We start from the raw sequence: 51,574 nt of genomic DNA on the forward strand, positions 1-51,574 counted from the left end.
TAGGCCCCAGAACGGTAGCCGGAAGCGTGGTCGAGGTCAGCCAGCTGTATTGGTCGCTCAGCAGGTTGGAGCCTGATCCGCCGATGTTGCCGACAGTCGATTGCAACTGCGTCAGCGCCTCCCCCTGGCTGGTAAGCTGGCCCCCTTGGTTCGTGACCTTGGTATCCAGCGCCTGAAGAGCGGAGGCATCCGCCTTGGTCGCAACCTGGGCCAGCGCCTGCGCAGCTGCAGTCGCCGCGTCGGTCGCCGCTTTGTCCGTAACAGCCACCCAGGCCGAGCCGCTCCATCGCTTCGGCGTGTTGGCATTGCTGGTGGTGTCGATCCACAGATTCTGCGCCAGGCGCTTGTCTGTGGCCGGCTCCGCGCTGCCGTAAATGACCTCACCCTTAGCGCCAGCTTTATCGGAAGCCGCCTGTGCCGCCTGCTGGGCCAGAGTGACATTGCCATTGGTGGTTTGTAGACTGCTGGACAGGCCAGTGATGGCCTGAGCGTTCGCCTGGTCGCCGCTGATCCGCGCTGCCTGCTCCTCGACCACAGATGCAACAGAGGCCGAAGGCGCGATGTGCCCGATGGATATCCAGTCGATCTCAAACACGTCACCCGCAGCAGCGCTCAGGTAAATCACGATTCGGGTGATGGTGCTGCTGGTCCAGTCGTTGCCACCCGCTGTCAGCTGGGACATGTCCCATTCGACCACCACCGACTGTCCCGTCGGTATGCCCGGGTCGGCAATGACCTTGCTGTACGACGGCGAGGAGGAATGCCCCGGCGTGAAGTACAGGACCTGCCCCAGCCATCCCGAACCCGAGCGTCGCGTGATGCGGCACCGGATCCGGTCGTTGTCTCGGCCACTGAACGACACCGTAGGCGATGCGATGTAGGCGTCTGCAGCGGTGTTCGAGACGATCAGTCGGCCATTCTCAACGGCCAATGTGCTGCGCACGCCGCTCCAGCCCTCAACCGTCGAGGCAAACCCATAGTTGAGAGCAGTGTCGAAGCCCCCCGATTCGGCGCGAATGGTCGCGATTTGTGAGGCCAGGGCCGCGTCCGCATTGGTTCGCGCCGTGACTTCGTTGCCAATCGCTGCCGAGTTCGATGCGCTACTGGCCGCCACGGTGTCAATCCGCTGGCCCAGCGCCGTGTCGCCAGTAGTGCGAGCGGTGATCTCCGCCTGGATCGCCGCGGCGTTGTTCCCGGTTGAAGCGGTGACGGTATCGATTCGCTGCCCCAGCGCAGTGTCGGCCGACTGCCGCGTCTGAGCCTCACTGGTGATTGCAGCACCACGCGCCTGAGCCTCGCTCAACAAGCCTTGAGCGCGGGCTGCGGCTTCCGCATCGATCGCCTGAATGCGCGCCGAAGCTTCAGCAGCAACCCGCTGCGCAACCGATCCGTCCAGCGTCGGCGGCCCCGAAATAAGCTCGATTTCCTTGCGCAACTCTTGGGCCAGGATGCCGCTATCGATCTTGTCCTTGAGCGCGCCAAGCATGTTGGTGACATCGTTAGACGTGGACGCCACCACCTTCAGGAAAGCACTCACCCCGTAGGCGTTCTTCGATCGCACGAAGTAAGCGTAGTTGGTGGCGAATGCCAGCCCGGTGTGGGTCAAGGTCAGGCCCTGGCCCAGGTAATCGCCCTGCGTGGCCTGCGGGTTGGTCGAGAAAAAATACTCGTAAGTGCCGCCGTTCAGCCCATGCAGCGTGTTGCCTGGGATCAGCGTGATAGCGTCGATGGTCGACTGCACCACGCACGATTCAGGGATGGGCGGACCATCGATGCTCACGGTGATGCTGGCTTCGCCGGAGCGGGTCAGCGGGCCGAGGGCAGCCACGCTCAAGGTGTAGCTGCCAGAGGGCAGACCGGACAGCGGCAGCTGCAGGGTGGTTGCCGGCACCTGCTGGGCCTGCACCGCGTTGGAGCCTTGGCGTACGGTGACAGCGTATGCGGTCACAATACCGGCCGGCTGCACCCAGCTCAGAACGCCCTGCGTGACCTCTGCCGACTCTTCAACCGTCCAGGCAAGCCCGGTTGGACTGCCCAGGCCGCCTGCTGGGAGGCTGATGAAGCCGATCGGGTTGTACGGCTGGCCCACGGCGTCGTCGAACTGCGCTGCATCGTACTGCTGCAGTTGGGCGGTGCACCCCTGGTCCGCACCCATGCTCCAGTTGGTGACGATGAATTCGCCCAAGATGTTCAGCGATGGCAGGTTCACGCGCACTGCGCGACCCGGCCGGCAGTTGTAGCCCAGAAAGTTCATGGGAATGCTGATGGTGCCACCCGCGCGCCGGCGGCGAAGCTCGATGTTCGCCAGGCGCTGGGCCTGGTAGGCGTCAGTTACATAGGAAAATGACAGCGTTTCCGCAGCCTCCCCGCCGTCCTCGACCACCCATTCGGCAACGCTGACCTCGGGGTAATCGGTCTCTGTCCAAGACTGCGAGGTATCGATGAAGGTGCCGCGCACCGTGTTGATCGCCGCGTCATTGGTCGGCTCGGTGCTGCCGGTGATGGTACCGATCACCATGTCCTCGGTGATTTCGAAGTCGTACGGGCCGTAGTAGGCCCCGGCCTGGAACATCCAGCGCCCGCCGACGCGGATAGTCCGACCACCGCAGGCAGCCTCGAGCTTCTGCAGCACGTTGGTGCGCTGCTCGTCGGCGCCGATCACGCAGCTGCTGCGATAGCGCGGGCTGGTGGTGCTGTCAGGGTTGGCGACCGATTCGTCGCAGACGTTGGCGCCGCTGGCAAAGGTCTCAAACACGATCTCATCGTCCGGCACGCCGCAGCGGTTGCGCAGGAACCAGAGGATGTGGAGCGCGGTGTTCTCAGTGTACACGGCCATGCCGCTGCGCGGATCGTAGATATCGTTACGGCCACGGACGATGAAGCGTGCGTCGGGGATGCCGGAGGGGAACTTCTCGGCGTTGTATTTCAGCGACAGGCGCACGAACGACAGGCCGCGACCGATCTGCTCGTCCTTCCAGTCCGGACAGTTGGCCTTCAGGAAGGCGTTCACCGCCGCAGGGTTGACCACGAGCTCGTAGGAGGCGTACTCGCCGTAGGTGGAGATCTCCTCCTCGCCCAGGTAGATGTTCTCCAGGGCATCGATCGGTCCTTCACAGAGGACGTACACCAGGTGCAGCCACTCGCCATCGGTTTGGTCGCCGACCTGCTCCTGCGCCCAGACCAGCACGCCACCGGTGCTGACCCGACCAAGGATGAAGCGCGCGGGCGCCTTGGAGGAGCGGACGGTCTGGGCCGACGGCTCGTTGTCGCGCATCGGCGACTTGGTGTTCAGCTTCTCCTGCTGCTCGGCCATGTAGAACGCCAGGCCGGCGCCAATGGCCGCGCCCACCGGGCCGCCTTGCACGAAGCCAATGACCGCGCCGACGGCGACTTGAGCAATCTTCCTGACGCCATTGGACATTATTCAACTCTCCAGACCGCAAGCGGGTCGCACACCACGCGGGCCACGCCGTCGTCAGTGGTCGCCCAGAATTCGTTTGCCCAGTACACGGCCATGGACCTGCCGCCGGGCGCTTCGTACATGGCAATGTCGCCGCGCTGGATGAATGCCGGCGCAACCCGGGCGAAGCAGGCATCCCATGCTGCCTCAAGGCTTCCGTGCTGCTTCTTCAGCGCCCGCTTCGCCCCCGCCTCGGTCTCGTAGGTGCCGCGGTACGCCTCGGCCGGGTCGGTACCGCACACCGCTACCGCGCAGTCCGCCGCAAACAGGCAGCAGTCAAATTCGCCCCATGAAAAAGGCCGCTCTAAGGCGGCCTTGATCACTTCGCTGAGGCGTGTGGTCCAGTCTCGGTAGCGCATGGCTATTTCTCGTAGGCGAACGTCGGGGCGTCCTTCTTGGAGCCCCAGTAGATGGGCCATTCGGACATCTGGGCGATGGCGTAGAAGAACCGGTCGCCCTGGTGGCGGGCCCGGTGGTTCTCGTCGGTGAACCGCTCGGTGCCCGTGCGGCTCCACTCGGCCATCCGGTCAACGATCGGGACGGTGATCTTGTTGCCGTCCTCACCGTTGCCGGCGTAGGAAAAAGTGGCGGCGTCCATGCGGCCGGAGAACAGGATGTCGGCGGCGTAATTACCCTGCTCGTCGAACACGACAAACATCAGCTTGCCCGAGCGCCCGCGACATCCCCGGATGTTGGTCTCGGTGATGATGTAGCTGTCCAGGCCGGTAAGGGCCAAGTCGATCGACATGGGCGAGTTCGAGTTGTCGCTCTCCTGCGACTGCCCGACCTCGCCGAACTGCCCTACCCCCAGATACGTTATGCCGCCAATCACAAGGTCACCAGTACCTGTGTGTGCGTACACCGGGCCATCCTCGAAGTCGAGCTGGCAGGCGTACACGCTGAGGAATTTGCCGGTGGCGATGATATCGACCACGCTCTGGCTGAATGGGAACGTCGAGGGCATCAGAAGGCCTCCCTGAACTGGTAGCTGCCGTTCGACACGGCCTGGCGCACGGTCATGCTCCAGGTGTCCTGGGTCATGCGCATTTCTGAGTACGGGTTGAGGTACTCAATTGCCGTTCCGGCCGTAATTGAGCGCCGAATGCGCTTATTGATCTGCACCACTGCCACGCCCTGGGCGTTCGCCGTCGCCGGCTGAACCACCTCGAACATCTCGCCGGCGATCGTCAGGTAGTCCCCCATAGAGAACACCTGTGCGTTCGCAGTGGCTCCGTTGATCTGAATGGCCCGGGCCTGCGCCGGCCCGCTCACCACCTTCAGTGCGCCGACGTTGTTCGCCCGTCGCCTGGTGAACGCCGGCAGGTTTACCGTGCCGAACATCCCATCCAGGCGCCCGAGGAAGGCGGAAAGCTCGCGCTCTTGCCGCCTAGTCAGAAGCCCGAAGGTGATCGTGCACTGCCAGTACGCGCCCGGCTGCCCGACAATCTGCTGGGCATTGGAGAGCGTCGAGGTGAAGGCGCGGCTGTTGTTGACTATGCCCCACGTCATTTCCGACGGGCGCAGCGATGCCGGCCATTGGATAGCCATGCAGTACTCCTTCTTGCTATCGGTTGCGGGCGATCAGCTGCCGCGCCGGCCCGTTCATCTTGAAGTCGCGCAGCACCAGGTTGTAGCCGTCCTGTGCACCCTTTTGAGCAGCCTGCTGGATGCGGGCCAGGGTGGCGTCGTCGGCAGTGCCCTGAACGGTGATTTCTTGCTTGATCGCAGGCATGGAGCCGATCGAGGTATCCGACTGGCCGCCAGCATAGGACGCTGCGTTTGAGGCGACACGCGGCGCCACAAAGCCTCCGGAGGCATAACCCCTCACGTTGAGACCCTCCAGGTAATTGCGCATGCCCGGCTGGGCCACCACTTCCTTGCGAAGGACGAACTCGCCGCCGTGCACAACGCCTTTCGGCTCGAACTTGCCACCGTCGCCGGTGTAGCCGCCGCCAGAGAACCCGGACGACGCGATCGTTTCGCTGAATCCAGTCATGGTGCCCTGCCCCAGCGCTTGGCTGCCGCCGGTGAGGAAACCGAATGCCGAACCCAAGAAGCCCGCTGCAGCCTGGCGCACCTGGATGCGGATCAGGTCCTCGATTACGCCGTCAGCAAAGTCCTTGAACGATAACTTGCCGGTCTTCACGAAGGAGACCACAGCGTCTTCCATGTTGCTGAAGGCGTTGGTGAACAAGGTTCGTGTCTGGCCTGCTACGTTCTGGGCCTGCTCGAGGTAGGTGTTGAAGGCAGCCTTCGCGCCGAGCGACCAGCTGGACTGCTGCTCATCTACCCGAAGGTAGTACTGCTCCTGCATGGCAAGGCGCTGGTCTAGCGCGTTCTGCAGCGCAGAGTTCTCCTTTTGGTAAAGCTCTTCGCTGATCCTGCCCTCGTTGCGCTGCTGCAACAGGTTGTCCATCTGCTGCTGATACTGCTGTTCGATGCTGAAGCGCTCTTGGAGACGCTGCTGCGCCTGGTCACCGAGGCCTGCGCCGGCCAGGTTGCTGTTCAGACCTATCGCGGACCTCTGCAATTGGCTGTTCAGGTTAGCTTCGAAGGCAGCAAGCTTCTGCGCCTCCTCAGTGGCCACCTTGCGCAGCTGCATTTCCTTCTCCAGCTCGGCGTTTTTCTTGAGCTGGGCGGTGATCTGCTGCTGGTTGGCGAGCAAGGATTTCTGGTCGGCGGTCAAGACCTTCTTGTCCTTGATGTCCGCCAGTTGCTGCTCCCACTTCACCAATGCCTGTCCGGCCTCGCCGAGCTTCTGCTGCTGGCCGATCTGAGCGCCGATCAGGCCGTTCTGCTGCTGAAGCACCGAATACTGCTGCCGGGCCTGGTCCAGCGCCTTGGTTCCCGCATCTTCGCGGTAGACCGGCCCCTTCGGCTCTGGCTTGTCCTTGAACTGCTCTCGGGCGGCATCGCGAAGTTGGTTCAGCTCTGCCTCGCTGTACACGCGACCACCGTCGCCGGCGGCAGACTTCTTGGCGAGTTCGTTAATTTCCTTCAGGCGTGCTGCCAGCTTGTCCTGGTTGCTTGCTGTCGTCCGCAGCTGGCCGTTCAGCATTTCTTGAGAAAGGATCGAGTCACGCTGCCGTTGGCGGTAGTTTTCCTGAGCCTGGTCAGCGGACTTTTGGAGGCGTATCTGATCCTGAAGGGCCTGGATAGTGCTAACCAGTATCTCTCGACGCTCCTGGTTCTCCTTGCCAGCGGCGGCAATGGGGTTGCCGGCGAGTATCTTATCGATATCCGCCAGATCCTTTTGCGCCTTGGCCAGTTGCTCCGAGAATCCTTCGGATCTGCCAAAGCTTAATGCAGCATCACCTGCACCTTTTGCTGCCCCCCAAACGCCGCGCCATGCTTTCTCTATCCAGCCGAGGTTCTCGACGATTTCCTTGGACCTGGCATCGATAGTCTGGGCGTATGTATCAGTGAGAAGCTTGGCCGCCCCTACAGTATCGCCCTGCTCCTTGAGGGCTACGATTTGGGCATAGGTGCTCGCGGTGAGGAAGTTGTATTGCTCGTTCAACTCTTTGGCTGCCGCAACCGGGTCCTTGCCGATCTTCACGAACTCGGCGACGGTCTCGTCTACGGCCCGGTCTGTCGCGTCTTTCATCTGCAGGGCAGCAGTCGCAACGGTGCCAATACTGTCCCCAGCGACTTTTCCATGACTTGCGAGCTGGGCAAGCACCTCAGCAGCCGCCCCGGTTGTGCCCACCGTAGTGCTAATCTGCCGAGCCAGATCGGACATGGCGCCAGCGTTGGTTCCAGCTGCGTTTCCGGTGAGGATGAGCGCTTTTCGAAATTCTTGGGCCTCCTCGCTCCCCTTGTAATACGCAACGCCCAGCCCAGCAACAGCCGCACCGGCAACAGTAAATGGATTGATTAACCCTGCGACATATCCGCCAAGCGCACGCGTCGCAGGACCGATCCCATTGAACTGATCTTTCAACTGACCGCCTTGCTGAAGAAGGACGGTGAAAGGGTTCATGCCGCCCTGCAAAGACACGACGATGTCTGTGAATTGAGCAGGCACGCCTCGGAGCGCTGCCGTATAAGCCTTAGTCGACATCCCGGCAGCCTGGGCCTGTCGGGTATACCTGTCCATGGCCTGCTCAGCAGAAGTCGAGCCGGCAGCAAGATCTCTGATTGACACTCCGGATGCCTTGGCCTGGGCGCCTACAGAGCCAGCCGCGGTCTCGGCACGCTTTCCGGCCTTAGCAAGCTTGTCAAGATCGTCTGCGGCAGCAGCAGCTTCGCCAGATTCAACCCGTATCCCAAGTACTGCAATATCACCCTGGCTCATACTTTCTCCGGACAATAAAAAACCCGCCGGAGCGGGTTTGGCCATGGTCATCATCTATCTGCAGGATGACTCTTTAAATGTAGTCTGTCCTTCACTTTCGAGAAAGGCTTGGTAGCTTCCGTCGTCCAGTCGGAATGCAGCATAGCTGCTGAACCCAACGTAACCGCCGGCTGAATTCTTGGCGTTAACCTCTCCGCACACAAATCCATCTTTCCCTACAACTCTTTCGTTACGGAATTGCGCAGATTCAGGGTCCTTAAGACGATTCACAACCGCCTCACGCGCCCGGTCGATATCGCTCTTCCCGCAGCCTGCCAGGACCAGCCCGGCCAGCGCCACCAATGCCAAACGCTTCATGCGCGCCCTCCTTGTTGATGGGGGCAATCTATCACCATCGGCAGAAAGCGCCAAAAACCGCGCATGGACAGGCTGGAAATTCCGTGGCGATCGGGCGCTTGGGCTGGCGAGTCAACCTTAAAGCTTTGCAGCGCACACCTTCAAAGGATGACGGGAGAGGAGTAATATCGCTCCCGCGAAAGCGTGTCATGGAATAGCTCTTAAGGATTGTACTTATGCGCATCAGCATGCAACACCAGATGACCCTGGTTAATTACATTAAGAATCACGCGGGTTTCCAGACTGAGCGCCAAATTCAGGATGGCGTGCAGTTTACGGTGAGCGGCGTAGTTATTGATTTCCACTACTCAGCAAAAAAACCAGAGACGTTTAGTTTGCTGGTCAAAAACCCGATGGCCAACCCCGAGTTCGCGGCTGTGTTCTCGACGTTTGCAGGCGGGGTGGCGGAGCCGGCTTGATCTTTCGCAATTGCAGAAAAGCCCCCTTCGGGGCTTTTTTGTGGACGCCTTCAAGCTTTAAGAAGCTCCCGGAAGCGCTCCACAGCCGCAGCGTTATAGACGAAGCTCTCCACCTGCTTGTCGCTGCGGCGGGACTTATCCAAGCGGAATTCGCCGTATTCGTCAGTCATCATGCCGTGCAGGTTGGCCAGCCGGCCGATTTTATTGCCTATCACGCCCAGTAGCTCGCCAACCTCCCCTCACGATTGGCTATGCCAGCCAAGCCACAAAATCCTGCCACCAGGTGGTAGTTATCTTGTGAGACTCGAGGCCACGCTCAGCGAGTGACTGGTTGTAGGCAGGAATGCGTAGCGCCTCTATGGCGGGAGCCTCGGTTTCTCGTAACTTCCAGATTTCGTCGTCTAGGTCTTCTAGCACAAGCTTCCTGCCTCGTCGCTCAAGCTCCGTGTACCGCTTCGATAAGTCTGAGCAGATGAGGCATTTACTTCCTGGCCCCCAAACCACATCCAGAGCCGTTATCACCGCAGTGATGAGGGCAGCAATCCCTGCAAGAGCTGGGCTGCCAGACAGAAATCCAGCGAACGCTGAACTACCCGCTACCACCGAAGTTAGCTTGAATAGGCCATCGATCTTGCCAAAGAGACGAGACTGAAGCTGGAAATATCTTGAGGCGTAGCGGATATCACCAATCGCCTCAAAATGGCTTCGCTCATCAACCCGATCCACTCCTCAGCTCTTTTGCTGAGAAGGTGAGGCAGGTGGATTTGATGGGGCCTGAGGGGCGGCAGGGGTTCTGGCTGGTGGAACGTGGTTTTGTTGGTAGTCATCTCTAGACATTTATGCCCCCTAGAACTGTTGGTGGATTCGCACTCTATCACAGCCGAATGGGAACTTTGCACCCGACGCAAAAAGCCCAGCGCGGGGCTGGGCTCGCCTGCCTTTCACTGCGGACCCGAGTGCGCGCTGAGGGTATCACCCGACTGGAAGAGATTGAGAAGGCTCGGCTCATGCAAGCCTTCCTCAATACTGCGTTAGGAAAGCACCACAGCATGAAATCCGAAAAGTCATAGTAAATGGAGGTACGTCCCCTCAAGCTAGCAAATCTGCAGTCTGTCCGAACGCGTATCTATAGCCTCTACAGAATGCTTCCCATTCCTCCGCCGACCATCCTGACCTTCGTTTGACTTGTCTCAAGTCATGACGCCCGGCCTGCTTCGCGGTAAGACGCTTCCTGGCCTTCTCTAGGTCAAGCAGAGCGACCTTCACGCACGCTTCGCTGAAGTCAACAAAGACATGTTTCAGATACAAGCAACCGTGCTGCCAGCGGCCAACGTTCAATCGGGCAAGTTCTCGGCCATACGCTTCTAAAATCTCGTGGTGGCGCCTAGATCCAAGTGATTTGTCGAAATTGTGAGCGTAATAGTCTTCCAACGACAAAAAGCCGTCTAAAGCTGCTGTCACCATCACCGCATGCCACTCTCCGCCTTGCTTACGAATTTCGGCGTGAAGAAGCGATGGCGTAGCCACGCCCAATGACGCTGCTGCACGAAGAGCCTTCGCTTCGCGGGCAACAGTCGGATACCCAAACGGGTGTAAGAGGCTGCGATAGACATGCCCGACTTGCTGCTTCTTGTAGAAGGTCTGACCCTCTAGCTCAACCCGAAGTACTCCGCTCTCCCCGCCCCTGCGGATATTGGGGGGCTCCACCCAGCTCCCGGGGGCATTCAGTATTTCCACCACGGGTGGGTGGGAGGACCCCAGGCTTGTAAAATTATTATTAGTCATTGAGCACTCACTCATTTGCCTGCCTTGGCGCGGCGAGATGCCAAATATAACAGTCATCTCGCAGAAAAAAAGACGACTTGACCGGTCACCTCCTCTCGATGCCTGGGCGTTGATGCTCAAAGTTGAATGGCTGGCCAAGCATCCAGCCTGGACGGAAAGCCAGTACCGCGCCAGCATTTCGCCATAGTAGCGTTGCACTTCCAATGAACCGCCCCGGTCCGTTGCCGGAAAGCCCATGGACTGGGGCCTGATTGTCTAAGGAGAGAAAGGTGACATCCGCAAGCGAGATCAATCTAAGCACGCCCCACCTGGCAGGCACCCCCATACTCTTCCTTCGGCCAGACGGCTCTTTGGTATCAGGACCAATGGACGAAGGGTTGGTGCCTGTGCTGCGTGTTTCAATCCGCCCGGCTTTTTTGCATGACACAATGAACGCAGATCCCACGCTTGATGCCATAACTGCGCTGGCTTTGGTCGATACAGGCGCGGATTACCAATACATAGACGAAGACTTTGCTGAACGCCACGGTTTCTCATCCAATCAAACGACCGTCGTTCAGGGTGCAACACACACATCAGAACAGAAAGTACATCCAGCTTTGTTTGCGCTTGCAGACTACCTCGGGCACCCAACGCACGCAGCTGACTTCACCTCATCTCCTCTGCGAAGAAATGGCCGGCGATACGACTTGATCCTTGGCATGCGCTTCCTGAGTCACGGAACGCTTACGATGGACTTCAGCTCAATGCACTTCCACTTTGTCCTGACTGGTCAGCCCAACAAATAACAGCTCTCGTGGATCCCACGGCCCATCTTGTCGCAACGGGACGACCTCTCTGTCGTCCCAATCGCGTGGAACCAGCGACTTCGAAGGAACGACCCTAGCTCTAGGGTCGATCCTAGTTTCGAGTCGGCTCACCGCCACTGCATCAGCCTTCTGGTTGTTCATGCCCGCCTCCATGCGCCGAAGCCGCTTCATTGCTCGTCCCTATGACGCAACAAAAGGCGCGTCCGGTCGAGCCATGGCCCGCCGAACACGACGATTTCTGATGGCTGCCCTACTCCGCCGACTCGGCCATCACGGCCAGCGCTTCGTTCTCCATGACACGCAGGTCATTGAAGGCCTCAGGGAGCTCGCGGCGCTTCAAGCTAATCATCTTTGCCGTGCTGGGGATGGCAGCGTAGTCGAGGCCCGACGGCCCTCCAGGCCCCAGTCGCCATTGAGTGCCCAAGGCTTCGAACAGGCAGAAAGCCGGCCACGCATCTGGCCAAACTTCCACGTCCTCGGTTTCCATGTCGTCCAAGGTCAGCCCCAGAAACGCCAGTTGCTCGGCGGAGGGGCCTTGCTCATACAGCGCCCGCGCCGCCGCCTTCAGTTTCCCAGGCGGGCCGGGCTGTACGCTTCCTGGTAGGCATCCAGCACAGCCTTGGGGGTGCCGACGCAGGTGGTCACCAGATCAAGGATTGCCGCATCGGTGAACTTGTCGTCAAAGCCCCAGCCGGCGGTGACGGCCTTGACCTGTTCGGCCTGCAGTTGGACCTGGCCGGCGGTGAACTGCTCGAGGCTTGCGCCTTCAGCCTTGCATTTCTCGGCGTGCGCGTCGAAGGCCTGATTCCAGCCGTCGTACAGCTTGGCCAGGGCGGCACGATCCATGTAGCGGAAGGTGAACTCTACCGGTACCGGCTCGCCACCAACGCGCGGGATCTTCACCTCGGCGGTGAACGTTGGGTTCTGCGCGATCTTGATCTTCGCCATGAGGGCTCCTTACGCGCCGGCCAGGTAACGAAGCGAACGAGCCGAGAGACCGACGCTGATGGTGCGGGTCATCACGTTGTTTCGCTCCATGGTCGGGTCGGGGGTGATGCTGACGTAGCCCGGGTACAGGATCTGGTCGCCATTGCGGAGCTTCATGCGGATCACGGCCAACTCCTTCGAAGCGTCATAGCCTTCCACGGCCTCAACGTAGGCGGCGGTCGGTTGATCCTCCACCACGATCGACAGGCTGGTGGGGTTCCGGTTGGTAGGGAACTGCTTGTCATCGTCGTCTTCCAAGTATCCGACGGTCGCATACTGCTGCTCGCCGCCGGACGAGTTGAACGACGTGACCTTGGAAATCTGCACCCAGTCGGACACAGGGAGAACGGAGCCTACGCCGGCGCCAGGGGTGAAGCGCTCCGCATCGCTGGTGTCCAGACCGGCCAGGGAGAAGGCGCTGGCTGCCACGTTGGCCGCCTTCACGGCACGGTCGTTGATCAAGGCCCAGCCGGAGTTGACCAGGAGAACATCGCCGTTCTGGATGGTGTGATCGGCTGAAGTCCCAACGGGCGGTTTCGCATTGGTCAGCGCGGTGATTGGGACGGCGGCGCCGATGACGCGTGCGATTTCCAGCACGGCGCCGTTTGGCAGCGGGAAGCGTGCGGCCATGGTGTGTTTCCTCTTGATAGCCCGCCGGGCGGCGGTTGGTTATGCCCCAGCGGGCGATTGGTCCGCGACACCGCGGTAGGTGAAGCTGGCCGGGACCGTGTAGGTCGCCGACTCGGTGATGGTTGGGCCCTGGTCAACTGGTTCGGTCACCAGGCCCTCGAAGCCGTCGCGGCTGAGTTCCGAGTCAACCCGGAAGAGGCTCGAAAGCTCGCCGACCAGGGCCTCGGCAGTAGCTAGTGGCTGGCCAGCCGGGCAAACGATGCTCACCTGGTAGACGCCGGTGTACTCGTAGGCATCGCTGCCCAGGTAGCGGCAGGTGGTGCCCGCCGGTAGTTGAAAGGCCTGCAGGTAGGTTTCGTCGGGCCCTGCCTCGAAACCCTGCTCGAAGTTTGCGACCCGGATCGGGCGCGCCGCGGCCCAGGCCATCAGCTTGATCTCGATGGCCTGTCGTGCTCTTGCGTGGCTCATGCTCGGTGGATCCTGATGGCTTCTTCGACGATGCGCTGGAAGTCGGCAACGGTGACTCGCACCATGCCGCCAGGCGCCTGTGAGCTGTGGCCGTACTCCAAGGGGATGGCATACGGCAGGTTGTTGACGATAAAGGCGACCTCGCCGGCGGAGAGATCACCGGCAGCCAGAAGAAGCCTGTCCAGCGTCTCTCCGGCGCTCTCGATGTCTTCGATTTCGCCTGCGGCGGGGGAACCTGTGGTGAGCTGCCAGTTGCTGCGGAAGCGGCCGCCCACGTAGCCCTGGCCAACCCTACGAACGCCAAGCCCGAAGTTTTCACGCTGCTCGCGCTTGGTCAGTGGCTTGCGAAGTCGCAGGCCTCCCTTCAGGTTGCCGCTCTTGGTGTAGTTGGCCGGGTCGGAGGTGATGCCGGCATTTATGGCCGCCGCCTTCGCGTTGTAGGCCGAGATCTGCTCCGCTGCGCTGCCCTGAGCCTCGACGTTCACCTTCCAGAGGTCAGGGTTGCCAACCGGCGACATGGTCACTAGCCTCCGGCCAACCATGATCACGACCTCGCGAAAGGTCAGGTCCATCGCCTCCTTGGCCGCCTCTGCAAACTGCTCCAACTGGGCGGTGAATCCACCGTCCAGGCCGCCGTAGCGGGTGGTCATGTTCGAGCCACGGGGCATGGTCACTTCCTCAGCTGAATGGTCCAGGTGGCCTTGGCCGCGTCCTGCCCGACATCCATCACCCGGTAGCCGCTGATGCGGTCACCGATAGCGGGCGTGGCAGGCTCTTCCGTGACCGTGTCGCCATCCTTCATGAGCAGCTCGTTCTGCAGCGCCTTGAGGCGCACGTCTGACGACAGGATGCGCGTACCGTCGATCTCCCGGGCCTTGTACTGGCCGAAGACACCGCGGCCGGCATAGTGCAGGGTCGTCGCCGGCGTACTACCGCCCTTATCGGGGTCATACACCCCAGGCACCGACCTGCTGCCATCCACCACCGAAACCGCGTCGGACAGGTCCGTATCGAAGGCTCGCCCCAGATCAGCCTGCAACTCGCTTCGAAGCCCCATGTCACCCCCTGACGATCTTGACCTGGCCGGTGCCCAGATACCGCGACAACAAGGCCAGAGCGAAGGATTCGCCCGCACTAATGGCCTTGGACGTGCTCGAGTAGGTCTTGCTGCTCGACACACCGTCAGCGTCCACGGACTTGCTCAGCACTCCAGTTTCCTTCGCCTGGTACAGGTTCCCTGCTGCCGCCTCCACCGCCACCTCCGCGCCTGCCCGCACGACGTCGGCGGGAACCGTGTCGAACTCGGGCAGCCCCTGGTTGGTGAGCCAGGTGTTGGCCATCAGCACCGCGCGCGCCTTCTTTTCATCCGGCGCCCAGGTCTGGCCCAGTAGTGCGTCGACCTGCTCGATGCTGATGTAGGTCGTCATTACGCGGCCCCGCCCAGCAGCTTCTGAAGGTCTTCCAGGCTGGCTTCAGGCCCGAACTGGACGCCCTTTTCGGTCAGCGCGGCCTGCAGCTTTGCCTTCAGCTCGGCTTCTTCAGCAGCTTTTTTTTCTGCAGCGGACTTGCTGGCCTTGGAGGCTTTGCCCTCCTTGATCGGCTCGGGATGCTCATAGCCCTCTGGCGCGAACTTGGCGTCGATGATCTTGTAGCCCTTGCGACGCAGGTAAGACTTGCGCTCTGCCGAGACCGGGTGCTGCTCGTAAATGATGCTCTCGCTCATGGCGATCTCCTGAGGAAAGCGCCCCGAAGGGCGCGGTACCGGTTACTTGGTGGCGTCACCGATGGTCATGACGCCGGCCGAGCCCTTGATGCTGTTCGCCACCAGATCCCAGTTGGTGCCGGTGGACAGCTCAGAGTTGGTCGGCGACTTGCCACCGTTGGCGGTGTCCCAGGTGTAGCCCTTGAGGCCCAGGCCGAAGGTGTAGTCGGCCTGCATGGTGGTCTCGATGCGCTCCTTGCCGTTGGAGGTCTCGATGTTGGTGATCAGGTCGGAACCGTCCATCACCATGGCAGCACCGTCGGCCAGGCTGAGCACCTTCTGTTTGTTCGGGGTGCCGGCCTCGTACAGCGCCGGGGCGTCGGTAACGATGACCGCCTTGCCCAGAACGTCGACGACCAGAACGCCACCGGCTTGGAACAGCTGCTCGTTGTTGGTCAGGTTCTTGCCGATCAGGGCGTGGTACTGGGCGCCGGTCATGACCTGGGCGATCAGTCGTGCCGAAGCGTCGCCGAACAACGCGTGAGCACCGTTGATGGCGATGTAGTCGACGCCAGCGGTTGCCGACACGTCGTTGAGTGCGCCCGGCTGGTTGCCGATGGCCGCAACCAATGCAGCGATGGCAGTGTTCAGCTGGTCCGAGACGATGGCTTCGGACAGGTTGCGGCTGATGACCTCCAGCGCTTCCTCGGGGTTTTTCTGCACCCAGGACAGCTGTGCAGGCTCCCACAGGATCGGGCCGAAGCCGCCGGCGATCTTCACCGAGTCGTACTGTTTCTGCGACAGCGGGGTCGCCGCCTGGTTGCCGTTCGCGGCGTAACGGTCAACGCGACGCTGAGCGCCGTGCAGGCCCGCCCAGAAGGATTCCTGCAGGAAGTCACCGTCGATACCCTGAGTGGTCAGGCGAATCGATCCAGCCGAGGCGGCGTTGAACTTGTCGACATCCTGGGTCAGGGTTTCGATGGTGGCGTGGCGAAGGTATTCGTTGAACACCTTCATGTTCGAAAGGGCCATTGGGCCTCCTTATTCGCTTGCGATCAGGCCCTTCATGGCTTCCAGGCGTTCTGCCTTGGTGCCACCGAAGTTGCCCTGGGTGGTTTTGTTGCCACCACCGCCGTTCGGAGCGCCGCCGCCATTGGCACCGGAGCTCTTCAGGATGTGGTCGCGATGGGGGTACTGCGAGACGAGGGTTTCCAGCGCTTCGTTGAAGTCGGCCAGCTCACCTGGGCGGCTGCGGCTGAAGATCTTCTGGCCCTGAGCGTCGTAGGCGACGACCTTGCCTTCTTCGATCTTGAAGCTGTTGCCGAAGGTGGCCTGAACCATGTCAGCCGGCACCGCCATCTTCTCGGCGATGAACTGCGAGCGGGCGAAGCTGCCGCCGATCTTCTCGGCATACAGCTGCTGCTCGAAGCCCTGTGCCTTGGTGTTGGCTTCGTCGAGTTGAGTCTGGAAGGCCTTGCTGATCTCGCCCTTCACCTTCTCGATCTCGCCGGCATCCACCAGCTTCTTGGCGTCGAGGTTGGCGACGATCTCCAAGGCTTTCTTGGCGGCCGTGGCATCGTCGATGCCTTCGAACGCCTTGGCGGTCTTCTCGAAGCCGTCGGCGCGCTCGCGGTGCGACTTGGCTTCGGCATTCAACCTGGTGATGGTGTTGCGGGTGCCCACGGCATCGAAGGCCACCTCTTTGCCATCTTCCTCGACGTAGACCGGCTTGCCATCCTCGATCACGGCGTACTGCTTGCCATCCACTTCAACGGTCTTGAGTTTCATGTCGTCTCTCTGGGCCATCCGGCCAGTTGATGAGCCATCCGGCCCCAGTTGCGCCCCGTCCATCCGAACCGTAGGCAAAAAAAAGCCCCAGCTGAGGCCGGGGCAGGTTGGTTGAGGTAAATCAAAAAGGTGGAGCGCCATCGTCGAGGAGAGTTATACCGAATGCGTCCGCCCCCTCTTTGAGCACATCAATAGTCGATTCGTCGAGCGCATACCTGTGCACAGATATTCCCGTTACAACCTCGAAATACAGACCCTCTAAGCTCTTGAGCCCGAGGCTGCGCACAAGGCTGACAATCGGCTTAAGCTCTGCATTGCTCCAATGGAACTCAATCGATTCGCCCGGATCCAGCTTGCAAGGAAGCGCGTCTTTATACTTGGGGGTGAAGTCGTGCTTCAGCGACCTATGGTTTTTCCCATGACTCACTCGAATGTCTTTTACTGCGCATGCTCGCAACCCGCTACATCCGATCCTTAGCGTCAACCAAGCCAAATCAGGCTCCTGAACGAGCATGAGCTGCTCTCTGTCACGCTCCAGTTGGAAGCGCTCACTGCGTTGCACCATATACAGGCTAGCAATTACAGCGAGCAGGGCACCGATGCCAGACACCCAATCGCCGACGCTCCCCCAGTCAGGCACAAACTTAACCGTTGACTGGGGGTTCAGGTTGATACCAGCTGTCAAACCTGCAAGCGCAGACAAGACAGCAACAACCAAAACTGCAACCACTACAGCGACACCCTTCATTGAGACATACCTGCACTGGGAAAAGCCGCGGATTATATGGCACCGGATAAGCGGCTGCGCAGCTCATCCAGGGTGAGCAACTTCCCCTTGTCGTTGTAGAACGTGCTGAGCTTAAGCCCGCCCTCACGCATCAGTCGGCCGCGCTCCGGTCCAAGGATCTCGTCTTGGCGCGCCGCTGACTGCTTGCTGAGCCATTCGGCGTAGGTGGTCGACTCGGGCACCTGGCCATCCATGCTCGCCCGCGTTGCGCCGTCGCTGAACCCCAGGGCCTTGGCGCTCTTGAGTACCGGAACCTTGGAGGATCGGCAGCAGAAGTGGATGCGGCCAGGCCCGGCCAGCCATGGGATGGTGTGGCCGATGGGCTTGTAGGTTCCCAGCGTGTACGGCAGGCGGTCGCGGATCCGGCAGTCGCTCGATGTGTGGTTGTCCAGCGTACTGAGCCACTCGACATGACTGATGATGTCGCTGTTAGCCTCATGCGCTGCGTCGCTGGCCGTTTCAGCGGTATGGGATACCGCAGACCGCACTACCGCCTCAACGTCGCGCCTGGCCTTCTGGAGGGCTCCGTCGGCGTATTGCTGAACCCGGCTGCCCATGACCGTGCGAACGATCTCGGCAGTGGTGCGCCCGTCGACCACGCCCGAGCGCACAGCGTCGCGAACTACGGCAGCTCGACTGGACTCGATACCGGCAATCCACTCCCTCAGCAAGCGCCCCTGAAACGGTCGGGCCTGGACGATTGCCTTCACCGCGCTGAACGCAGGGGATGCGATCGGGTATGCCTCCTGCACCAGGGCCGGGAGAACGACCCGCAACGCGCTCTGCTGAAACGCCAGCTCGTAGCTGATCAGTCCGTCGGTCACCTGGTCCATGGCCAGGCGGATTTCAATGAAGGTCTGCTGGTTGATCCGCAGCACCGCCGACAGGGCGATATCGACAGCTGCGGCCGACAGGTCGGTGCCCAGGTTGTCGATAGCCTCGATCAGTGCGGCGCGCAGGTCGGCGTCCTTGCTGTTGAGGATCTTGATGATCGTCACAACCTGGCTGTTGCTCAGCCTGGACAGGTCGACCTCATGCCCGATCAGCTCGCTCAGCAGCTTCTCGTTGGCCGTCTTCATCACAGAGTACCGAGGGCCGGGCCCTGGGCCTCAATCTTCGCCAACTCATCGTCCCAGTCGTACTCGTCGCTGATCACGCCGCGGCGCTGCATCTCTGCGAACAGCGTCTCCTTGGAGATCATGCCGGCGTTGGCCATCGAGACCAGGGTCGGCAGCGAGACCTCTGGCATGAAGTCAACGTCGTAGTTGCCGCGCATCTCGACTGTGCCGCCGTCGCCGAGGCTGCGGTACTCAGCCATGAACTGCAGCAGTTGCGCCAGGCAGTCGCCAAAGTGGTTCGACATCCGCTGCAGGGGGGACAGCTCTTGCGCCGCCTCCTCCTCAGCCTGGGTCGCGGTCTTGGTCGCGGCCTTCTCAGGCGTGAGCAGCTTGCCGCCGGCCATCCGCATCTCATCGAGCAGGTCTTTCAACGCGGTTCGGCCTGCCTCCACTGCCTTTCCGGTGTGCTCCACGTACTTCAGATCGCCAGTGGCCGGCAGATCGGTCAGCGACCCGGTGCCGACCTTGAACTCTGGCGGCACCGGCTTGCCTTGGTCAGTGAACTGCATCTGCACGCCGATGCGAGCCAGGATCGGGACGCGGATGACGTGCAGGATGTTGTCTTGGTCGCTCTGGCTCTGCCAGTGCTTGACGTTCAGGTGGGCCAGCTCCAGCAGCGGCGGCTTGGCCGTCATGAAGCCGGTGCGCCCGGTGTAGAAGGTCGCCCATGGGATGCGGTCCAGGCTGGTGGTGCCCTGATCGTGGAGCGCCCAGACCGCCTTCGACGATGCGCGGCGGTAGGTTTGCCACCCGCCGGGGATCAGAACGCGGATCTGCTCGACGCACTTGGCGCCGAATTCGCCGTCCTCCTCCTCGACCACCTCGCGGTAGCGGACCATGGTCAGCACTCCGCCCTTGGAGCGCCAGCCCAGCACCTGGGAGGGCTTCACCAGGACCACATAGGGCCGGACGCCGGCGGCTTGCTCTTCAGCCTTCGTCTTCAGGCCGTCAACTGACGGGTGATCGATGAATGCGTGGCAGATGCCGTGGCTAAGGCCCTCGCGGAAGAATTCGACAGCCCACGAGTTCAGGTCATTGCCTGCCCGGTCGATGTCGGTCGCCATTGCGACGATGTCCTCGGGCACGCCGTCGCCGAGCTGCAGGGGCTCAGCGAACACCCTGGCGGTCATGTTGCCGACCGTCTCAGAGTAAGCCGGGAGCAACGTCGAAAGGCGCAGACGCTCCCGATACCCTTCGTCCGACTCAGCCGGGTACTGCGGCAGCAGCTTCTTGCCCACCGCCCTCATCGCCATTGTCCCGCCCATGAGCGGCGTGATAACTGCCCAGTACCCGCGCATCTCGTCGACGGCGGGAAGCGTGATGCTTGGGTTATCGCTCATGGTCACATTCTCAAGGATTGGGTCACGATCACTGGCTTGACGATCGGATAGTCGTGGTGGATGAAGTAGCCGCCCGCGTCGTTGGCGTGGTCGTTGCCTTGACTCTTGTCCGGCTCACCCGTCGGCGCCCAGATCTGCTGCTCCAGGCAGTCGGCGTAGGTTGGGCATAGGTCCGTGTTGACCCGATAGCGGCGCTCGCCCGCCGAGTTGCAGAACATGGCGTTCATGGCGTTGATCCGGTCTTTCACCGGAGGGTTTGCCTCTGGCGCCATCACGGTGAACCCGGCCTGGCGCAGCAGCTCAAGGTCGGTGGTGCTCGCATTGACCGATTTCCGGCCTTTGCCCGAGGCATCGGGGAACACCAGAATTTCGCGCGTCTTGTGGTAATTGCCCTCGGCGTACAGCCAGTAGCGCTCCTTGATCTGGCGGATCATGTCAGGCGTGTCGTAGCCGTTCATGATCTCGCCAACTGCATGGGGCATGCCCAGGCGCTTGACGTGGACGATGGCCGACATCTTGCCGACGTTGAAGTCCATGCCCACGAAGATCGGTTCGCCGGGCTGCACAGAGTCGTGGCTGCCATTCAGCTTGCGGTTGTAGGCGGTGTAGATCGACCCGGAGTTGAGGTTGACGAACTGGCCGTTCAGATAGGCCAGGATCAGCTGCTCCGGGTAGGAGTCCTTCAGAGATGGGATGTAGTCAGGCGGCAGGTTCAGCTCGTTGTCGAACGTGCTGGCCTGCACCAGGCCGTACATGCCCTGCATCGCTGGCTTCTCGCGCAGCTGCTTCACGAACTGCTGGTAGACGAACTTGAATCCCTCGGGGGTCGTCGTCACGTCTACGCCGTTCTTCAGCCCGGGCACGTTGTAGCGCATCCGGGCAATGATCTTGCGCCAGGCGTGCTCAGCCTTCAGCGCGGGCAGAACGTCGAGTTCGTCGACCAGGGCGTGCCCGATCTTGAAACCCACGATGGTCTGCGGCTTCTCCATCGAGCGGCAGATGGTCGTGCTTCGGTACTGGCCGCCGCTGTAGAACTCGACCTCCTTGTCGCTCTCCTTCGTCTTGACCTTCAGGCCCCAGTCGAAGGCGACCTCCTCGATGGTCGGGAAAAAGATGTCACGGATCTGCGGGTAGGTCGGCGCGAAGTAGCCGGAGTCGATCCGTGGCCACTCCCAGACGTGCTTGCACAGCGCCGCGCAGCCTACCCAGGTCTTGCCGGAGCCGAACCCGGCCACGAAGCCGCGGAACTTCTGCTCCATGCGCAGGAAGCTGGCCTGGGGCACGTTAAGCGACGGCATCAGGCTTCCTCGCATCCACCACGTCGACCTGCACACGGGTAGGCGGCACGTTATCGTGGGGATTCTCGTTCTTGGTCTGGCGGTTCACGTAGACGTCGCCGACCTCTTTGGCCGCCTGCTCCAGCAACTGGGCAGTGAGCGCCATGTTCTTCATGGACTCGGCCTTCTCAGCCATCCTTCCCAGCGCACGGAGCCGGAATGCCCGGTTGGCGATAGGGATCTCGGATGTTTCTTCACGGAACCGCTTGCGCGTGTCCTCGAACAGGGTCCGCCAGCGCTTGGCCAGATCTCGGCCAGCGCTCTTGGTAGGGTCATGCGATTCGCACTGCTGGCGACTCACCTCTATGCCGAATTCCTCTCGGACAGAGGCCGCCACCTGTGCGGGGGTATCGAAACAGGCCAGGGCCTGAACGATAAAGGCTTTCACCTCGTTGCTCAGGGCCGCCATAGGTTCAATTCCGTCTTAGGTCTGTCAAAGGTCAGGCAGACTTGAGCAGACAGGTTCCGCAGGCCCTCGAAATGTTGATCTTGGCCACCTCAGGCGGCCTGCTTGCAGCGTCGATCAGTTGCTGTACGTCTTCACTGGCACCGTAGCGCCTCACCACACCGACGAACTCTTCGACGTCATGGCCACGCAGGTAGAGCTTGGGCATCCCGTCCTGGGTGAACTTTGGTGCGCCGTACTCATCGGTCGCCTGGGCGATGTGGTACAGCTCGTGCTCTACCAGGGCACAGAACTCAGCGTCGGTGCATTGTGCGCAGTAGTCGGCAGCCAGGGTGATGAGGTAGGTCGGCTCCTCGCCGAACCACTGGCGCATCTGCTGCTCTTGCCGGGCTTTCTGCCATCCGCCAGCTCGGAACATCAGTTGCTCGGCCTGGCCGAGGACCACCCTTCCCTGTTTCGTGAACCCGGTCGAAGCCCAGAGCACGCCGATGTGGGCGTCGATGAGGTGTGCGTGCTCTGGGTTATGGATGCTGCCGGTGTCCACGAGGATCTCGCTCCGCACCCAGTCCCACACACCGGCGGCCGGGCGCAGCGTAAGCGACAGCGATTCGAGCAGGTCAGCCGGTGGCATTGGTCTGTTCATGATTTAATCCGCGCCTTGAACTCACACCTAATTACCGGTATTTGTGGGGATCACTCAGACGGAGCAAGGATATGCATGAGCGCTTTCAAATCAAGGATTTTGTGAACGCCAAAACGTTCGAAACCAGATACAAGATTATTGACCTGTCAGATCCTACTAACCCTGAGGTTAATCATTGGTATGCAGATAAGGCTAAAGCCGAAACAGCCCGTGCATTGCTTCTGACAAACCAACTGAATCTGGGCGAAGGCTGGAACCGATCCCTTCTTCGACTCCAGGGCGCGCTATCGACTGATCTCGATGGAATGGAGATATTCGTAGGCCTGAATCGCGCTGAATCCGAAAAATATGCGGAGACTGTGTCCGATAGCGAGCCAGATAACGACCTCATAGACATGCAACACAGGCACCGAGAGGCGCGTACCGGCTACAAAGTTGATCCGGCCTAAGTCTTCTGAGAAAAAGTGCCGCACTCACCTGCGGCACACCTACATTCCAAAGGAAGCAGATATGGACATTGATCATCAGGAAGCCCGGGCAATTGCAACCGAGCTTCAGCGCTGGCACGACGAGGCGCGCAGCTTGGTTGACGACGCCGCAGACAAATCCAGACTTTCCCCCACTGGTATCGAATCACTCAAAACCCGGCTCACCACCCTCAAGCACGAGATCAAGGAAGCCGCCAAGCACGAGACCCTGTCGAGGACGAGAACCGCAAAGACTGAACTGGAACAATTCTTCTTCGCGCCGGCAGTCAGAAGCACCTCAGCCAATTTCCGCTTACGCACTGACACAAGTCCCAAGAGCGAGCTTTGGGCTCGGGGGTTGAATGAGGTGGAGTTCGAGCTTTCATATGCACTCGATGGCCTGCAACGCTTTGTGGCAGAACATACGTAGTGTTTCGCGCCACAAAACGGCGCCCGTTGAGAATGTGGCGCGCCTACGGCACTACCCGATTCAGGGCCTCATCAGCCTTGTCAGCGGCCTGGGTGGCAGTGGTTGCTGCCTTCGACGCCTTGGTCGCGGCGCTCTCGGCCTTACTGGTCAGCTCATCCAGGCGCTTGTCGCGCTCGGCCATGGCGGCATCGTAGGCGGCCCGGATCTCGGCTACCTGGTTGGCCTGAGTGGTGGCCATCGACCAGAAGGCCGACTGCCAGCCCAGGACCGCCCCGCCGGTGACCAGCAGTGCAGCGATGATCCAGACCTCTGCTCGGCGCCACCAGCGGCGGGCGATGAATTCAAGTGCGCATCTGTCCATCAGGAAGCACCTCCCAGCTTTCCGCGCAGGCGGGCGAGTTCATCGCTCTGCGCGGCCACGCGCTCGTTGAGCTGGCCGACCTGGCTGGTCAGGGCTTCGATCTTGCCCTCCAGGCGCCCTACCGTGGCTACGAGGTCGTTTCGCTCCTTGGCGAACTGATCGGCGCGGGCCTCGGCTTCTTTCCGGGCCTCGCGCTCGATGTCGAGCAGCTCATTGAGGCGTCGGACGACGCCAATGTCGGCGGTATCCATCGCTCTGTCGGTGGCGTCCCTGGACAGCCACTTGCGCAGCCAGAGAAAGCCGCCCAGCAGGACAGTGCCCGTTCCGCCCAGCCAGGTGGCTGTGCCTGGGCCGAGGTCGGTCGGGTCCATCCTTTGCTCCATAAAAAACCCCGCCTCGGCGGGGTTTGAAAAGTTAAGGCTTTTTGCTTAGTTCGCCTTGCATAGATCTGAAGATGAAATCGTAGGCGGAATCGAAGTCAGGCTCGGGTGATGCACTGACCTTAAAATCAAAAACCGGAGCATCTGATTTAACGCGATACCCTAATCCGTCGCCTCTCAGCTGGACGCGACGATACACCGCATCTCCAGTCTCATGATCCAGGTAGAGACCGATGTAGAAATCCAACCACCCCTCTACAGCGTCAAGGACGCTGAAAGGGATGCGGACATAGGACTCACCCTCAAGCTTAGCGAAGTGCACATAGGGGGTAAGGTCGCCAGCTTCAGAACTATGCCAGACTTCGGGGACCTCTAGAAAACGCTCGAACCCCTTTCGAAACTCCTGAGCGGTCAACCGGAGTTCATGCCAGTACTTCTCATCGAAAGCCTTTTGGCGTTTCAGTAGCTCTTGCAATTGGTTATAGCGCGACATCCTCACCTCCATACGATGGAAGAAGGCAGACTGCCATATCAACAAAAGAGAGCCAACAAAAAACCCGGCCAAATTGCCGGGCTTTGCCATCACTCCTAAACACGCGCAGGAATGACAGGATGACGCAAATTTACGACATGGCGACATGATACTGCAAGCCCTTTTGATGGCCTATTTCAGGCCGCCTCGCCGGACAGCACACCAACCGCCTCCAGCATGTGCTGCGCCTCGACCAAAGCCTCGTCGACCATCGACTCCAGAGCACCTTTGATAGCTTTGTTCCAACGCTGATAGGTGCGCTCGGTCATACCCTGAGAATCCCAGGTGGTCATGTCGTAGTTCGACTCGGCCAGGACGATCATCTCGCCCGGTTTCGCCTCGACAATGGCGCGGGCGTGCTTGTTGGCGCGCTCTGCCGCAGCAGCAGCGGCCTTGTTGCGCCAGTCCCACTGCCCTTCCCGCTCGTTTTCACGCGAATCGGGCGCCTTGACCTGGGCGGCATTACGCTGAATCCCCTTGGACTGCTGCGGCACCGCCCACACCAGCACAGCGTGCTGCGTGAAACGCAGCGGTGCAGGCGTCGGCACCACGGCGACCAGACGACCGATCGAATCGATCTTCCGCCCCCGGTGCGTGCTGTACTTCGCTACGAGGGCGTTCCAGTGCCTCGGGCTGAGCTGGGCATGCAGCAGCTTGTGCACGATCGAGTCTGCCAGCAGCGCAGCATCCTTGCCGGAGATCTCCCCCTTGAGCTTGCTTGTCTGCACCCGCGGCTCGACGTTACATCCACCCGCGCTGTTGATCGTCTCGGCCGCCAGAGCGCGAACCACTGCCGAAACCACGTTTTGATAATTCATCGTGCCTGCTCCTTCTGGCGGCGGTTTGCGGTCAACTGGCCGCAGACTGCGTACCAGGTGGAAGTGATAGCCAAGGCCAGCAGAATGACGCCGGCAGCGTCTTCAATGGTCCAGGTCATGCTGCAGCCCTCCGCAGGTCTTTGAGTTTTTGCCTGTACAGGACCTTGATGGCCTGCAGGTCTTCGATGGTCAGGCGCTGGGGCTTATGAGGCCCTTCGAGCCAATCCACCTGGTCGGTACCGATGCGCTTAACCAACCGGATGCGGTACTCGACCGCGTTGCCCGACAGGTTCCGGTTGCACTTCACGCACTGACGGTGGACGTTCAGCGGCTCGAAGCGCAGCTCCGGGCAGGCGCCGACAGACCGATAATGGCCGGCGTCCCAGCGGCTGCCGGTGATGAGGTCGTGGTCGCTCGGCAGTGAGTCGCAGCTGATGCACGGCAGGCTGGCGTCGCGCTCGCGGATATAGGCGTTGAACGCGGCCTGGGCCTCTGCCATATACTCGCGGCGCGTCTTCAGCTTCTCCCGGCGCTCCTGCAGGTCCTGGCGTGCCTGCTTGGTGATGGCCTTGGCTGCGATCTTTTGCAGCTTCGGGTCCTTGGCCATGGCCTTGGCGCAGGCGATGCTGCACACCTTCTGCGTGGTCATGGCCGGCTTGAAGTGCTTGCCGCAACCTGGCGCCTTGCACTTCTTGGGCTTGATCTCCTTTGCGAGCATCAGTACCGCCCTCCCCACCGATCCGGCTCAGTCCAGCGCACGCCATGCTCGGCGCCGAAGGCATGCATCACTTCGAACAGGTCGCTGAACCACTTCTGCGACTGCTTGCGAGTCGAGACGCCCAGGACGACAAACCCACCGTAGATTCCCGGAACCGCGTCCTGCTTCTGCACCGCAGCGCTGAAGATGTGCTTCCAGTCCTCATCGGTGAGCTTTCGGCCGTACCATTCCACCTGCTGGGAGACGTCGCGCAGCATTGCCCACATCTTCCGGTTGCAGACGTCGGGGCGCTTCTCGTCGCGGATGACGATCAGCTTGGGCTTGGTGAAGTCCTGGGCCTGCAGGCGGCCCAGCAGCGCCCCGACGTCGCCCATGCTTCGCATTAGGAACTCAGTCATGACATGCTCCAGCGGCGATTGAAGTCGGACATCGCGGCGTCTGCCTGCGCCTTGGCCTGCTCATGGCTCAGCCCACGCGAGAGGGCTGCCGCGTAACACCTGCTCCAGTGCTGGCATCGGAGTTCATTCATGGTCATGGCGCCACCTTCAGGCCCTGAGCCTCGATGGCGGCACGAGCGTCGTCTGCGTACAGAACTGGGCCGGCCATGGTCACGATGTCCTTTGGCAGATCCACCACTACGGCCTCGCGGGAGGCCTCCCACGCCCACAGCGCAGCCCCCATCAGCGCGGCACCGTCTTCGCTCTTGGAGTCGCGCACATCGGTAGCGCCAAACCCGAACTGCGCCCGGAAAGCGACCTCGAATTCGGCACGCATCTCGTCGGTCATGCCCCCTCCCCGGCCGGCTGCCCGGCGCGCTTGATGTTCAACTTGGCCAGCAGGTGTGCACGGCACGCGGCGGCGCCGGATGGGATCTGCTGAATCTCCAGCAGGCGGACCTGCTTCTGACTGGCGTACTCGTCGGCCAGCTGTGCGGCGCTCTTCTGGCTGTCGTGGCCGATGCCGGTGGCGATGTCGCCCAGTGGCTCGCCGGCCACCAGCATGCAGATAGTGATGTCGTAGGCCCGGGCGAATACCTTCTCTGCCCGTTCCACCTCCATCGACCCCAGGTTCTGCGCTTCGCATTGCAGGGCCGCGTGGCGAACAGCTGCGTGCGACCAGGTGCGGGAACCTGCCCTGCTGGGGTGGAAATTCTCCAGCGCCTCTGCCAGGGCCCGCGCAAGCGGTGGAATACCCATCTCCTCCGGGGTCGGCTGGCACAGCTTGATGAACTTGCCGCTGCTCGGGGCGAAGTCGGTATCCAGCACCCGGCACTTCTGGATGCCGAAGCGGATCTGCTCGAGCGTGCTGATACCCGCGGCGACGAAGGACTTGATCCAGCTGCGCTTGGCAGCCTTCAGGGCCTCGTCATCCGGCCAGGCCTGCTTCCACGCTGGGAAGATGGCCTGCAGCTCCTTGAACAGGGCGTTGACCACTTCGGTTGTGCCTGGGTCGAGCTGCTTGGCCGGAGCCTGGACCTCGGCCGGCAGGTTGCGGGCCGTGGCCATGATCTGGGTGACGCTCGTGGCCTTGGTGGGCGTGCTCATAGCACCCCCAAGTCATCAGCCCAGCTGGTGTCGTCGAAGTCAGGCCCGTTGCGTTGGCGGCGCGGAGGGAACTGGTGGACGTTGCCGGCCTGGGGTAGCTCGTCGTCCCAGCGCTTGCCGTTCAGCCAAGTGGCCGGATGCGGAATGAACTGGCCACCGTCCTTCATCCAGTCCGGCGAAATAGCCCAGGCAGCCAGCGCGCTCGCCATGCGCTCGAACAGGTCGGCGTCGACTTTCAGCTTCGACCAGGCCTTCTCGGCATTGGCCTTGCCCACCCTGCGCGGGTAAAGCTTCCAGAATCGAGTGAAGAGGTCGCTGTCATCGCCAGATGACGAAGTCTTTTGATCTTGTTCTTTCTCTTCTCTTCTCTTCTCTTCTCTGGTCCGCGTTTTGTCCGCATCACCTGCGGACGAATTGCGGACAGAATTCGCTTTGCGCGACTCGCGCTTACGCTCGCTGTCATTTGCACGACGCTTGGCGCTGGCCCCGTTGTGCTCGTCAAAGCGAGGCATGACAAGGCTTCCCGCCTCATCGATCTCCGCCCATTCGACATCAACCATGGCCTGGGTGAAGCCCGGCCAGCCGATCACCGCATCCATCGCGTCCGTGGTGTAGCCGTGCAGCACACCATCAGTAGAATGGGTATCAAAGATGCTCCAGGCGACATGCAGTCCGCCAATCACCCGCAACCTTTCCGCACGCAATGCGGACACCATGCGGAAAACTTTCGGATGGGTCTGAAGATCCACACGCATTTTGATCCAGTCTCCGGCCATTACGAACGTCCTACGCCGACCAGGCCGGCGAGCTCAGGGAAGCGATCCACGTACCAGTGAGGCTGCGTCTCGCGCGGGGATTGAGGGCTGGTCAGGTTTTTGCCGAAACGCAGCCCTTTGTCGGTGATTGCCCAGAAGGTCACCATTTCCTGCTTGGAGTTCTTGCGCTGCATGACCTTGATCAGGCCGGCCTGCTGCAGGGCCTTGTTGAACGATGCTGGGGACATGCGGATGCCGTTGTCCTTCAGCAGCGAGGTCAGCGCTTTGGTAGGCAGCGAACTCCCTCCGGCTGCGTCAGGGGGGGCATCCACGGCATAACCGGGCAGGAATTTCGGGTCGAGGCCGTTGTTCTCGGCGATTTTGGTGAGCATCTGCATCTGGCACGACGCAGCAGGCTTCAGTAGGCGCGTGAAGCACTCCATGATGGCTATCTCACCAATGACCTTGGTGCCGTTGGCCTTAACTGCCTGACGCGCCTCGGACTGCCCTTCCAGCTCGCGCCAGCGCCGAATCACCTTCATTCGCAGCGCCGGGCTGTAGCCGGTCAGCAGGCAATCGGTGTGCGCGCGATCGAGCTGGTACTGCACCTGCTCGCGGTTTCGACCATCCAGGTAGATGTCCTCAAAACTGAGGGGATCGACCTTCAGGTCCCTGAGCATGGCAACGACATCTCGTTTGACGTTGTCGTGCCGCTTGCCAGTGAGGTTGGCGATCTCGCGGGATGACATCGTGCGCGCCACAGAATCGTGGGTTGCGTTTTGTGGCGCGCCCGTGGAGAGGGCCTGTACACTTTGGGTCTGCATATGCATAATTCCCCTTCAGAGTTTTGTATTGCAGAGAGCCGGGCCGCGAACCCGGCTTTTTTGTCTCTGCGATTTGGCGTCCCTTGTGAGGGACTGGCGCCCGGGTCCCTAATTAGGGATCAGGCGGTTACCTCGGCGCCGCGAACGGCACCACGTTGTTGCTCTTGGGCTTTCCCCGCTGGCCAAGGAAGTGCGTGGCCTTTTTCAGGATCTGCGCGGCCAGCTCGTCGGTACTGACACCAACCTCCTCCGCCCAGGCCTCAAGGTCCGCGAAGTCATTCCGGCGGAACCGGGCGATTTCCACGTCGTGCTGCTTTACTGCTTCGTTTGCAGGCGACATTTGTCCTCCCCTGGACCTATTCAGGCCCTGGCCTTCTTCTCGTTGATCAGCGGCAAGTGACCGTGCTCTTTCTTGAACGCCAGCGCGGCCAGGATGATTTCCCGGGCCAGCACGCTGTGCTGAGCCTTGAGCTCCAGGGCGTACCCCTTCAGCTCGTTGAAGTCCTCGTCATCCAAGCGGACCTTGACCTGGTGGTCGTGGCGGTGAGCTTTGTCGTCGTAGGCCATCGGGTGATCCCCTGCGCGCGGTTCAAGTCGTTCGGGCTTATTAGTTACGGGTCAGGGCCTATTCAGGCCCTCCGGTGAAACGGCGTTACTGCTCCCCGCGGGCTGCGGGGCTTCGTTCGGTTGGCCAGCTCACGACGGATCAGCTCGGACGCGAGAGCTTCGGGACTTACGCCCCGCCTCATCGCCTCTCGCTCCAGTTGCTCCATCAGTCCCTGGTCCAATCCGATCTCTTCAATCGGCATGGGGCCTCCTACGGGCCTTCAGGCCACGTGCTGATCGCCGGTATTCTCCGAAGCCAGGGCGGCCAGCTGAGCCTCAAGCAGCTCACGGCAGAGCACAGCGCGCTGAGTACGATGAAACTTGGCCAGCGCCTGAATCAGTTCGAACGTGTCCTCATCGACCCGGACCTTGATCTCGCGGTCATGCAGGTGCTTGGGATTGGCGTACATGCGGGGATTGCTCCTTGCTATGGAAATTGAGTTACGCGGCGCCCTTCAGCGCTTTGCGTGCAAAGGGGATAAGGTCTGGGCGCAGGCCAGCGATCGTGATTTCGCCGTCCGATGCGTCTTGCAAGCGCTCAGCAAGATCGACGGATGCCTTCCGATGACCACCTGCGAGCTGCCAGAGATGGCCGACAGTGGTTTTCGCTGCGGCTGCTACATCCCGCCGGCGCTCATTGGTGGCAGTAGCCAACCATTCACGGAGGTGATCATTCATCTGGGTTCTCCTAACACATATGACGAAATTTAGCTCATGGCTAATTCTCGAGCAAGGAGAATTTAGCTTTGCGCACATTTAGCACAGGGCTAAACACTGGCATTCTTCGCGCCATGGATATCTACGAAATTCGCAAGCACAACCTGGTGAAGCTGATCGGCAGCCAGAGAAAAGGGTCCTGCGCGGAGCGCTGGGGGATGGCTCCTGCGCACCTGAGCCAGATCCTCTCCGACAAGACGGCGAAGAACCTGGGCGACGACGTAGCGCGCCGGATCGAGGAAGTTGAGGGGCTGCCAAGAGGCTGGTTCGACTCGATCCCCTCGGGTGACGAAGCGCAACCACTGGCTGAAGCCGTGGACATCAAGCTGTCAGCTGCAGATCTGGTAAAACAGATGCTCGCGAAAAGCGGGAGAGGTATTCCTGAGGAGACTCGCCAGAGGCTACTGGCTGCAGCCGAGGAGCCAGCTCCGGCTACCGTTCCAAGCGACGGCGGAGTCATCAAGGCGGATTTCAACCGCCCCGGCCTGGTCGGCGATGAGGTCTGGATCGCCCACTACGACGTGCGCGGCGCTATGGGCGGCGGCGAACAAACCCATGACTTCCCAGAAATGCTGCAGGACGTGCGCGTCAGCCCCCGGCACCTGCGTGAGCTGGGTGTTGAGTTCAAGGAGCACTACCACCTGAAGCTGGTAACCGGCTGGGGTCAGTCGATGGCCCCCACTATCAAGAATCGCGACCCACTGATCGTCGACGTCAGCATTCGGGAATTCGCGGGTGACGGGATCTACTACTTCTCCTGGGGTGGACACGAGTACATCAAGCGCCTGCAGATCGCGGACGAGGAGTATTTCGAGATGATCTCGGACAACCCGAAGCACAAAGATCGGATGATCCGGCGGGAAGAGACCTACATCCAGGCGAGAGTGCTCTTGGTTTGGAATGCTCATTTGGTTTAAGGCTGAGCTTCCCTGCCGAATAAAAACATGCAAGCATTACTGACAAAGTGCTTGCAAAATCAACCATCGCAAGCTAAAAAGCAAATATCCTAAACAAAGGAGCATGTGATGGCGGATGAAAAAAGCGGTAAATCTAAAGGCGGAAAAGCTCGGTCCGAGTCTTTAACCCCCGAGCGCCGATCTGAAATTGCGAGAAACGCTGCGCTGGCGAAGGCTGAGATTAGGAATCTGCCAAAAGTGACGCATGGCTCCTCAGATCATCCGCTGAAGATTGGGGATGCAGAAATTCCGTGTTATGTCCTCGAAGATGGTACGCGCGTTTTATCTCAGCGCGGCCTCATTGCAGGTCTTGGGATGAGCCGCGGTAGCCGCCAGCAGGGCGGCGACCGAATGGTGACTTTTTTGGAGTCTAAGGGCGTGAAACCCTTTGTTTCCGAGGATCTCCTGGCGGCGATCACGAAGCCCATTCGGTTCCTGTCTGGTAACAATGCTGCAGTTGTCACATTCGGCTACCCTGCCACCGTCTTGGCAGATATTTGCGAAGCGGTACTAGCGGCTAGGAAGGTCGGCGCATTGCATTATCAGCAGGTGCATATTGCTGAGCAGTGCGAGGTGTTAGTGCGAGGATTCGCACGCGTTGGCATCATCGCGCTTGTTGACGAGGCCACCGGCTATCAAAAAGACCGCGCGCGTGATGCCTTAGCACAAATCTTAGAGGCCTTCGTCGCGAAAGAACTTCAGCCTTATGTACGAACATTCCCGCCAGACTATTACGAGCATCTTTTCCGACTTCGCGGTCTGAAATACCCTCCAGAAAACGCTAATTACCGCCCACAGTACTTCGGCAAGCTGACCAACGATATAGTTTACAGGCGACTTGCACCTGGGTTGCTAGCTGAGCTCAAAAAAGAAAACAACCGAGATAGCAAGAAGGGTCACCTGCACAGGCGTCTAACGCCAGAGACCGGGCATGCAAAACTGAGAGAGCATCTCTCCTCAGTCACCACAGCAATGAAACTTAGCAAGGACTACCCAGACTTTATAGAAAAGCTCAACATGCTGCACCCCCGCTATGGAGACACGTTGACGCTAGACTTAGATAAAGAGGATGTATAGCTTCAACTACAACTCGGTGTAGCTGTTGCCTACGATCCTTCCAGTCTGGTACTTTCACCGGCCACAAATAGCCCGCCATTGAGCGGGCTTTTTCTAGCCCATCAGAAAGGCGCCTCCTCCTCCACCTCGACATCGCTGTCTTCCTCGATGATGAAATCGTCTCGCTCTTGAAGCGCGCTTCGCTCCCACCGGACGGTCACCGTGCCGTCGTCATTGAACGTCAGGTCCAGCTCGGGCACTTCAGCGATCAGCCCGATCACCTCCTCCCACTCTGCCTCCCCGTCCGTGTCCAGGCGATGGATCGTCACCCAGCGCTGCGTCTGTGCGATCGGGTGGTTGATCATCGACGACACCCTCAGGCTCAGCCTCTCTAGGCCGGTCATTTCCTGACGCTGCTTCGGCGCCGCTTTGTTCTGCTTGGACATAGTTTCATCTCCGGAAACTGTATATTCGTACAGTAATTTTAGAATCATAGCGCAGTGCTAAATCTCAGGTAAAGGCCCTGCTCAAGAACCTCAGTCCTGGATGCATTTTGTCGCTCGGCGAAAAGAATTTAGCTCTAAGCTATTGACGATGCTTTAGCGCGCAGCTAAATTTCACCTCAAGCAGTCACCAACCAGGGACTGCCGAGGCCCTCACCGGCCGTCGTTCTTTAACAGCCAGCGCAACAACCAACAGACCGCATTGCCTCTACCGGCGACCGGCGCCAGACAGCCCCGAAAGGCTGCCCACGACAGGGAGAACCCTGTACGGCTGACGAAGGTGAAACGCCTGAACTGAGAGAACGACCCGGGCATGCAATGCGCCCCGCCACCCCCGGCGGCAGTAGGGAGGAAGCGAGCGGCGCCCACCGATAACCGGCGGCGCGGCGAGTGACCAGACAAGCATCGATTTCGCCCAGGCGGCTGCCAGTCGCAGGCCTGGGCCTGACCAACAGGAGGTCACCATGCTTTACCGAATCGCAGGATTTTCGGCCGTAGCCTCGCTACTCGCGCCGGTCTTCGTGGCCGTGTTGAAGCTGGTGGGCCTGCTGTAGCAACACGATCCCCTTGATGCCCTTCTCGCGGGGGGCATCAGGGAAATCATGCTAGTAGAGTATGGTTAGATGGATTCGTCGCTAACCCTTGGAATCAGTCTTCGTCTTCTCAGGCGGTGGTGTTGGGGTTGTTTTTTCGGATGGCTTGATAGGCTCCTTAGGCGGATGAACCACCCTAAGGTCTGGACCCTGATTTTTTTTAGTAGGGTCTGCAGATTTGTGCATCTTATTAATCTCATCCTCGGTATACGTTTTGCCATCGTCTGCTGCATGAGCTGGGCCGTATACAGCGATGAAGGAGATCAGTGCAGATATAACCAGTCGTTTCATTTTCGTGCTCCGATTCTGAGTGGTTGTGCACGGGTACGACAGTTTTCCCAGCTGTAAGAGTAGGTGAGCATGACCATGCTGTAGAAACAGCCCCATAAAAAACATCCGTTCTAGCATGTAAATCACTCATTGCAGTGCAAGGTGCTCTGCCCAAATGACTGGTTCGTGCGAATACAGCTATATAGATGCTAACGGATAGTTGTATTAGCCGATCCCATCTCTTGCCCTGCTTCCCCTAGCAGGCTGCATCGGAGTTTGATCTGAATGCGCAGGCTGATGCGCGAGTGTAAGACCTGATGGATCGCGGGAATCATGGCCGGCAAAGTGAGTAAGCGCCCAGATGGCCATGGCGAGTCCAACAATAAGCGGCTGAAACCTTCGCCCCGGTGAAACTCCGGTGTCACTGAGGCCGCTAATAGCCAAGCCGGAGATCAGCGCCGGCCAGATCACACCCCGATGCAGAGAAGCGCTCAGCTCAGGGCGCGGTTACCGAAGCACCTGTGGACGTCCCTTCCCTCGCTCCGGGGGTAAACGAATTGCGCCTCTGGATGGGTCCACGCCAAGCCAGCTGCTGGGGTAGCGCCCGGCATCTGCATCCCCCCTTCCCTTCAATTCGACCGCATCGGCAGGCGCCAGGCCACCTTTCACGGTGGGTTTGGTCACCCGCGCCTGGCTCCTGGCCAATGCGGTTGCACAACCACTAGGAGGACGCCATGGGCGCACTTCGAGCAGCACAATGGCGGTACGACCATGCTGAGCCGGAAGACGACTCGGCGTATCAGGAAGCGGCGCAAAACTGGATCGAGAGCAAGGCCGAGGAGCTGGTCGGCGGCTGCGATGTTCTGATCCCGCAGCGCTTTGGCGGACCGGTTGGCGTTCGCCAGGACCAGTTCGTAACCAAGCTGGCCGAGCATCTCCGCGCTCTGCAAGAAGCTGAGAAGGACGATCTCAACGCCCTGGCCCTCCTCCTGCTCCAGGCGCAGGCCGGTGGCCCGGTGAAGAGCATGGTCCCCGACATCCTCGGCCCAAGCGACCACGTCGGCGGAAAGCTCTTCGAGATCGCCGAGTCGATGCTTGAAGGGTACGCCGAACAAGGCCTGCAGCACGACGCCGATCAGGCCAATGAGCCATGAGCCCGCACGTCCTGCTCGACAACGAACTGGATGCCCTGGCCGACCCATCCACCCCGGTTAGCTGGTCAGTGATGATCCAGAAGCAGCTCACCGAAATGATGGCCGATCAGCGCATCACCATCGAAGAGTTCAACCACTACTGCGGGCGCCTCAACAAGATCGTTGGTGGGCGCAAGGAGGTTGCATGACTACTCCGGTTTTCCCGTCGATCATCGACGACCAGGTGGCCGAGGTCGCCCAGGCCCTGCCAGATGACCGAATCCTGATGGTCTTCAAGGGCCTGACCATGGAGGACGCCATGAATCAGGCGCGCCTGGCTCACATCGAGAACCCGGCGGCATGGTCGGGCCGGGCTTATCTCTGCGGCATGTGCACGCTGGCCTACGAGGTCCGCACGTGAGCCGCCAGCAGGCCAGACGCATGGCGTTCTGGCGCGGCTCCGTCTCCATGCTCTTCGCCTGCACTTTCTTCATGCTCGCCAGCGCACTGGCCGGCAGCGTCACTTCCTGAATCACGTAGCCGAGCACGGCGGCCCTTCGGGATAACCGTACCCCTTCGGGAGCGTAAGCGGCGAGAGCGCGCAACCATCCACCGCAGCCAGGGCCTGGAGCGTACCTCCGTGCCTGGGTGACCTGGCATTTCTCCTTCCAACTGACGGCGCCGGCGTGGCGCGAGGTTTTCCAATGTCCACTACCAACATGCGCATCTGGGAGCAGGTGCAGACCACCGATACCCGCTACACCAAGAACGCCGAGGTCGGCGGCCAGAAGATCACCAGCCTGAACGGCACCGCAATGGTCATGAAGGCCACCGAGGTGTTCGGCCCGGTCGGTATCGGCTGGGGCTGGAAGGTCATCGAAGAGCGATTCGATGACGGCCACGAGGTGTTCGCCGGTGAAGGCGACAAGCGAATCTGCCTGGGCCGGGAGATCGGCCATACCGTCAAAATCCAGCTCTGGTTCATGCAGGACGGCCAACGCGGCGAGGTCGAGCAGTACGGGTGCACCCGGTACCAGTACAAGACCAAGTACGGCATGACCACCGATGGCGAGGCGCCGAAGAAATCCCTGACCGATGCCATCAAGAAAGCCCTGTCCATGCTGGGCTTCAGCGCCGACGTGTTCCTTGGGATGTTTGACGACCAGAACTACGTCCAGCAGTTGCAGGCCGAGCAGGCCATCGAGCAGGCCGAAGACCGCCAAGCCGAGATCGAGCGCCAACAGCAGGAGCGCCTGGACTTCATCAAGGACACGATCGAGACCATGCAGAAGGCGGTGACGCCGCATGAGCGCAAGAAGATCCACGACCATGCAGTGCGCAAGCTCATCGGTCGCAAGGACGAGAAAGGCGCGGCGCGGATCTCCCTTGAATTGAAGAACCTCGAAGCCGGCAAACCGCAGGAGGCCGCAGCATGACCCAGCTCTACGCTCTCACCGGCCAGATGGCCGAGCTCGCTGCCATGTGCGACACCGACGACGAAGGCCTCAAGCAGGCCATTCAAGACACCATGGCCGGCATCCAAGGTGAGTTCGAGGTGAAGGCCGACAACATCGTCATGCTGCGCCGGAACATCGAAGGCGATATCAGCGCGATCGACGCGGAAATCGACCGCCTCAACGAACTCAAGCGCATCAAGGCCAACAGCGTGACCGCCATCACCGACTACCTGCGCCGGAACATGGACGCGGCCAACATCAAGTCGATCAAGCGACCGCTGTTCACCATCAGCCTGGTCACCGGCAAAGAGAAGGTGATCGTCGACAACGAACAGGCGGTACCGGATGAACTGACGTCTGTGGTGACCAAGATCGCGCCGGACAAGAACGCCATCGCCGCCAAGCTCAAGGCTGACCGCGAGCACAACGAAGCTGTCCGCAAGCGCATGGCCGCCGGCGAGGACTGTGAAGACGAACTCATCCCTGAGCCAGCCTGGGCGCATCTTGAGCGCGGCGAGAGCTCGATCCGCATCAAGTGAGGTGAGCATGAACCAATCCATCGATCTGGAGGCCGCCAAAGCGGCCTTCTTCGCGTCTGGCGGCCAGCTGATTGTGCTGGAGGGTTTCACCTACCGGCCGCTGCCTCCGCGCAAAGGCCCTGAAGCGCAGTCAGCGCCGGCTGCCAAAGCGCCTTCCAAGAAGGCCGCGCCATCGCCCCGCAAGGAAAAAATGAAAGCCCGCGCCGACCAGGTGGCCGAAATGGCCAAGACCATGACGTGTCAGCAGGTCCATGAGGCCACTGGCATTTCCAAGCAGGCCCTATTCCGGGCCTCGCGGGAAGGCAACTTCGTGTTCCGGCGCGCAGAGCTGAAGAAGTCGGCCAACAGTAAGCGCGATGCCCAGCGCCAGATCCAGCGAAACCTGAAGCGGATCGAGGAACTGAAGGTGGTCCAGCAAATCTGCGCCCTGCGCGATACCGGCTTGCACCGCGCCCAGGTAGCCGAGCAGTTGGGCCTGAATTACGGAACGCTGGTGAAGATCATCGAGCGCAACGACATCAACTTCCCGCGGGTGCGTGTCAGGAAATGAAGCGCATCAACAACCTGGTCCGCCAGCGCCGGCGGCAAGAACAGTTCCACCTGCCGCCCAGCGGCCTCACGGAGTACCGAAATGCAGAAAGCACCCTCTGGAGTCGTAACCTTGCCGGCCTGGATGAATCGGTCGGTGAAGAAGCTGTACAACACACGCAGCGGGGGCCAGTACCGACCTGACGACGTGGCCCTGGCCTTTGCCCTGAGCCTGCGCGTGCACGACAGCGCCGATCACCTGCGCAGGCTGGCCCGGCGCCTGGTCGACAAGGTCTGCCTCGAGCACCAGCCGAACATGAAGCGCTTGGCCCGCGAGCCTGACGACACCAAGGTGTTCGACGCCACGCTCAAGATCATCAACCGGGTGTGCGACCTGCTGGAGTACGCACCGGGCACCCGCTTTGTGCGCAATGGAGGCGATCATGGCTCTGACGCAGCAGCAGCGTGACGCGAAGCGGCGCAAGAAGGCCGAACGCCTGCAGGAAGAAGACCTGCGCTTGAAGGTTCGACCAGGGACTAAGCAGGCCCTGCTGGAGCTGATGGAGTGGGCTGGGATCGAGGAACAGGGCGAGGCCATGACCCTACTCATCCACCGCATCCATGAATTAGGGCCTGAAGCGGCCCGCCACTTCCTGAGTGCGCCGCGCCACGAAATCAAGATTTCGAGCTTTGTGGTGCGAAAGCTCGACCAGTTCCGGCTGAGCCGCGAGCTGCGAGCGCCGGGCCTGGAGTTCGGTGACGACCCGGACGATTCCGGCCTGATCCTGCTCGCGGAACGGGCCTAATCACTCCCTACTTTCCTGGCTTGGGGTAGAGGGGAGAGTGTCCGTTCATAGAGAAGTGACACTATCCCGCCGCAACTAGGTGTTCAAACAACATCGCACCACACACACCTGCCCCTGTAGCTAAAACAGACAGTACCCCCCACTTTGAAATTCGCTTCAACCACACGAAGGACGGTTCGCCACGCTTTACCCGTTCCCACTCGTTTTTCAGAATATTCTGAGCTTCAATCGTAATCAGCTCTGCATGTGCCTGCATGCCATTGTCAGGAACATCCTCAAGGTTTGAAAGTAGACCTATCAGCTTGGTGTGCTCAGCTGGATTGAGGCGCAATCTGATACGAAAAACAAGCATTTCCATGCCTTGGAATTGCTCATGTCGGGCAATTAAAAACTCGTTGATCTCAGACTCGTTTTTCTCCCTCACAATCCCAACAACGGTCTCAATCACCTCAAGATGACCCACAAGATTAGAAACGTCATCTCTAAGCCCATCAATCCAGGCCTGCCTGAACTCTGAGGTCTTTTGATCCTTTGAGAGGATAGTTACTACGAGCGAAACTATGCCTGCGATTAGCCCAACGAAGAGAGTAGCAATGGCAGGAACCAGTAAGTCTTCTTTCATTTTCAACCTGGTTAACGTAGTCAGCGGTATATGAAACTCTAAGTGAGGGCAAATTGCCACCACGCAGCATCCTGCCACGGAGGGCGGCGCATGCACGGAGGACATGGTCAGCCAGATACAGGCATCATTTTTGAAGCTGCCAATACGGAATAATATGCTTGCAGCTGTAGGCTGATGATGCCTGCATATGTAGGGTCGCTCTGTAGCTTGGACATATACAAAACCCACTTTTCAACGGCGTCAGTGAACGACTCATAACCTTTTGACTCTTCATCTCTGAGGCGAAAGGATCGTCCCATGTAGCCATACACGACCACCAAGGAGTCAGAAGCACACTTAGATCCGTCAGAACCGGAGTTAGCAAGCTTCTGCCCACATTCTTTAAGACTGGAGTCCAAAAGGCTTATCACATTTTCCTCCTGACTTTTACTCGAGGAGACCAATAGGTTTAAGCGCCGCTGATAATCCAAGTCGAATGATTTTCGACTTTTTGTTAGCTCACTCTCGTTGATGAAAGATTTTGGCTCGTGACTTTGGCAGCCAGACAGCATAACCAGCATAGCTATCGCAAAACATCTAATTCTCATGGAGGGGCCTGAGCTTGCATCGGCAGAAAACGAATCCCTATCGTACCAAACGCTGCACCATCCGACATCATTACGCCATCACGTAGCAAGCATCAAGGACGCACCCATGAGCAACTACAACTGCGACTACGTCCGCCGTCATTACAACGTGCCGGCTGAGATCGGGCGCCGCGTGATCGCCAACGGTGAGCCAGGCGTCATCATGGCCGACCGCGGCCACTACATCGGGGTCATCCTCGACAGCGACCCGAAGAAGCGTATCCGCAACTACCACCCCACCTGGGAAATGCAGTACGGCGAGATGGCCGAAAAGCTGCCGCTGAAGCGCTACCAGGTTCTGGTCGCGGGCTGGGACTGGTGGGACCTCTCCAACCGCACCATCGTCGATGTGTTCGCCAGCACGCCGTCGCAGGCCAAGTACAAGGCCTATGAACGCTGCGAGTACCACGACATCGAGTGCATGTTCGGCTTCAAGGTTCGCCGGGCCTGAACTCCCGCGCTGCCCGCCAGCGCTTTCCCCTATTCAACGAAGGCCTTAGCTCATTGCGCGCGATTTTGCTGCTCACTTCGCTTGCGGATATACGAACGCATCATCCTGCGTTGAATCCAGCCGATAATAATGACCTGCAGAGCAAGGCAGAGCACCACGAATGCGGTCCTGGCATATTGGCTCAATGGAAGCTCAAAGGCCAAAACGCCCCATATGAGCATCAAGCTTCCTTGGAAGAACAGGCCCGTCATAGTAGACAGAAAGGAGTCAACCCAGAACCATCTGTCTGGGAGGAATTCCAAGGGGCCCATAGCAAAGAGGGCGATGCCGAAAGGCATACTAAAAACTGTAAGTAGCATCCCCAGGTCTCCGTACCGCAACAGAATGCACCAGGTCGCGAACCCTATCAAAGCTCCGGTGCGCCAAAGGTTCGTCGTCAGCGGCGATAGAAGAGTTTCGAGTATTTTCCGCCAAGCCATTACCACCCTCCTTGTGTGGTAAGCGGCGAAGCATACCAGCACGAATCACAGCGCGCTGCGCGCTGCCCGCTGCCGCCTTCTCCTACTCAACGACAGGATCGGCGCCGAGGCCTTTCCGGTAGCGCGCAATCGCAATGATCTGGCGCAGGCAGATGACCATCTCTTTCTTCATCTGGTCGTCCGGCAGCCCGATCTTTTTAAGCATTGCCTGGGCTTCTTCCTCGATCGAGGCCAGGGCCTCGGTATCGCTTTTCAGTGTCATGCGACCTCCACCAGGTCGAGTCAGCCATGAATTGATAGCTCACCAGAACAATGGGCGCCAACTGCGGCGCCTTCCCCTATTCAACGATAACGCCTCCCCGGCGAGGGCGGCGCCTGCACCCAGAGGCCACACCATCACTTAGCTTATTTTGAAACGCTCTTGATGGAATTGAACGTTTGATCAACCATATTCTTGCCAAAATCCCCCATATTTTCATACATGGTCTTCAAGAAGATCACGGTATTAATTGCAGCCCCTACTAGCTGCCAATGGCAGTTATTAAATGTGCAGCCAACAAGAGAAATCGGGCCTTCGCCCCCATACTCGATCACACAGTTTTTAAAAACACAATCCTCGTAACTGCCGTGATCCAGCCGAACTGTTTGACCGGTAAAGGTACTTGATTTAAAAGTGACCATTATAAAAACCCTGTAGCCTCTTGATCAGCAACCACTGTATTCCCTAGAGCAACAGATTTCTTATTCGCACGATGATAACCATCATCCGTCTGGAAATCACTAGGAGCGTAAAGCGCTTTATTATTCCAATTCAAGGTAGCAAAAAAAGACAACACCAAAAGACTTGGAAACACCATCAAAAACCAGATGTAGGTCTTCTGGACTTCCTCAGAAATGAATGGAAGAACGGTTGTTGAACTAACCTCAACAATGCCAGCAAAAATAGCAATAATGGTTAGCGGATTTTTGATTGTTCCAATACCCCGCACCTCCGCCTCCTTCCCTTGCCTCTTAATCGCCATGGTTTTTCCCTGCTTTTTCCGCTATGGCACTATACCTACGAGAAACGACCATGCCCACAGCAATCGACCTGTTCGCCGGCCTCGGCGGATGGAGCACCGGCGCGCGCGCCGCAGGCGTCCAGGTTCTCTGGGCGGCAAACCATTGGCCGGTGGCCGTTGAATGGCACAGCGCTAACCACCCGGACACTCAGCACGTTTGTCAGGACCTGCACCAGGCACGCTGGGAGCAGGTACCGGCACACGACATCATGCTGGCTTCGCCCTGCTGCCAGGGACACGCCAAGGCCCGCGGCAAGAAGTCGGGTAACCCTGAGCACGACGCTTCGCGCTCGACGGCATGGGCACCGGTATCGGCCCTTGAATTTCACCGGCCACAGGCGGCGGTGATAGAGAACGTGCCCGAGTTCACCGACTGGGTTCTCTACCCGGCCTGGCTGCAAGCAGTGCAGGCGCTAGGGTATCAGGCTGCCCCGCACATCGTGGACTGCGCCGACCTTGGCGTGCCGCAGCATAGGGTGCGACTGTTCATGGTGCTGACACGTAGCAAGGCGCCGCTGATGCTTCAGCTGCCGCAGGAACGACATGTGCCGGCAGCGAGCTTCCTCGACTTCGACGCCGGGCGCTGGTCGCCAATCGAGAAGCCAGGCCGGGCCCAAGCCACCCTCGACAGGGTGCGCAACGGCCGCCAGCGCTTCGGCGAGCGCTTCATCATGCCCTACTACGGCAAAGGCTCTGGCACCACCGGCCGCGACATCAACCGGCCGATCGGCACCATCACCACCCTGGACCGCTGGGCGCTGGTGGACGGTGACCGCATGCGGATGCTCAGCGCCAGCGAGGCCCTGGCCGCCATGTCGTTCCCGTCCGATACCCTGCGCCCGGACAACCACCGGCTGACCATGCACATGGCAGGCAATGCGGTACCGCCTTTGGCTGGGCAGCGCGTCATTGAGGCTCTGCTGAAAGCAGCCTGACATCCAGCGCTGCCCGCCAGCGTCTTTCCGTTCCGGCAAATCACGCCATTCTGGACAGACGGTACGCTTACCTCGGGCCGAGACGCGGTTTCATATCCACAACAGTTTTGGCGTGGTCCCTCATTCGCGTGACCAGATGCGAGGGATGGTATTGATCGTACGTTTCATCAGAGTTTTCAGGATATATCCATTCAAAAAATTCAAGATGATCTGCAAGCGTCTCTCCAAACATAGCAGTAAGGAGCCTATCGCCCTCGGCATAGGACGAAGATTCAAAATCGTCAAAATTGTGCGCTACGAACTTGTTCCGGATCCGTACCAACTCCTTTTCATCTGCGAATGAGCGAAACATTCTCACTTGTGTGCGAATGCTTTCCGGGTACTCCCTGATCTCTTTCCCGTAGTCCTTGAGAACATCGTGAAGCTTAGTTAAAGAAAGTATCGCTGCGATTTTACACATTCTGAGCACGCCAAATGGCAGGCCGGCGCGGGGGTCTACATCTGGGCCCGCCAAGTAGTCCCGAACAATCTTAGACGGCGTGACCAGGTCGTAGATAAGGTCGTTTAGAAGCCAACCTAAATGCTCATTCCTGTCCATGTTCTCTCCTCTTTGGAGCAGAAATTGTATCGAGGAGGCATCCCCATGCCCACAGAAAACCGATCCAGCAACACAGAGATGGTCAGCGTGCCGCGCGAGCAGCTGCGCCAGTTCATCGAGTACAGCGCCAGCATCTGCAAGTCGCCGGCCTGGGTGAAAGACAAAGCCGCTCTGCTTGCAGCGGCCGAGCAGCCAGCTCCGCAGCCCCACCCCGAGCCTATAGCCTGGATGGTTGGTACTGCCTTCTGGTGGACCAAAGAAGAGGCAGAGAGGGATGCGGCGGCGACTGGCAAGGCCATCACACCGTTCGGGCCGATGTCCGGTATCGCGCCAGCCGAGCAGCACCAGGGCGAGCCGGTGAAGTTGCCTGCATACAAGCTGGCCAGCGAATACAACAGCCATGACTGGGACGAAGGCTACCGGGACGGATGGGGTGCCTGCCGAGACGAAATCGCCAAGCTCGGCCCGCTCTACACCCACGCCGATCCTGGCGAGATTGAGCGGCTGCGCACTGAGCTGGTCGAGTGGAAAGACCGATGCCAGCGTAACAACGATGACGCCATGGAGTGGATGGCTAAGCACGACACGCTGCGCGCCCAGTTGGCCGAGCGGAATGCAGCATTGGACTGCATGACAACTACCGACACAGGCTACAAGTCCGAGCTGGCTGAGCGGGATGCACTGCTGGTTGATATCCGTCTTAGTGGGCTGAACGACGAAAGGTCCTCTCGGATTGACTCGATTTTATCTTCTGGCGCTTATGCAGATGCGATCAATAAACACCCATCGCTAAGGACCTGCTTGGATAACGCCGCAATCGAAGCCGCCCTATCCGCCAGCGCAGAGCCGGAGGCAACGTCGTGAAGACACACTTCGCCCCATTCACCGACCTGGAAGATATCGAACAGGCCCCATGCGGTACCTGGCTGGGCGAATCCCCTGAGCTGTCAGGCGACTGGTCCGAAGTCGATTGCCTGCTCTGCCAGAAACGCAAGGAAAGGATCGTCGCTGCAGCAGCTGATGAAGAGCGCTTCATCGTAGAGCAAATGGGCGACATGGCGGCATTCATGCGCGCACAAGGCTAGACCTCCCAGGAGCACATTTGTACTCCACCCAGCTGTAACCCCTCTCCCCTCTACTTCGATGCGGCGAGACGATCAGCAGCAGATACACCCTCCACAGCAATGCGGCGAGCCCGTCCTACACCCCATGCGAGCGCCCGGGTCATCGACTCACCTGGTCGAGAATCGAAAGCCTCCTCATGGATGGCCATGCCGCTGGGGGCGTACACACCGATGAACATCTGGGTCGTACCAGTTCGCGACAGGCGCACCTGCACGTCAATGAATGTGCCGTCACTCAGCGTTTCGTCGTGAGTGCGATGGTGCAAGGTGGGGTCTGCCCAAGCCCAGAAAACATCACCGCGAATTCTCATGCCGCCCTCCTACGACTTTAGTTGTAGTTAATGCTGTATTGCCACCATAGCTAACACCCATTTTTACGCAAACCTGCCGGGCGCGTCTGTGAGCTGAATCGGACAACCGGCAATCCCCTCTCCCCTCTATTCACTGCCGCGATATGGCGGCCAAGGAATCGTCATGCCTGAAGAAATCAAGCTGATCCAACGTGTGGCCGTCGAGCGCGATCAAGACGGCTGGTGGAGTCACCCCGACGAGCCTGACTTTGACGAAGACTATGCCGCCTTCAACGCCTGGCTCGTACAGCAGGGCTTGGAACTGAAGCAGTGGCACATGGACTCGGATATCAGCGATCACCACCCCTATGACGACGGCGAGTGCCACTGCCTAGGCTGGGAGCCTGAATGCCCCGGGCCTGAATGGTTCCTGCTCGGGATCTTCGATACAGAGGATGGCCCTTGCGTCAGCTGGGCGAGGCGGAAGGCCGAGGAAGCCTGGTCAGTGAATGGCGATGACGGATCGTGGGACTACCCGAACCTTACCGCTCTGATCCGCGACAACTTCGGCAGCGAGCCGGATGGCACAAGCTTCGGCCCAGGCCGGGGCAACGGCCTCAAAGTGGGTGACACCGTACACACTGGCACCGTCTGCAAGGCCGACCCTGCTGGGTTCCTCCCCGATGCTGATGACCTGCTCAACCACATGTTCGAGGCAGCCGCAGGAAGCGACGCGGGGGAATGGGTCGACAACTACCCTGACCTCGACGACGAGGCGACAGCAGCTCTCGGGCAGGCGCTGGAGCCGCTGCAGGCTTGGGCCCGAAAGTTCTGCCAGCCCAACTTCTTCACTATCGAGAAGATGGCCACCCACACCATCACGAAAGAAGACGTGCTCATCGCCGCCCTCGCTGGGGCCAAGCCATGACCCGCCTCGCCCTCTGCCTCCTGCTGCTGGCCACCGGCGCCAGCGCAACCGAGAACGTCATCGACGTGCAGCACGACAGCCAGCGCGGCGTCACCTGCTACCTGCTCAATGGGGTCGGCATCAGCTGCATCCCCGACAGCCAGCTGCAGGCCGGCAACCAGCGCCAGCTCTCCCCGCACGAAACCCAACCCGAACCTACACCCGCTCTGGCGCCTGGGCGCTGGATTGATGAGAGGTATGAGCTGTGAGCGAGAAATTTGAGCGTGAAGAGCGCTACATCGTCTTCAAGGTGAAGGACCTGAGCGAGCACAAGCTCGGCTGGGTCCGCGACGTGATCAGGCTGAACGACATTCCCACCGTGGACGCAGTGGTGGTTGAAGCCGACTGGCCAGAGTATGAGCCGACCTGGACAGCGATCGAGCGCCGCGTTACCGGCGGGCAGTGGAATGGCGAAGGGCTGCCGCCTACTGGGACAGTGTGCATGGGCCGGATAATTAAGCCGCTCGATGGTGAGCCGCGCTGGCAAGAGGTGCAGATCATCCATCTAGATGAGATCGACGGAGAGGCCGTGGGCCTGACTACCTCGGGACGATGGCCTTGCTGGCTCGATGCTTTCCGCCCTATCCCGACGCCCGAGCAGATCGCGGCGGAAGAGCGGAAGACAGCAATCAACCAGATGGCAGCGGATGCCCAGCTGGACTTCAGTGCAGGCGAACTCCTCACTGCCCGCGAGTATGTCGAGTGCGCGATCGCTGCTCTGCATGATGCCGGCTACCGGAAGCAGGTGGCGCCATGATCCTGCCCCTGATGTACATGGCCTACCTGATCTACAGGGGGCCGCGATGAGTGACGCGCCTATCGAGCCGCAAGAGTGGTCGTCCGGCGTCAAGGTTGTCCAGATCGAAGACATCAGGGTCGCCCGAGGCCTCACGCGCCGACCGAGATCCTCGTGCCGACACCGGAAGATGGTGTACGACGAGAAGGAGCGGCGCGTCTGGTGCAGCGATTGCGAGACCGAGGTAGAGGCATTCGATGCGTTCATCTACCTGGTCGAGCATTACGGCGCAGCGGTAAGCAAGCTCAACCGTCGAGCCGAAGAACTGGCCCAGGCGGAGAAATTCCAGCTCCGCAGTCGCGCTGCAAAGGCGATGGACGACGCATGGCGAAGCACGACCATGGCGCCTCTCTGCCCTCACTGCAACAACGCCCTCATGCCAGAGGACGTGGTTGGCGGACTTGCCAGCATGTCCAAAGAGTTCGTCCGGGCCGAGCGCAAGCGCAAAGCCGATCTCAAGAAGAAGTAAACCCTCCCCATCTACTCAAGCCCGCCGACATGCGCGGGCGAGGATTCCCTATGTCCGCAACCAACCGATTCCACCAGGTCGCCAACGACGCGCTGGTGATGATCAGCGAAAACCTTAACCCAGGCGCCAAGCTGGCCCTGGTGATCTACACGCCCGGCGAGCCGGAGCTGGACATCGTTTTGAAGGACGGCGGACTGAACGTCGACGAGGTGATCAACACGCTTCGCCGGCGCGGCGGCCTCAGCCTTGATGGCGACAACGTCTACAAGCGCTCGGTCTGTGACGTCATCGTCGGCGCCCTTGCCACAGGCAAGCAGAACAACAACCCACCCCCTGCCGATCACTGGGGCCTTGAGTTCTGGGATATCGGGCGTGCCGAGGGCGCACTGCAGGAAGAGTTGGTGCAGGCGCTTCGCCTGGTGCGCAAAGAGCTGGATTCCTGCCAGCGAGTGATCCATTACGCAGGCGGCTTCGATCCGGCCTACGTCAACGATGCCCAGGCCGCACTGAAGGTCGCCGACGCAGTGCTCGAAAAAACTCCCGCCTGACCACCAACCTGCCGCCACCGGCGGCGTGGAGACCATCCCATGGAAACCGAAAAGACCGGCGACATCGACAAGGTAACTGAACAGAAAATGGCCGACCTGCTCGGCTGCACCAAGAAAGCGCTGGAGCGCAGGCGTCAGGACGGGAAAGTTCCAGAAGGCGTCTGGATCAAGCACGGCGGCCGAATCATTTACAGCAAAAGGAGATACGACGAATGGCTGGAAAGCCAATGGATCTACCCAGAGGGGTCGAAGTCTTCCGCAACTCCCTCCGCATACGTTTCACATGGGACGGTGTCCGTCGATGCGAAACGCTCCCCTATCCCCCGACACAGAAAGGCATCAAAGCTGCATCCAGCCTTCGCGATCAGGTAACTAGCCTCAACAAGCTCGGTCTCCTTGACCAGGACAAGTACGCCGAGCTATTCCCCAGTTCGCAGGCCGCAGTTGGGGGAAAGCCTACCTTTGGAGAGTACGCCCAGCTCTGGTTGGATAGTCGCGAAATCACCCAAGGCACGCACAACAACTACAAAAGTGCCTTGAATCTGTACTGGGTACCGCGCCTGGCTATGGTCCGTGTTGACCTGATCACCACCACCCTGCTGCGCCGCATCATCGCTGACACCGACTGGACATCGGCAAACGTCAAACGCAACGCGATTACAAGGCTGGCGACGATCCTTGGTGCAGCTACCCGGGAAGGCCTCCTGATAAAAAACCCTGCCGAGATGATTGAACTGCCGAAGCGGTCAAGGAAGGAAATCGACCCCTTCACCCTGGCAGAAGCCAATACCATCATTGACAGGCTGTACCAGCACGAGCACTGGCCAAGCCTTATCTACGCCGCTTTGTTCGAGTTCATGTTTTTCACTGGACTCCGGCTGTCGGAGGCCTTGGCCGTGCGTTGGGATGCAATCGATATGGGAAAGAGGACGGTTCACGTCAAGAGGACCGTTGCGCTGGGCAAGGTGGAGGAAAGGACAAAAACCGGCAGAGACCGGTTCGTGCTGCTGAATGATCGGGCCTTGCGGGCAGTCCAGTTCGCGAGGGAATACGCGGACCGCCGCAGGCATGGGAAGGGAGCGGTGACCGAAACGCCGTACCTGTTCCCGCCGTCGAAGAACGCTGAGTACGTGAAACAGACGTCTGATCTGCACAAACAGTGGGTACCGGTGCTGAACGATTTGGGGATCAGACGTCGCCCCCCATACAACTGCCGCCATACCTATGCGACAATATGCTTAATGTCCGGCCTCAACCCCGCATTTATCGCCCAACAGCTGGGTCACAGCGTTCAGATGCTGCTGTCGACGTATGCCCGTTGGCTCAACTCAAGCTCCGACTGGAGCGAGCTGGAAAAACTCAAGATTGGTATCAAATCGGTATCAGCTGAAAATCCAGCGTCGTAAGTTACTGATAGGTAAGCCCTTTGATCTCCACCGCCAACATCACCATGCAGTTCGGCTCCAAGCCGCTGTTCGAAAACGTTTCGGTCAAATTCAACAACGGCAACCGCTACGGCCTGATCGGTGCCAACGGTTGCGGCAAGTCGACCTTCATGAAAATCCTCGGCGGCGACCTGGAGCCGTCCGGTGGCCAGGTCATGCTCGAGCCGAACACCCGCCTGGGTAAACTGCGCCAGGACCAGTTCGCCTACGAAGAATTCACCGTGATCGACACCGTGATCATGGGCCACGGCCAGCTGTGGAAGGTCAAGGCCGAGCGCGACCGCATCTACTCGCTGCCGGAAATGACCGAGGAAGACGGCATGGCCGTCGCCGAGCTGGAAACCGAATTCGCCGAAATGGACGGCTACACCGCCGAATCCCGCGCCGGTGAACTGCTGCTGGGCCTGGGTATTCCGCTGGAGCAGCACTTCGGCCCGATGAGCGAAGTGGCACCGGGCTGGAAGCTGCGAGTGCTGCTGGCCCAGGCGCTGTTCTCGGACCCGGACGTGCTGCTGCTCGACGAGCCGACCAACCACCTGGACATCAACACCATCCGCTGGCTGGAAACCATCCTCACGGCGCGTAACAGCACCATGATCATCATTTCCCACGACCGGCACTTCCTCAACAGCGTGTGCACGCACATGGCCGACCTGGACTACGGCGAGCTGCGCCTGTTCCCGGGCAACTACGACGAGTACATGACCGCCGCCACCCAGTCGCGCGAGCAGCTGCTGTCGGACAACGCCAAGAAGAAAGCCCAGATCGCCGAACTGCAGACCTTCGTCAGCCGCTTCTCGGCCAACGCCTCGAAGGCCAAGCAGGCGACTTCGCGGGCCAAGCAGATCGACAAGATCCAGCTGGCCGAGGTCAAGCCTTCGAGCCGTGTCAGCCCGTTCATTCGCTTCGAGCAGACCAAGAAACTGCACCGCCAGGCGGTGGTCGTCGAGAAGATGGCGAAAGCCTTCGATGACAAGGTGCTGTTCAAGAATTTCGACATCACCGTCGAAGCCGGCGAGCGCGTGGCGATCATCGGCCCCAACGGTATCGGCAAGACCACCCTGCTGCGCACCCTGGTCGGCGAGATGACCCCGGACGCAGGCTCGGTGAAGTGGACCGACAGCGCCGAAGTGGGCTACTACGCCCAGGACCACGCCCACGACTTCGAAGACGACATGACCCTGTTCGACTGGATGGGCCAGTGGACCAGCGGCGAGCAAGTGATCCGCGGCACCCTGGGGCGCATGCTGTTCTCCAACGACGAGATCCTCAAGTCGGTGAAGGTGATTTCCGGTGGTGAGCAAGGCCGCATGCTGTTCGGCAAGCTGATCCTGCAAAAACCGAACGTGCTGGTGATGGACGAGCCGACCAACCACCTGGACATGGAATCGATCGAGGCGCTGAACCTGGCGCTGGAAAACTACCCGGGTACCCTGCTGTTCGTCAGCCATGACCGCGAGTTCGTGTCGTCGCTGGCGACCCGCATCATCGAGCTGAGCGCCGATGGCGTGGTGGACTTCAGCGGGACTTATGACGACTACCTGCGTAGCCAGGGTGTCGTGGTCTGAGCTAGCTGATCGGGCCTGGTCGCCTTGTGGTGGCTGGGCCGGCCTCTTCGCGGGCAAGCCCGCTCCCACTAGGACCGCACTGAACCCAAGGGCAGCTGATATCTCTGTGGGAGCGGGTTTACCCGCGAAGAATCCGCTGCCTATCCCACAGGATGGCACTCCCTGACGAATAATTCGTTAGCCTGCTTTCATTTCCTTCGCGCAGCAGCCATGATTAAGGCACGCCCAACCGCCCGCCCGCGAAAGAGCCCATGACTGCGCCACAACCCGCCCCCGCCAGCAGTACCTTCAGCATCACCCTGCAGATCCTGTCGATCGTCTTCTATACGTTCATTGCCTTCCTCTGCATCGGCCTGCCGATCGCGGTGCTGCCCAGCTATGTGCACGACCAGCTGGGCTTCGGGGCGGTGATCGCCGGGGTGACGATCGGCCTGCAATACCTCGCCACCCTGCTCAGCCGCCCCTTCGCCGGGCGCGTGGCGGATACCTTGGGCGGCAAGAAAGCGATTCGCTATGGCCTGCTGGGCATCGCCGGTTGCGGGGTGCTGACACTGCTCTCGGCGTGGTCGCTGCAGGTGCCACTGCTGAGCCTGGCCCTGCTGCTCGGCGGCCGTGTGCTGCTGGGGCTGGCCCAGGGGCTGATCGGCGTCGCCACCTTGAGCTGGGGCATCAGCCAGGTCGGCCCGGAGCACACGGCGCGGGTGATTTCGTGGAATGGCATCGCCTCGTACGGTGCCATCGCCATCGGTGCGCCGGTGGGTGTGCTGGCGGTCGCCGGCCTGGACTTCAGCGTGCTCGGCCCTGCCCTGCTGGTACTGGCGTTGCTGGCCTTGCTGGTGCTGCGCAAACGCCAGGACGTGGTGGTGACGCGTGGCGAGCGGCTGCCGTTCTGGTCGGCGTTCGGCCGCGTCGCGCCGTGCGGCCTGGGGCTGACCCTGGCGTCGATCGGCTACGGCACCCTGACCACCTTCGTCACGCTGTATTACCTGGAACGCGGCTGGGTCGGCGCGGCATGGTGCCTGAGCGCGTTCGGCCTGTGCTTCATCATTTCCCGGCTGTTGTTCGTCAATGCGGTCAACCGCTTCGGTGGCTACAACGTGGCCATGGCCTGCATGGCCACCGAGGTGCTGGGCCTGAGCCTGTTGTGGCTGGCGCCCTCGCCGGCCTGGGCGCTGGTCGGTGCCGGCCTGACCGGCTTCGGCCTGTCGCTGGTATACCCGGCGCTGGGTG

The 51,574-nt window shown here is 60.2% G+C and carries 73 protein-coding genes and 1 pseudogene (2 of these 74 only partly in view); 27 read left to right on the top strand and 47 right to left on the bottom strand.

Features of this window, described 5'->3' with window-relative positions:
• The 6 genes in view from CAF78_RS22235 to CAF78_RS22260 are tightly spaced (at most 16 nt apart) and all read right to left on the bottom strand, a layout consistent with a single transcriptional unit that may run on beyond the window.
• Positions 1-3,421: the 5' portion of a DUF1983 domain-containing protein gene (locus tag CAF78_RS22235; RefSeq protein ID WP_085678080.1), read on the bottom strand. It extends 1,154 nt beyond the left edge of the window; 3,421 of the gene's 4,575 nt are visible here — the first part of the coding sequence; the start codon lies at positions 3,419-3,421; its stop codon lies off the left edge, out of view.
• Entirely contained in the window at positions 3,421-3,819 is a 399-nt protein-coding gene (locus CAF78_RS22240; RefSeq protein WP_085678082.1) for a hypothetical protein, read from the bottom strand. Before CAF78_RS22240 ends, CAF78_RS22235 begins: the two co-directional genes overlap by 1 nt.
• A 2-nt stretch (positions 3,820-3,821) precedes the next feature.
• Entirely contained in the window at positions 3,822-4,424 is a 603-nt protein-coding gene (locus CAF78_RS22245; protein WP_085678084.1) for a hypothetical protein, read from the bottom strand.
• Positions 4,424-5,008, bottom strand: a complete 585-nt coding sequence (locus CAF78_RS22250; RefSeq protein ID WP_085678086.1) for a hypothetical protein — start codon at positions 5,006-5,008, stop codon at positions 4,424-4,426. The genes CAF78_RS22245 and CAF78_RS22250 overlap by 1 nt, the downstream gene beginning before the upstream one ends.
• Before the next feature lie 16 nt (positions 5,009-5,024).
• Complete coding sequence (locus CAF78_RS22255) at positions 5,025-7,802, bottom strand: phage tail tape measure protein (protein ID WP_158090051.1); 2,778 nt, start codon at positions 7,800-7,802, stop codon at positions 5,025-5,027.
• 9 nt (positions 7,803-7,811) lie between these two features.
• Positions 7,812-8,114, bottom strand: coding sequence for a hypothetical protein (locus CAF78_RS22260; RefSeq protein ID WP_085678091.1), 303 nt, complete (start codon positions 8,112-8,114; stop codon positions 7,812-7,814).
• Positions 8,115-8,329: 215 nt separating this feature from the next.
• Between CAF78_RS22260 and CAF78_RS22265 the strand changes: the two genes are divergently transcribed.
• Positions 8,330-8,572: a hypothetical protein gene (locus CAF78_RS22265; protein ID WP_085678093.1), complete on the top strand. Its 243-nt coding sequence runs from the start codon at positions 8,330-8,332 to the stop codon at positions 8,570-8,572.
• A gap of 50 nt (positions 8,573-8,622) precedes the next feature.
• Here CAF78_RS22265 and CAF78_RS28495 read toward each other — a convergent pair whose 3' ends face one another.
• Together CAF78_RS28495 and CAF78_RS22275 are read right to left on the bottom strand one after the other, a co-directional pair.
• The gene (locus CAF78_RS28495) at positions 8,623-8,787 is read right to left on the bottom strand and encodes a hypothetical protein (protein WP_158090052.1); all 165 of its coding nucleotides are present in this window, start codon (positions 8,785-8,787) and stop codon (positions 8,623-8,625) included.
• Positions 8,788-9,661: 874 nt separating this feature from the next.
• A complete protein-coding gene (locus tag CAF78_RS22275) occupies positions 9,662-10,357 on the bottom strand; it encodes a lipopolysaccharide kinase InaA family protein (protein ID WP_256573965.1) in 696 nt (231 codons plus the stop codon).
• Between the two features lie 269 nt (positions 10,358-10,626).
• Here CAF78_RS22275 and CAF78_RS22280 point away from each other — a divergent pair, with 269 nt between their 5' ends.
• Complete coding sequence (locus CAF78_RS22280; protein WP_143515087.1) at positions 10,627-11,145, top strand: retropepsin-like aspartic protease; 519 nt, start codon at positions 10,627-10,629, stop codon at positions 11,143-11,145.
• A gap of 188 nt (positions 11,146-11,333) precedes the next feature.
• On the opposite strand, the pseudogene CAF78_RS28795 reads toward CAF78_RS22280, so the two are convergent.
• The 17 genes and pseudogenes from CAF78_RS28795 to CAF78_RS22360 form a co-directional block, all read right to left on the bottom strand.
• Positions 11,334-11,417, bottom strand: a pseudogene (locus CAF78_RS28795) (phage tail protein); the annotation flags it as partial.
• The gene (locus tag CAF78_RS22285; protein ID WP_371856919.1) at positions 11,417-11,662 is read right to left on the bottom strand and encodes a DUF1799 domain-containing protein; all 246 of its coding nucleotides are present in this window, start codon (positions 11,660-11,662) and stop codon (positions 11,417-11,419) included. The pseudogene CAF78_RS28795 and the gene CAF78_RS22285, both read right to left, overlap by 1 nt.
• A gap of 68 nt (positions 11,663-11,730) precedes the next feature.
• Positions 11,731-12,114 (bottom strand): phage tail assembly chaperone, encoded by a 384-nt coding sequence (locus CAF78_RS22290; protein WP_085678106.1) that lies wholly within the window; start codon positions 12,112-12,114, stop codon positions 11,731-11,733.
• 9 nt (positions 12,115-12,123) lie between these two features.
• On the bottom strand, positions 12,124-12,783 hold the full coding sequence (locus CAF78_RS22295) for a phage tail protein (RefSeq protein ID WP_085678109.1): 660 nt from the start codon (positions 12,781-12,783) through the stop codon (positions 12,124-12,126).
• 39 nt (positions 12,784-12,822) lie between these two features.
• On the bottom strand, positions 12,823-13,251 hold the full coding sequence (locus CAF78_RS22300; protein ID WP_085678112.1) for a phage tail terminator-like protein: 429 nt from the start codon (positions 13,249-13,251) through the stop codon (positions 12,823-12,825).
• Positions 13,248-13,901: a hypothetical protein gene (locus CAF78_RS22305; protein ID WP_256573966.1), complete on the bottom strand. Its 654-nt coding sequence runs from the start codon at positions 13,899-13,901 to the stop codon at positions 13,248-13,250. Before CAF78_RS22305 ends, CAF78_RS22300 begins: the two co-directional genes overlap by 4 nt.
• 20 nt (positions 13,902-13,921) lie before the next feature.
• Positions 13,922-14,308 carry a hypothetical protein gene (locus CAF78_RS22310; protein ID WP_085678118.1) on the bottom strand — a complete coding sequence of 129 codons (387 nt, stop codon included), beginning with the start codon at positions 14,306-14,308 and terminating at the stop codon, positions 13,922-13,924.
• 1 nt (position 14,309) lies between these two features.
• Entirely contained in the window at positions 14,310-14,678 is a 369-nt protein-coding gene (locus tag CAF78_RS22315; protein WP_085678121.1) for a hypothetical protein, read from the bottom strand.
• Positions 14,678-14,974: a hypothetical protein gene (locus CAF78_RS22320; RefSeq protein ID WP_085678123.1), complete on the bottom strand. Its 297-nt coding sequence runs from the start codon at positions 14,972-14,974 to the stop codon at positions 14,678-14,680. The genes CAF78_RS22315 and CAF78_RS22320 overlap by 1 nt, the downstream gene beginning before the upstream one ends.
• A 42-nt stretch (positions 14,975-15,016) precedes the next feature.
• The gene (locus tag CAF78_RS22325; protein WP_085678126.1) at positions 15,017-15,985 is read right to left on the bottom strand and encodes a major capsid protein; all 969 of its coding nucleotides are present in this window, start codon (positions 15,983-15,985) and stop codon (positions 15,017-15,019) included.
• Positions 15,986-15,994: 9 nt separating this feature from the next.
• Positions 15,995-16,741 (bottom strand): DUF6651 domain-containing protein, encoded by a 747-nt coding sequence (locus tag CAF78_RS22330; RefSeq protein WP_085678129.1) that lies wholly within the window; start codon positions 16,739-16,741, stop codon positions 15,995-15,997.
• A 121-nt stretch (positions 16,742-16,862) separates the two neighbouring features.
• Positions 16,863-17,489, bottom strand: coding sequence for a hypothetical protein (locus CAF78_RS22335; RefSeq protein ID WP_085678132.1), 627 nt, complete (start codon positions 17,487-17,489; stop codon positions 16,863-16,865).
• 32 nt (positions 17,490-17,521) lie between these two features.
• Complete coding sequence (locus CAF78_RS22340; RefSeq protein ID WP_085678135.1) at positions 17,522-18,607, bottom strand: hypothetical protein; 1,086 nt, start codon at positions 18,605-18,607, stop codon at positions 17,522-17,524.
• Entirely contained in the window at positions 18,607-19,986 is a 1,380-nt protein-coding gene (locus CAF78_RS22345) for a DUF4055 domain-containing protein (RefSeq protein ID WP_177408563.1), read from the bottom strand. Before CAF78_RS22345 ends, CAF78_RS22340 begins: the two co-directional genes overlap by 1 nt.
• A 2-nt stretch (positions 19,987-19,988) precedes the next feature.
• Positions 19,989-21,284, bottom strand: coding sequence for a terminase large subunit domain-containing protein (locus CAF78_RS22350; protein WP_085678141.1), 1,296 nt, complete (start codon positions 21,282-21,284; stop codon positions 19,989-19,991).
• Positions 21,271-21,732 (bottom strand): DUF2280 domain-containing protein, encoded by a 462-nt coding sequence (locus tag CAF78_RS22355; RefSeq protein WP_085678145.1) that lies wholly within the window; start codon positions 21,730-21,732, stop codon positions 21,271-21,273. The genes CAF78_RS22350 and CAF78_RS22355 overlap by 14 nt, the downstream gene beginning before the upstream one ends.
• Before the next feature lie 31 nt (positions 21,733-21,763).
• The gene (locus tag CAF78_RS22360) at positions 21,764-22,372 is read right to left on the bottom strand and encodes a putative metallopeptidase (protein ID WP_256573967.1); all 609 of its coding nucleotides are present in this window, start codon (positions 22,370-22,372) and stop codon (positions 21,764-21,766) included.
• A 71-nt stretch (positions 22,373-22,443) separates the two neighbouring features.
• Here CAF78_RS22360 and CAF78_RS22365 point away from each other — a divergent pair, with 71 nt between their 5' ends.
• Together CAF78_RS22365 and CAF78_RS22370 are read left to right on the top strand one after the other, a co-directional pair.
• The gene (locus tag CAF78_RS22365; protein WP_085678149.1) at positions 22,444-22,821 is read left to right on the top strand and encodes a hypothetical protein; all 378 of its coding nucleotides are present in this window, start codon (positions 22,444-22,446) and stop codon (positions 22,819-22,821) included.
• Positions 22,822-22,882: 61 nt separating this feature from the next.
• Complete coding sequence (locus CAF78_RS22370) at positions 22,883-23,269, top strand: hypothetical protein (RefSeq protein ID WP_085678151.1); 387 nt, start codon at positions 22,883-22,885, stop codon at positions 23,267-23,269.
• A gap of 43 nt (positions 23,270-23,312) precedes the next feature.
• Here CAF78_RS22370 and CAF78_RS22375 read toward each other — a convergent pair whose 3' ends face one another.
• From CAF78_RS22375 to CAF78_RS22445, 15 genes are all read right to left on the bottom strand, one after another.
• Positions 23,313-23,630: a hypothetical protein gene (locus tag CAF78_RS22375; RefSeq protein WP_085678153.1), complete on the bottom strand. Its 318-nt coding sequence runs from the start codon at positions 23,628-23,630 to the stop codon at positions 23,313-23,315.
• Positions 23,630-24,001, bottom strand: a complete 372-nt coding sequence (locus tag CAF78_RS22380; protein ID WP_027907130.1) for a chemotaxis protein — start codon at positions 23,999-24,001, stop codon at positions 23,630-23,632. Before CAF78_RS22380 ends, CAF78_RS22375 begins: the two co-directional genes overlap by 1 nt.
• Before the next feature lie 43 nt (positions 24,002-24,044).
• Positions 24,045-24,503 (bottom strand): hypothetical protein, encoded by a 459-nt coding sequence (locus CAF78_RS22385; RefSeq protein ID WP_143515088.1) that lies wholly within the window; start codon positions 24,501-24,503, stop codon positions 24,045-24,047.
• Positions 24,504-24,679: 176 nt separating this feature from the next.
• Entirely contained in the window at positions 24,680-25,360 is a 681-nt protein-coding gene (locus tag CAF78_RS22390; protein WP_085678159.1) for a hypothetical protein, read from the bottom strand.
• Positions 25,357-25,479, bottom strand: coding sequence for a hypothetical protein (locus CAF78_RS28800; RefSeq protein WP_256573968.1), 123 nt, complete (start codon positions 25,477-25,479; stop codon positions 25,357-25,359). The genes CAF78_RS22390 and CAF78_RS28800 overlap by 4 nt, the downstream gene beginning before the upstream one ends.
• Positions 25,476-26,078 carry a recombination protein NinG gene (locus CAF78_RS22395; protein ID WP_177408564.1) on the bottom strand — a complete coding sequence of 201 codons (603 nt, stop codon included), beginning with the start codon at positions 26,076-26,078 and terminating at the stop codon, positions 25,476-25,478. The genes CAF78_RS28800 and CAF78_RS22395 overlap by 4 nt, the downstream gene beginning before the upstream one ends.
• Positions 26,078-26,476 carry a recombination protein NinB gene (locus CAF78_RS22400; protein ID WP_085678162.1) on the bottom strand — a complete coding sequence of 133 codons (399 nt, stop codon included), beginning with the start codon at positions 26,474-26,476 and terminating at the stop codon, positions 26,078-26,080. Before CAF78_RS22400 ends, CAF78_RS22395 begins: the two co-directional genes overlap by 1 nt.
• 133 nt (positions 26,477-26,609) lie before the next feature.
• Complete coding sequence (locus CAF78_RS22405; RefSeq protein WP_085678166.1) at positions 26,610-26,864, bottom strand: hypothetical protein; 255 nt, start codon at positions 26,862-26,864, stop codon at positions 26,610-26,612.
• Positions 26,861-27,622 (bottom strand): replication protein P, encoded by a 762-nt coding sequence (locus CAF78_RS22410; protein WP_085678169.1) that lies wholly within the window; start codon positions 27,620-27,622, stop codon positions 26,861-26,863. Before CAF78_RS22410 ends, CAF78_RS22405 begins: the two co-directional genes overlap by 4 nt.
• A complete protein-coding gene (locus CAF78_RS22415) occupies positions 27,619-28,398 on the bottom strand; it encodes a Pyocin large subunit-like protein (protein WP_085678172.1) in 780 nt (259 codons plus the stop codon). Before CAF78_RS22415 ends, CAF78_RS22410 begins: the two co-directional genes overlap by 4 nt.
• Positions 28,398-29,126 carry a Rha family transcriptional regulator gene (locus CAF78_RS22420; protein WP_143515090.1) on the bottom strand — a complete coding sequence of 243 codons (729 nt, stop codon included), beginning with the start codon at positions 29,124-29,126 and terminating at the stop codon, positions 28,398-28,400. Before CAF78_RS22420 ends, CAF78_RS22415 begins: the two co-directional genes overlap by 1 nt.
• Before the next feature lie 202 nt (positions 29,127-29,328).
• Positions 29,329-29,541, bottom strand: a complete 213-nt coding sequence (locus CAF78_RS22425) for a hypothetical protein (RefSeq protein WP_085678178.1) — start codon at positions 29,539-29,541, stop codon at positions 29,329-29,331.
• Between the two features lie 20 nt (positions 29,542-29,561).
• Complete coding sequence (locus tag CAF78_RS22430) at positions 29,562-29,768, bottom strand: hypothetical protein (RefSeq protein WP_027907143.1); 207 nt, start codon at positions 29,766-29,768, stop codon at positions 29,562-29,564.
• A 260-nt stretch (positions 29,769-30,028) separates the two neighbouring features.
• Positions 30,029-30,217: a hypothetical protein gene (locus CAF78_RS22440; RefSeq protein WP_027919780.1), complete on the bottom strand. Its 189-nt coding sequence runs from the start codon at positions 30,215-30,217 to the stop codon at positions 30,029-30,031.
• A 31-nt stretch (positions 30,218-30,248) separates the two neighbouring features.
• The gene (locus tag CAF78_RS22445; RefSeq protein ID WP_027919779.1) at positions 30,249-30,485 is read right to left on the bottom strand and encodes a hypothetical protein; all 237 of its coding nucleotides are present in this window, start codon (positions 30,483-30,485) and stop codon (positions 30,249-30,251) included.
• 113 nt (positions 30,486-30,598) lie between these two features.
• On the opposite strand from CAF78_RS22445, the gene CAF78_RS22450 reads away from it, so the two are divergent.
• Positions 30,599-31,441, top strand: coding sequence for a S24 family peptidase (locus CAF78_RS22450; protein ID WP_085678378.1), 843 nt, complete (start codon positions 30,599-30,601; stop codon positions 31,439-31,441).
• A gap of 108 nt (positions 31,442-31,549) precedes the next feature.
• On the top strand, positions 31,550-32,557 hold the full coding sequence (locus CAF78_RS22455) for a P63C domain-containing protein (RefSeq protein WP_085678184.1): 1,008 nt from the start codon (positions 31,550-31,552) through the stop codon (positions 32,555-32,557).
• A 101-nt stretch (positions 32,558-32,658) separates the two neighbouring features.
• On the opposite strand, the gene CAF78_RS22460 is transcribed toward CAF78_RS22455, so the two are convergent.
• Positions 32,659-32,982, bottom strand: a complete 324-nt coding sequence (locus CAF78_RS22460) for a DUF1654 domain-containing protein (RefSeq protein WP_085678187.1) — start codon at positions 32,980-32,982, stop codon at positions 32,659-32,661.
• A 1,654-nt stretch (positions 32,983-34,636) separates the two neighbouring features.
• Here CAF78_RS22460 and CAF78_RS22465 point away from each other — a divergent pair.
• The 8 genes from CAF78_RS22465 to CAF78_RS22500 all read left to right on the top strand — a co-directional run bounded on the left by CAF78_RS22465 (position 34,637) and on the right by CAF78_RS22500 (position 38,365).
• Positions 34,637-35,056, top strand: coding sequence for a hypothetical protein (locus tag CAF78_RS22465; protein ID WP_085678190.1), 420 nt, complete (start codon positions 34,637-34,639; stop codon positions 35,054-35,056).
• The gene (locus CAF78_RS22470; protein ID WP_008100343.1) at positions 35,053-35,244 is read left to right on the top strand and encodes a hypothetical protein; all 192 of its coding nucleotides are present in this window, start codon (positions 35,053-35,055) and stop codon (positions 35,242-35,244) included. Before CAF78_RS22465 ends, CAF78_RS22470 begins: the two co-directional genes overlap by 4 nt.
• Complete coding sequence (locus CAF78_RS22475) at positions 35,241-35,456, top strand: hypothetical protein (protein ID WP_085678193.1); 216 nt, start codon at positions 35,241-35,243, stop codon at positions 35,454-35,456. The genes CAF78_RS22470 and CAF78_RS22475 overlap by 4 nt, the downstream gene beginning before the upstream one ends.
• Positions 35,457-35,739: 283 nt before the next feature.
• Positions 35,740-36,471, top strand: a complete 732-nt coding sequence (locus CAF78_RS22480) for a Rad52/Rad22 family DNA repair protein (RefSeq protein ID WP_085678196.1) — start codon at positions 35,740-35,742, stop codon at positions 36,469-36,471.
• A complete protein-coding gene (locus CAF78_RS22485) occupies positions 36,468-37,031 on the top strand; it encodes a siphovirus Gp157 family protein (protein WP_085678198.1) in 564 nt (187 codons plus the stop codon). Before CAF78_RS22480 ends, CAF78_RS22485 begins: the two co-directional genes overlap by 4 nt.
• A 7-nt stretch (positions 37,032-37,038) precedes the next feature.
• Complete coding sequence (locus tag CAF78_RS22490) at positions 37,039-37,581, top strand: hypothetical protein (RefSeq protein ID WP_085678201.1); 543 nt, start codon at positions 37,039-37,041, stop codon at positions 37,579-37,581.
• 81 nt (positions 37,582-37,662) lie between these two features.
• Positions 37,663-38,028: a hypothetical protein gene (locus tag CAF78_RS22495; RefSeq protein ID WP_085678204.1), complete on the top strand. Its 366-nt coding sequence runs from the start codon at positions 37,663-37,665 to the stop codon at positions 38,026-38,028.
• Positions 38,003-38,365: a hypothetical protein gene (locus CAF78_RS22500; protein ID WP_085678207.1), complete on the top strand. Its 363-nt coding sequence runs from the start codon at positions 38,003-38,005 to the stop codon at positions 38,363-38,365. The genes CAF78_RS22495 and CAF78_RS22500 overlap by 26 nt, the downstream gene beginning before the upstream one ends.
• 61 nt (positions 38,366-38,426) lie before the next feature.
• Here the strand turns inward: CAF78_RS22500 and CAF78_RS22505 are convergent, their stop codons facing one another.
• Positions 38,427-38,987: a hypothetical protein gene (locus CAF78_RS22505; RefSeq protein ID WP_085678209.1), complete on the bottom strand. Its 561-nt coding sequence runs from the start codon at positions 38,985-38,987 to the stop codon at positions 38,427-38,429.
• 693 nt (positions 38,988-39,680) lie between these two features.
• Here CAF78_RS22505 and CAF78_RS22510 point away from each other — a divergent pair.
• Positions 39,681-40,064, top strand: a complete 384-nt coding sequence (locus CAF78_RS22510; RefSeq protein WP_085678212.1) for a hypothetical protein — start codon at positions 39,681-39,683, stop codon at positions 40,062-40,064.
• A gap of 50 nt (positions 40,065-40,114) precedes the next feature.
• Here CAF78_RS22510 and CAF78_RS22515 read toward each other — a convergent pair whose 3' ends face one another.
• The 3 genes from CAF78_RS22515 to CAF78_RS22530 all read right to left on the bottom strand — a co-directional run bounded on the left by CAF78_RS22515 (position 40,115) and on the right by CAF78_RS22530 (position 41,565).
• Positions 40,115-40,543, bottom strand: a complete 429-nt coding sequence (locus CAF78_RS22515) for a hypothetical protein (protein ID WP_085678215.1) — start codon at positions 40,541-40,543, stop codon at positions 40,115-40,117.
• Between the two features lie 82 nt (positions 40,544-40,625).
• The gene (locus CAF78_RS22520; RefSeq protein ID WP_085678217.1) at positions 40,626-40,805 is read right to left on the bottom strand and encodes a hypothetical protein; all 180 of its coding nucleotides are present in this window, start codon (positions 40,803-40,805) and stop codon (positions 40,626-40,628) included.
• Positions 40,806-41,223: 418 nt separating this feature from the next.
• Positions 41,224-41,565, bottom strand: a complete 342-nt coding sequence (locus tag CAF78_RS22530) for a hypothetical protein (protein WP_085678223.1) — start codon at positions 41,563-41,565, stop codon at positions 41,224-41,226.
• A gap of 50 nt (positions 41,566-41,615) precedes the next feature.
• Here CAF78_RS22530 and CAF78_RS22535 point away from each other — a divergent pair, with 50 nt between their 5' ends.
• Entirely contained in the window at positions 41,616-42,539 is a 924-nt protein-coding gene (locus tag CAF78_RS22535; RefSeq protein WP_085678226.1) for a DNA cytosine methyltransferase, read from the top strand.
• 67 nt (positions 42,540-42,606) lie between these two features.
• Here the strand turns inward: CAF78_RS22535 and CAF78_RS22540 are convergent, their stop codons facing one another.
• Positions 42,607-43,137 carry a hypothetical protein gene (locus CAF78_RS22540; protein WP_085678229.1) on the bottom strand — a complete coding sequence of 177 codons (531 nt, stop codon included), beginning with the start codon at positions 43,135-43,137 and terminating at the stop codon, positions 42,607-42,609.
• 45 nt (positions 43,138-43,182) lie between these two features.
• Here CAF78_RS22540 and CAF78_RS22545 point away from each other — a divergent pair, with 45 nt between their 5' ends.
• Positions 43,183-44,001 (top strand): hypothetical protein, encoded by an 819-nt coding sequence (locus tag CAF78_RS22545; protein WP_085678233.1) that lies wholly within the window; start codon positions 43,183-43,185, stop codon positions 43,999-44,001.
• Complete coding sequence (locus CAF78_RS22550) at positions 43,998-44,222, top strand: hypothetical protein (RefSeq protein WP_085678236.1); 225 nt, start codon at positions 43,998-44,000, stop codon at positions 44,220-44,222. Before CAF78_RS22545 ends, CAF78_RS22550 begins: the two co-directional genes overlap by 4 nt.
• A 50-nt stretch (positions 44,223-44,272) precedes the next feature.
• Here the strand turns inward: CAF78_RS22550 and CAF78_RS22555 are convergent, their stop codons facing one another.
• Positions 44,273-44,572, bottom strand: a complete 300-nt coding sequence (locus CAF78_RS22555; protein ID WP_085678239.1) for a hypothetical protein — start codon at positions 44,570-44,572, stop codon at positions 44,273-44,275.
• A 163-nt stretch (positions 44,573-44,735) separates the two neighbouring features.
• On the opposite strand from CAF78_RS22555, the gene CAF78_RS29105 reads away from it, so the two are divergent.
• The 9 genes from CAF78_RS29105 to CAF78_RS22595 all read left to right on the top strand — a co-directional run.
• Positions 44,736-45,479, top strand: coding sequence for a hypothetical protein (locus tag CAF78_RS29105; RefSeq protein WP_371856920.1), 744 nt, complete (start codon positions 44,736-44,738; stop codon positions 45,477-45,479).
• Entirely contained in the window at positions 45,476-45,727 is a 252-nt protein-coding gene (locus CAF78_RS22565; protein WP_069017417.1) for a hypothetical protein, read from the top strand. Before CAF78_RS29105 ends, CAF78_RS22565 begins: the two co-directional genes overlap by 4 nt.
• Positions 45,724-46,275: a hypothetical protein gene (locus tag CAF78_RS28595; protein WP_177408565.1), complete on the top strand. Its 552-nt coding sequence runs from the start codon at positions 45,724-45,726 to the stop codon at positions 46,273-46,275. Before CAF78_RS22565 ends, CAF78_RS28595 begins: the two co-directional genes overlap by 4 nt.
• A gap of 46 nt (positions 46,276-46,321) precedes the next feature.
• Entirely contained in the window at positions 46,322-46,783 is a 462-nt protein-coding gene (locus CAF78_RS22575) for a hypothetical protein (protein WP_085678242.1), read from the top strand.
• 50 nt (positions 46,784-46,833) lie between these two features.
• Entirely contained in the window at positions 46,834-47,331 is a 498-nt protein-coding gene (locus CAF78_RS22580; protein WP_085678245.1) for a hypothetical protein, read from the top strand.
• Positions 47,332-47,370: 39 nt separating this feature from the next.
• Positions 47,371-47,703 carry a helix-turn-helix domain-containing protein gene (locus CAF78_RS28805; RefSeq protein WP_256573970.1) on the top strand — a complete coding sequence of 111 codons (333 nt, stop codon included), beginning with the start codon at positions 47,371-47,373 and terminating at the stop codon, positions 47,701-47,703.
• A complete protein-coding gene (locus tag CAF78_RS22585; RefSeq protein ID WP_256573971.1) occupies positions 47,604-48,737 on the top strand; it encodes a tyrosine-type recombinase/integrase in 1,134 nt (377 codons plus the stop codon). Before CAF78_RS28805 ends, CAF78_RS22585 begins: the two co-directional genes overlap by 100 nt.
• 20 nt (positions 48,738-48,757) lie before the next feature.
• Positions 48,758-50,344: an ABC-F family ATPase gene (locus CAF78_RS22590; RefSeq protein WP_027919182.1), complete on the top strand. Its 1,587-nt coding sequence runs from the start codon at positions 48,758-48,760 to the stop codon at positions 50,342-50,344.
• A gap of 251 nt (positions 50,345-50,595) precedes the next feature.
• Positions 50,596-51,574: the 5' portion of an MFS transporter gene (locus CAF78_RS22595; RefSeq protein WP_085678251.1), read on the top strand. Its footprint extends 215 nt past the window's final position; the window shows 979 of its 1,194 coding nt (coding positions 1-979); it begins with the start codon at positions 50,596-50,598; its stop codon lies off the right edge, out of view.

This window comes from Pseudomonas sp. R28(2017), assembly GCF_002112505.1.
Lineage (GTDB): Bacteria > Pseudomonadota > Gammaproteobacteria > Pseudomonadales > Pseudomonadaceae > Aquipseudomonas.

Coding starts and splice junctions, on each gene's coding strand:
- CAF78_RS22240 (WP_085678082.1), bottom strand. CDS start 3,819: ATGCGCTACCGAGACTGGACCACACGCCTCAGCGAAGTGATCAAGGCC.
- CAF78_RS22245 (WP_085678084.1), bottom strand. CDS start 4,424: ATGCCCTCGACGTTCCCATTCAGCCAGAGCGTGGTCGATATCATCGCC.
- CAF78_RS22250 (WP_085678086.1), bottom strand. CDS start 5,008: ATGGCTATCCAATGGCCGGCATCGCTGCGCCCGTCGGAAATGACGTGG.
- CAF78_RS22255 (WP_158090051.1), bottom strand. CDS start 7,802: ATGGCCAAACCCGCTCCGGCGGGTTTTTTATTGTCCGGAGAAAGTATG.
- CAF78_RS22260 (WP_085678091.1), bottom strand. CDS start 8,114: ATGAAGCGTTTGGCATTGGTGGCGCTGGCCGGGCTGGTCCTGGCAGGC.
- CAF78_RS22265 (WP_085678093.1), top strand. CDS start 8,330: ATGCGCATCAGCATGCAACACCAGATGACCCTGGTTAATTACATTAAG.
- CAF78_RS22275 (WP_256573965.1), bottom strand. CDS start 10,357: ATGACTAATAATAATTTTACAAGCCTGGGGTCCTCCCACCCACCCGTG.
- CAF78_RS22290 (WP_085678106.1), bottom strand. CDS start 12,114: ATGGCGAAGATCAAGATCGCGCAGAACCCAACGTTCACCGCCGAGGTG.
- CAF78_RS22295 (WP_085678109.1), bottom strand. CDS start 12,783: ATGGCCGCACGCTTCCCGCTGCCAAACGGCGCCGTGCTGGAAATCGCA.
- CAF78_RS22300 (WP_085678112.1), bottom strand. CDS start 13,251: ATGAGCCACGCAAGAGCACGACAGGCCATCGAGATCAAGCTGATGGCC.
- CAF78_RS22305 (WP_256573966.1), bottom strand. CDS start 13,901: ATGACCACCCGCTACGGCGGCCTGGACGGTGGATTCACCGCCCAGTTG.
- CAF78_RS22310 (WP_085678118.1), bottom strand. CDS start 14,308: ATGGGGCTTCGAAGCGAGTTGCAGGCTGATCTGGGGCGAGCCTTCGAT.
- CAF78_RS22315 (WP_085678121.1), bottom strand. CDS start 14,678: ATGACGACCTACATCAGCATCGAGCAGGTCGACGCACTACTGGGCCAG.
- CAF78_RS22320 (WP_085678123.1), bottom strand. CDS start 14,974: ATGAGCGAGAGCATCATTTACGAGCAGCACCCGGTCTCGGCAGAGCGC.
- CAF78_RS22325 (WP_085678126.1), bottom strand. CDS start 15,985: ATGGCCCTTTCGAACATGAAGGTGTTCAACGAATACCTTCGCCACGCC.
- CAF78_RS22330 (WP_085678129.1), bottom strand. CDS start 16,741: ATGAAACTCAAGACCGTTGAAGTGGATGGCAAGCAGTACGCCGTGATC.
- CAF78_RS22335 (WP_085678132.1), bottom strand. CDS start 17,489: ATGAAGGGTGTCGCTGTAGTGGTTGCAGTTTTGGTTGTTGCTGTCTTG.
- CAF78_RS22340 (WP_085678135.1), bottom strand. CDS start 18,607: ATGAAGACGGCCAACGAGAAGCTGCTGAGCGAGCTGATCGGGCATGAG.
- CAF78_RS22345 (WP_177408563.1), bottom strand. CDS start 19,986: ATGAGCGATAACCCAAGCATCACGCTTCCCGCCGTCGACGAGATGCGC.
- CAF78_RS22350 (WP_085678141.1), bottom strand. CDS start 21,284: ATGCCGTCGCTTAACGTGCCCCAGGCCAGCTTCCTGCGCATGGAGCAG.
- CAF78_RS22355 (WP_085678145.1), bottom strand. CDS start 21,732: ATGGCGGCCCTGAGCAACGAGGTGAAAGCCTTTATCGTTCAGGCCCTG.
- CAF78_RS22360 (WP_256573967.1), bottom strand. CDS start 22,372: ATGAACAGACCAATGCCACCGGCTGACCTGCTCGAATCGCTGTCGCTT.
- CAF78_RS22365 (WP_085678149.1), top strand. CDS start 22,444: ATGCATGAGCGCTTTCAAATCAAGGATTTTGTGAACGCCAAAACGTTC.
- CAF78_RS22370 (WP_085678151.1), top strand. CDS start 22,883: ATGGACATTGATCATCAGGAAGCCCGGGCAATTGCAACCGAGCTTCAG.
- CAF78_RS22375 (WP_085678153.1), bottom strand. CDS start 23,630: ATGGACAGATGCGCACTTGAATTCATCGCCCGCCGCTGGTGGCGCCGA.
- CAF78_RS22380 (WP_027907130.1), bottom strand. CDS start 24,001: ATGGACCCGACCGACCTCGGCCCAGGCACAGCCACCTGGCTGGGCGGA.
- CAF78_RS22385 (WP_143515088.1), bottom strand. CDS start 24,503: ATGTCGCGCTATAACCAATTGCAAGAGCTACTGAAACGCCAAAAGGCT.
- CAF78_RS22390 (WP_085678159.1), bottom strand. CDS start 25,360: ATGAATTATCAAAACGTGGTTTCGGCAGTGGTTCGCGCTCTGGCGGCC.
- CAF78_RS28800 (WP_256573968.1), bottom strand. CDS start 25,479: ATGACCTGGACCATTGAAGACGCTGCCGGCGTCATTCTGCTGGCCTTG.
- CAF78_RS22395 (WP_177408564.1), bottom strand. CDS start 26,078: ATGCTCGCAAAGGAGATCAAGCCCAAGAAGTGCAAGGCGCCAGGTTGC.
- CAF78_RS22400 (WP_085678162.1), bottom strand. CDS start 26,476: ATGACTGAGTTCCTAATGCGAAGCATGGGCGACGTCGGGGCGCTGCTG.
- CAF78_RS22405 (WP_085678166.1), bottom strand. CDS start 26,864: ATGACCGACGAGATGCGTGCCGAATTCGAGGTCGCTTTCCGGGCGCAG.
- CAF78_RS22410 (WP_085678169.1), bottom strand. CDS start 27,622: ATGAGCACGCCCACCAAGGCCACGAGCGTCACCCAGATCATGGCCACG.
- CAF78_RS22415 (WP_085678172.1), bottom strand. CDS start 28,398: ATGGCCGGAGACTGGATCAAAATGCGTGTGGATCTTCAGACCCATCCG.
- CAF78_RS22420 (WP_143515090.1), bottom strand. CDS start 29,126: ATGTCATCCCGCGAGATCGCCAACCTCACTGGCAAGCGGCACGACAAC.
- CAF78_RS22425 (WP_085678178.1), bottom strand. CDS start 29,541: ATGTCGCCTGCAAACGAAGCAGTAAAGCAGCACGACGTGGAAATCGCC.
- CAF78_RS22430 (WP_027907143.1), bottom strand. CDS start 29,768: ATGGCCTACGACGACAAAGCTCACCGCCACGACCACCAGGTCAAGGTC.
- CAF78_RS22440 (WP_027919780.1), bottom strand. CDS start 30,217: ATGTACGCCAATCCCAAGCACCTGCATGACCGCGAGATCAAGGTCCGG.
- CAF78_RS22445 (WP_027919779.1), bottom strand. CDS start 30,485: ATGAATGATCACCTCCGTGAATGGTTGGCTACTGCCACCAATGAGCGC.
- CAF78_RS22450 (WP_085678378.1), top strand. CDS start 30,599: ATGGATATCTACGAAATTCGCAAGCACAACCTGGTGAAGCTGATCGGC.
- CAF78_RS22455 (WP_085678184.1), top strand. CDS start 31,550: ATGGCGGATGAAAAAAGCGGTAAATCTAAAGGCGGAAAAGCTCGGTCC.
- CAF78_RS22460 (WP_085678187.1), bottom strand. CDS start 32,982: ATGTCCAAGCAGAACAAAGCGGCGCCGAAGCAGCGTCAGGAAATGACC.
- CAF78_RS22465 (WP_085678190.1), top strand. CDS start 34,637: ATGGGCGCACTTCGAGCAGCACAATGGCGGTACGACCATGCTGAGCCG.
- CAF78_RS22470 (WP_008100343.1), top strand. CDS start 35,053: ATGAGCCCGCACGTCCTGCTCGACAACGAACTGGATGCCCTGGCCGAC.
- CAF78_RS22475 (WP_085678193.1), top strand. CDS start 35,241: ATGACTACTCCGGTTTTCCCGTCGATCATCGACGACCAGGTGGCCGAG.
- CAF78_RS22480 (WP_085678196.1), top strand. CDS start 35,740: ATGTCCACTACCAACATGCGCATCTGGGAGCAGGTGCAGACCACCGAT.
- CAF78_RS22485 (WP_085678198.1), top strand. CDS start 36,468: ATGACCCAGCTCTACGCTCTCACCGGCCAGATGGCCGAGCTCGCTGCC.
- CAF78_RS22490 (WP_085678201.1), top strand. CDS start 37,039: ATGAACCAATCCATCGATCTGGAGGCCGCCAAAGCGGCCTTCTTCGCG.
- CAF78_RS22495 (WP_085678204.1), top strand. CDS start 37,663: ATGCAGAAAGCACCCTCTGGAGTCGTAACCTTGCCGGCCTGGATGAAT.
- CAF78_RS22500 (WP_085678207.1), top strand. CDS start 38,003: ATGGCTCTGACGCAGCAGCAGCGTGACGCGAAGCGGCGCAAGAAGGCC.
- CAF78_RS22505 (WP_085678209.1), bottom strand. CDS start 38,987: ATGAAAGAAGACTTACTGGTTCCTGCCATTGCTACTCTCTTCGTTGGG.
- CAF78_RS22510 (WP_085678212.1), top strand. CDS start 39,681: ATGAGCAACTACAACTGCGACTACGTCCGCCGTCATTACAACGTGCCG.
- CAF78_RS22515 (WP_085678215.1), bottom strand. CDS start 40,543: ATGGCTTGGCGGAAAATACTCGAAACTCTTCTATCGCCGCTGACGACG.
- CAF78_RS22520 (WP_085678217.1), bottom strand. CDS start 40,805: ATGACACTGAAAAGCGATACCGAGGCCCTGGCCTCGATCGAGGAAGAA.
- CAF78_RS22530 (WP_085678223.1), bottom strand. CDS start 41,565: ATGGCGATTAAGAGGCAAGGGAAGGAGGCGGAGGTGCGGGGTATTGGA.
- CAF78_RS22535 (WP_085678226.1), top strand. CDS start 41,616: ATGCCCACAGCAATCGACCTGTTCGCCGGCCTCGGCGGATGGAGCACC.
- CAF78_RS22540 (WP_085678229.1), bottom strand. CDS start 43,137: ATGGACAGGAATGAGCATTTAGGTTGGCTTCTAAACGACCTTATCTAC.
- CAF78_RS22545 (WP_085678233.1), top strand. CDS start 43,183: ATGCCCACAGAAAACCGATCCAGCAACACAGAGATGGTCAGCGTGCCG.
- CAF78_RS22555 (WP_085678239.1), bottom strand. CDS start 44,572: ATGAGAATTCGCGGTGATGTTTTCTGGGCTTGGGCAGACCCCACCTTG.
- CAF78_RS29105 (WP_371856920.1), top strand. CDS start 44,736: ATGCCTGAAGAAATCAAGCTGATCCAACGTGTGGCCGTCGAGCGCGAT.
- CAF78_RS22565 (WP_069017417.1), top strand. CDS start 45,476: ATGACCCGCCTCGCCCTCTGCCTCCTGCTGCTGGCCACCGGCGCCAGC.
- CAF78_RS22575 (WP_085678242.1), top strand. CDS start 46,322: ATGAGTGACGCGCCTATCGAGCCGCAAGAGTGGTCGTCCGGCGTCAAG.
- CAF78_RS22580 (WP_085678245.1), top strand. CDS start 46,834: ATGTCCGCAACCAACCGATTCCACCAGGTCGCCAACGACGCGCTGGTG.
- CAF78_RS28805 (WP_256573970.1), top strand. CDS start 47,371: ATGGAAACCGAAAAGACCGGCGACATCGACAAGGTAACTGAACAGAAA.